Raw genomic sequence first — 57,671 nt, 5'->3', positions numbered from 1 at the left:
CCTGCAGCAACTCACGCCGCAGCGGCGCCAGGTCGGCAATCTGCTTCTGGGACTCCAACTCCTGGCGCTCGCGCGCCGCGATTTCATCGGCCGGGGCCACCAGCAGCACGTTGCCGACCTTGCGCTTGTCCAGCCCTTTGGTCTTGAGCACCAAGTCCAGCGCCTGATCCCAAGGCACGTTCTGTAGCCGCAGGGTAATGCCGCCCTGCACCGTGTCACTTGCCACCAGGTTCAAATTGGTGAAATCGGCGATCAGTTGCAGGACCGAACGCACTTCGATGTCCTGGAAGTTCAGCGAGAGTTTCTCACCGCTGTAGGCGGCGCGATCGGAATTGCGTTTTTGCAGGTCCTCTACCGTCATCGGCCGGACGCTGACGGTCAGCTTGTTGTCGGTCTGGTAGGTGGAATAATCGAAGGTGCCGCTGGGTTCGATGCTGATGGTCGCCCGGTCGCCGCCGGCAATGGCATTGACGAACTGCACCGGGGTGGCGAAGTCCTTGACGTCCAGGCGCACCCGCAGCGGCTCGGGCAACTGGGTCCTGGCGAAATTGAGGATGATCTTGCCTTCACGCTCCTGGATGTCCGGAGCGATGGAAGGGTCCGACAGATCGATCACCACATTGCCTTCACCCTGGGTTCCGCGCTGGAAATCCACGCCACGGATAGCCTTGCCCACCGGCGCGCTGGCCCTGGCAGGCGCGGCACTGGCAACCGCCGGACGCGCAGCCTGGGTCGTGGCCTTGGGCGCGATGCCTTTGCCAACCACCACGAACAGGTTGTTGCCTTCGATCCGGGTGTCATACGGCGCCAGTTGGGTAAGGCCGATGATCAGCCGCGTACGGTCGCCCGCCTCGACCACGGTGGCACTGCGTGCGTTGCCACCGCCCAGGTCACGGCGCTTACTGGCCAGTTGATTGCTCACGCCGGGCAGGTCCAGCGCGATCCGGGCCGGCTGATCGGTGGTGTAGCCCCGAGGCGTCGGCGGCGGCCCATCGAAGGCGAGTTTCAACTCGATGCGGTCACCCGGCAACGCCGCCACATCCAGCGTCTTCAGGTTGGCCGCATGAACCATCGGCGACAACAGCGCTATCCATAGCGAAATACCGAGGGCAGAAAAAATCCTGTTCATTGTTCGAGTTCCACTATGAATGCTCTTTCAAAGGAATGGTCCGTGGTCGCTCCAGCCAGGCACCTTCGCCATCTGGAACGATTTCGACCACATCGACCTGGGTGGCGCTGATGGCGACAATTCGCCCGTCGTTGCGTCCCAGATAGTCACCGACCTTGAGCCGATGCACCCCGCCTGCGCCGCGCAACAGCGCGAAGGAGCCGCTGACATTGGAGATCGTACCGACCATTTCAAATTGCTCGATGTTGAAGCCTTCCAGGTATTGCTTGACTCGGTTGGGGTCGGGCCGGACGTTGCGTGAGCCCTGCTGCCGATTGGCCTGGTCCACCCGGACCTGCCGGGTGAACGGGCTGCGCAGGTTGGCGGCGCTGTAGGTGAAGGTTTCGTAGGGCCTGAACGTCGGCGTCGGCTCGATCTTGCCGGGTGGGCGCAGGCGCACTTCGTTCATGTAGGCGTCCAGGTCGTCGAAACCGCTGTCATTGTTGCAACCAGCCAACGCGACCAGTCCTGCCAGTAGGCAAATGCGGCAGGCCGGCTTCATGGCTGAGCCTCCTGCTCGTTATACCGGTAGGTCTTGGCCTGGATGCTCATGCGCAGCTTCGCGCCTGCCTCGGGCTCCATCGGCGCGATCTCGAAATCGTGCAGCGTGACGATCCGGGGCAACCCGGCCACACCGCTGACGAACGTCGCCAGGTCGTGGTAGCCGCCGGTCACGGTGATCTGGATCGGCAGCTCGATGTAGAACGGCTGGGCGACTTCGGGCAGCAGTTTGATTTCCTCGAACTCCAGGCCGCTGCCCAGGCCGGTGCGGGTAATGTCTTCGAGCAGCCCCGGGACCTCGGTGTCACTGGGCAATTGTCGCAACAGCACACCAAAGGATGTTTCCATCTGCTTCATCTGCTCGATGTAGCGCTCCAGGTTCGCAGCCATGTGGGCCTTGCCCGCGAACTGCGCCTTGAGGGTATCTTCTTCCTGGCGCACTTGCTGCAACTGGTTCTGCAGGTCACTCAAGGCAAAGTTATAGCCCAGGCCCAGCACCAGGACCACCAGCAAGGCACCGGCCAGCCATTTGATTGGGGCCGGCCAGGCGCCGATGTTGTTGGTATCCAGGTCACTGATGTCGATCTTGCGCAGCGCGTCGAACCACTCCCCCGGTTTCATTGAGCGTCCTCCCCATCGGCCGGACGAGTCTGGCGGACCGTCAGCTGGAACACATTGGCCTGGTCGAGCTGCCCAGCCGTGGTGGCCTTAACCTCCGTCAGGCTGGGCGCATCGAACAGGTCCGATGCGTCCAGGTTGCGCATGAGGTCCGAAACACGGTTGTTCGATTCCGCAGCGCCTTTGATCGAGAGCGTCTTGTCTTCCATTTTCACTTCGGTGAAATACACTCCGTCCGGCAGGGTCCGCGCCAGTTGGTCGAAGATGCGTCCGCTGACCGGTCGGTTACCCTGCAGATCCTGGATGATGCGCATGCGCTCCAGCAGTTGCTGGCGCCGGGCTTTGAGTTCGCTGATTTGCTTGATGCGTTCGTCGAGCACGGCGATCTGCTCGGAGAGATGACTGTTACGCGCCACTTGCTGGTCGATGGCACTGTTGAGGTACTGGACTGCGATCAGGGTCAAGCCCACTGCCCCCACCAGCGCCCCCACCAATGCCAGCAAAAAGCGTTTGCGACGTTCTTCGCGCAACGCTTCGCGCCAGGGGAGAAGGTTGATCCGCGCCATCAGTCGAAACTCCTGAGGGCCAGCCCGCAGGCAATCATCAGCGCCGGCGCATCACTGGCCAAGGCGCCCGCATTCACCTTGCTGCTCAGGGCCATGTTGGTAAACGGGTTGGCCACCTGGGTCGGTGTGCCCAGGCGTTGTTCGATCAACCGATCCAGGCCTGCGACCGACGCCGAGCCCCCGGCCAACAAAATATGGTCAACCGCGCTGTACTGGCCCGAAGCGAAGAAAAACTGCAAGGACCGCGAAACCTGTTGCACCAAGGCCTCGCGAAAAGGTTGCAGCACCTCACTGAGGTAATCGTCCGGCAGGCCACCCTGCTTCTTTGCCAGGCCCGCCTGTTCGGCCGTCAGGCCATAGCGACGCTGGATTTCCTCGGTGAGCTGGCGTCCACCGAACAATTGCTCGCGGGTATAGATGATCCGCCCGTTGTGCAGCACGCTGAGGGTGGTCATGGTGGCGCCGATGTCGATGACCGCCACCGTCAGCCGTTCCTGGGACGCGGCCAGCTGCGTGGCGAGCAGGCCAAAGGCGCGCTCCAGCGCATAGGCTTCCACATCGACCACCCGGGCCGTCAGCCCGGCCAGCGCCAGCGCAGCCTCGCGGACCTCGACGTTTTCCTTGCGACAGGCCGCCAGCAGCACCTCGACTCGCTCGGTGCTACGCGGTGACGGGCCGAGGACTTCGAAATCGATGGCCACCTCATCCAGCGGATAAGGTATGTACTGGTCGGCCTCGATCTTGAGCTGGTTTTCCATGTCATCGTCGGACAACCCGGCGTCCATCTCGATGGTCTTGGTGATTACCGCTGAACCGGCCACCGCGACGGCCACGTTGCGCGAGGGTGTCTTGGCCTTGGCCAGCACCCGAGACAATGCCTGCCCCACCCCTTCGAGCTCGGCGATATTCTTTTCAACCACGGCGTTGGCCGGCAATGGTTCGACCGCGTAAGACTCGACGCGGTACCGGTCGCCCTGGCGGCTCAACTCAAGCAGCTTCACCGACGTGGAGCTGATGTCTATCCCCAGAAGCGTATGGGCTTTTTTATTGAAGAGTCGTAGCACTACCAATTCCCTATGACTATCCGTGAGTTACGGACTCTCTAATATGCATTGCGTTCAATCACCCCGGCCCGACGGACGTCCGGATGGCGTTTTCGACGAAAAAAAATGCTTATAATGCCCAGCGTTTTTTTTCGCTTTGCTGCACGCACGGGTCCTTCCCTGCACCTGGCGTCTTTTTCATTCTTTGCCTGGATATCCAAAAGCCTTGATTCGTCTGCTGAAATTTTTCGGATGGTCCATCGTCGCCGTTTTCTGCGGACTGCTCTTGGGTCTGAGCGGTGCGTTTCTTTACCTTAGTCCGGGTTTGCCGTCCGTGGAGGCGCTGAGAAGTATTCAGTTGCAGATTCCTCTGCGGGTGTACAGCAGCGACAACAAGTTGATCGCCGAATTTGGCGAAATGCGCCGTACACCCATCCGTTTCGCCGACATTCCCCCCAACTTCATCAATGCGTTACTAAGTGCTGAAGACGACAACTTCGCCAATCACTACGGCGTCGATCCGGGCAGCCTGATGCGCGCCGCCAGCCAGTTGGTCAAGAGCGGACACATCCAGTCCGGCGGCAGCACCATCACCATGCAGGTGGCCAAGAACTTCTTCCTGACCAGTGAGCGCAGCTTCTCGCGCAAGACCACCGAGATCCTTCTGGCCCTGCAAATAGAGCGGCAGCTGACCAAGGATGAAATCCTCGAGCTGTACGTGAACAAGATTTACCTGGGTAACCGCGCCTACGGCATCGAGGCGGCGGCGCAGGTGTACTACGGCAAGTCGATCCGTGATGTGAGCCTGGCGCAGATGGCGATGATCGCCGGCCTGCCCAAGGCACCGTCGCGCTTCAACCCGCTGGCCAACCCGGCGCGCAGCAAAGAACGGCGCGACTGGATCCTGGGGCGCATGTACAAGCTCGGCAAGATCAGCGAAGCCGACTACACCGCGGCGATCAACGAGCCATTGAACGCCAGCTATCACGTACCAACCCCGGAAGTGAACGCCCCGTACATCGCCGAGATGGCCCGCGCCGAGATGGTCGGCCGCTATGGCAGCGATGCCTATACCGAAGGTTTCCGCGTGACCACCACGGTACCGAGCAACTTGCAGGAAATGGCCAACACCGCCCTGCACGAAGGCCTGATGACCTACGACCAGCGCCACGGTTACCGTGGACCTGAATCGCGCCTGCCGGGCAAGACCAAGGAAGCCTGGGCCCTTGAGCTGACCAAACAGCGCCCCATCAGCGGCCTGGAACCGGCCATCGTCACTTCGGTGGACAAGGATGGCATCAAGGTGCTGACCCGCAACGGCGAGCTGGAAGAGCATGTGGCCTGGGACAGCATGAAATGGGCGCGTCCGTTCCTCAATACCAACAGCATGGGCGCCAACCCCCGGCAGCCGTCTGACGTGGCCCAGGTTGGCGATCTGATCCGGGTACAGCGCCAGGCGGACAACACCCTCAAGTTCAGCCAAGTCCCCGCTGCCCAAGGCGCGCTGGTGTCCCTCGACCCGCAGGACGGCGCCATCCGCTCGCTGGTGGGTGGCTTCGCCTTCGAGCAAAGCAACTACAACCGCGCATTGCAGGCCAAGCGCCAGCCGGGCTCGAGCTTCAAGCCATTCGTCTACAGCGCCGCTCTGGACAACGGCTACACCGCCGCCAGCCTGGTGAACGATGCGCCGATCGTGTTCGTCGATGAATACCTGGACAAGGTCTGGCGGCCGAAGAACGACACCAATACGTTCCTGGGCCCGATCCGCCTGCGCGAAGCGCTGTACAAGTCCCGCAACCTTGTGTCGATCCGCCTGCTGCAGGCGCTGGGCGTGGACCGCACCATCGACTACATCAGCAAGTTCGGCTTCAACAAGCAGGATCTGCCGCGCAACCTGTCCCTGGCACTGGGCACCGCGACCCTGACACCGATGGAAATCGCCACCGGCTGGAGTACGTTCGCCAACGGCGGATACAAGATCACTCCGTACATCATCGACAAGATCGAAAGCCGCAACGGCGAGACGCTGTTCGTCGCCAACCCGCCACGGGTGCCCACCGGTGAGCAGGCCAGCGACGGCGTAGCCGCGCCGGCCACCCAGACGTTCACGGTCAATGCGACACCGGGCGAAGCCACGACAGCCCCGGGCCTGCCGCAAGCACCCGCTGTCGCCGAGCGCATTGTCGATGGGCGCACCACCTACATTCTCAACAGCATGCTGCAGGACGTGATCAAGCTCGGCACCGGCCGCCGTGCCCTGGCCCTGGGTCGCACCGACCTGGCGGGCAAGACCGGTACCACCAACGAATCCAAGGACGCCTGGTTCTCGGGCTATAACGCCGACTACGTGACCACCGTCTGGACCGGCTTCGACCAACCCGAGAGCCTGGGCCGTCGCGAGTTCGGTGGCACGGTCGCACTGCCGATCTGGATGAGCTACATGGGCGCCGCACTCAAGGACAAACCGCCTCACACCCAGCCGGAGCCCGAAGGCATCCTCAGCCTGCGCGTCGACCCGGTCAGCGGTCGCGCCGCCACGCCTGGCACCCCGGGCGCGTACTTCGAACTGTTCAAGAGTGAAGACACTCCGCCGTCGGTCAATGAGCTGGGCAATGGTGTTGCGCCGGGCAGCCCATTGCCGGCGGACGAAGCGGCGCCGATCGATTTGTTCTGAGCAGACCTCATCCAAAAGCCCCACCTTCGAAAGAAGTGTGGGGCTTTTGATTGTTCCCACGCAGGACGTGGGAACGATCAATGATCAACACACAACCCTGTGGGAGCGAGCTTGCTCGCGATTGCGGCCTGGCATTCAACATCAATACAAGCTGACCCGCCGTCATCGCGAGCAAGCTCCCACAGGGGATTGCCGGCGGTTACACGAATCGGCAGGCAATAAAAAACCCCGACTCACAGGAGCCGGGGTTTTTCGTTGAAGCGCTACAACGGCTTAGCCGTTGAACACGTCATCCACGCTCTTGAGCGGGTAGTTCTTCGGATACGGCAGGGTGGCTACGCCAGTCTCGATTGCAGCCTTGGCCACAGCGTCGGAGATCAGGGTGATCAGGCGGGCGTCCATTGGTTTCGGAATGATGTACTCACGACCGAATTCCAGCTTGATGCCGCCATAGGCGTCGCACACTTCCTGGGGCACCGGCAGCTTGGCCAGCTCGCGCAGAGCGTTGGCAGCCGCGACCTTCATTTCTTCGTTGATGCGTTTGGCGCGAACGTCCAGGGCACCACGGAAGATGAACGGGAAGCCCAGTACGTTGTTGACCTGGTTCGGGTAGTCCGAACGGCCGGTAGCCATGATCACGTCGTTGCGGGTAGCGTGAGCCAGCTCCGGGGAGATTTCCGGGTCTGGGTTCGAGCACGCGAACACGATCGGGTTCGGCGCCATGCGCAGCAGGTTTTCCGCGCTCAGCAGGTTCGGGCCCGACAGGCCGACGAACACGTCGGCACCGTCCAGCGCGTCGGCCAGGGAGCGCTTGTCGGTCGCGTGGGCAAACACGGCCTTGTACTGGTTCAGGTCGTCACGGCCGGAGTGGATCACACCGGTACGGTCAACCATGAAGATATTTTCGATTTTCGCGCCCATGCTCACCAGCAACTTCATGCAGGAGATGGCCGCAGCGCCGGCACCGAGGCAGACGATCTTGGCTTCAGGCAGGGTTTTGCCAGCGATTTCCAGGGCGTTGATCATACCGGCCGCGGTCACGATCGCGGTGCCGTGCTGGTCATCGTGGAACACCGGAATGTCGCACTGTTCGATCAGGGCACGTTCGATCTCGAAGCACTCAGGCGCCTTGATGTCTTCCAGGTTGATGCCGCCGAAGGTGATGGAGATACGCTTGACGGTGTCGATGAAGGCTTGCGGGCTTTCGGAGTCGACTTCGATGTCGAACACATCGATGCCTGCGAAGCGCTTGAACAGCACACCCTTGCCTTCCATGACCGGCTTGGAAGCCAATGGGCCAAGGTTACCCAGACCGAGAATCGCGGTGCCATCGGAAATGACTGCAACCAGGTTGCCCTTACCGGTGTATTTGTAGGCCAGCTCAGGGTCGCGAGCGATTTCGCGTACTGGTTCGGCTACGCCGGGGCTGTAGGCCAGCGACAGATCGCGGGCAGTAGCGGTGGCCTTGGTGAGCTCGACACTCAGCTTCCCTGGACGAGGATTAGCGTGATATTCGAGAGCGGCAGTTTTCAGATCAGACATGTGGGCATTCCGCTTTTTACTGTGTTGGACAGACGGACCGCCGAGGATACGCGCCTCGCAAAGTCCCTACAAGACTGACCAGTCACCCGTGTCAAGCGCCCCGTCCTACGACTTTGGGCCAAGAGCCGCGAAACACAAGGGCTATATGCATACAATCAGACTGTAAAATGTCTACAATTTTTTATTGCGGTACCGTACTCAGCATGGCCGGATCGGTCAACGGCAGCAGCCAGCGCGCCTGACCTGATTCAAGCCCGCCCCGCCGCGAACGATCAACGACCCAGCCTCGCGCCTCAATTCGCCTGCCTTTGAGGCGTTCAAGCGAGGCCATATCAAAGCGACCAAGCAGATTGGATTCGACGCGCAATACAACCGAATCCGGCAATTGAAGCCAAACACCGCCTCGATTGCGCCTGACCTCACTCACCCGCCCACTGAGCACGGCGAAGCCCGAAGCCTTGACCTGACGCGTCTTGAGTACCGGCGAGCGTTTCCACAACCCCAGGCCCGCTTCACGCGCCTGACGTTCGGCGGCACGCTGGCAGTCCACCAGATCGACATTCGGCGCTACCGCCACGTGAAAACCCAACCCCTCGGCGAGCAATTGCGCTTCGAGATTATTGCCATCGACGCTGTAGACATGGGCCAAGGTGCGGCCGTAACGGTCCTTGCCCTCCTTGCCAAGCAGCAACCCCACGCGCCCACCACCGGCAGCCACCAGCGTCTCGAGGCGCCGGCGAGCCACCACGGCAAAAGGCTCGTCGGAACGCCCCCGCCGACCGAGTTCAGGACTATTGAGGCCAATCATGCGCACACTGCGACCATCCGTCAGGCGCAGGGTGTCGCCATCCACCACCCGCTGGACCGTCGCCTGGATAAGGCCCGAGGGTGCCGGACAGAAAGCCTGAGCGCCCGCCAGCCAAATCGCAGACACAAAAAAGGCGCCCACAAGGGACGCCTTCTTTATCAGTCTGGAGCAGTCGAGACGACCATCCAAAATGATTAGCCTCAGGCCTTTTTGGTAGCGCCGAAAGCACCGAAACGATCGGCGAACTTCTGAACGCGGCCGCCGGTATCCAGAGTCTTTTGCTTACCGGTGTAGAACGGGTGGCATTCGTTGCAAACGTCGATCGCCAGGGCTTTGCCGAAGGTCGAACGCGTTTCGAATTTGTTGCCGCAGCTGCAAGTCACGGCAATTACTGGGTATTCCGGATGGATATCGGTTTTCATGCTGTTTTCCTCAGGCTAGCGTGCCGCCACCCAACACTATTGTTGAATACCGCACGTAATTAGGCCGCGGATTCTACCAGACAACATCAATCACGCAAGCTATGACTTGTACCAACCGTCTGCTAGGCTCGCGCCCTCAAGCACAATCCCTGTGGGAGCGAGCTTGCTCGCGATAGCGGTGAATCAGCCGCATGGATGTTGCCGGACACGCCGCCATCGCGAGCAAGCTCGCTCCCACATTCGATCGCGCTCAGCCTTGCGAACTTGTCCGCCTACCGAGATCCCCGCGTGCCCGACGCCATTCTGCGCCTCGCCCTACCTTCGCCACTGCGCCGCCTGTTCGACTACCGCGCCCCGGCCGGAGTCCTGCGCGCCCAGTTGCACCCGGGCATGCGTCTGCGGGTGCCGTTTGGCCGGCGGGAAATGATCGGGATTCTGGTGGAGGTCACCGACCACAGCGAAGTGCCAGCCGACAAGCTCAAGCCGGCCCTGGCCCTGCTCGATGCCACGCCCCCCTTGCCGGCGTCGCTGTTCAAGCTGTGCCTGTGGACCTCCCAGTATTATCAGCACAGCCTCGGCGACACCTTGAGCTGGGCGCTGCCGGTGCTGCTGCGCCAGGGCGAACTGGCCGAGGCGCGTCAGGAACGGTTCTGGTCGGTGACACCCGGCGCCTCGCTGGACGACCCGCGCATTGCCCGCGCGCCGCGCCAGCGCGAGGCCCTGGCGACCCTGGCCCAGCACCCCCACGGGGTGGCCCATCAACTGTTGAGCAAACTGATGCTCAGCAAGGACAGCCTCGATCTACTACTGGCCAAGGACCTGGTCCAAGTGGAAGTTCGCAGGCACGCCCCCGGCGCGCGCCATGAACATTGGCTGGCCCAACCGGAACTGCCGCTCAATACCGAACAGCGGGCTGCTTGCGAGGCGATTCGCGCCGGCTTCGACAGTTATCACGCCTTTCTTCTGGCGGGCGTCACCGGCAGCGGCAAGACCGAAGTTTATCTACAACTGATCCGCCAGACCCTGGAAGCCGGCAAGCAGGCCTTGGTACTGATTCCAGAAATCAACCTCGGCCCGCAAACCCTGGCGCGCTTCGAACAGCGCTTCAACGCCCGGATTGCCCTGGTGCACTCGGCGGTCAACGACCGCGAACGCCTGGAAGCCTGGCTCGCCGCCCGGGACGGTGAGGCCGACATCATCATCGGCACCCGTTCAGCCTTGTTCACACCGATGAAGAACCCCGGCCTGATCATCATCGACGAAGAACACGACGGCTCCTATAAGCAGCAGGAAGGTCTGCGCTACCACGCCCGCGACCTGGCACTGGTGCGCGCGCGCCAGGAAAACATCCCCATTGTCCTTGGCTCGGCGACGCCGTCCCTGGAGAGCCTGCACAACGCCTATACCGGCCGTTATGGCCTGCTGCGCCTGAACGAACGGGCCGGCGGCGCCAAGCAACCGCGGTTCCTGCGCCTGGACGTGAAAAGCCGTCCGCTGGACAGCGGCATTTCCGGGCCGATGCAGCAAGCCATCGGCCAGACCCTGGCCGCCGGGCAACAGGTCTTGGTATTCCTTAACCGCCGGGGTTTTGCCCCGACGCTGTTGTGCCATGACTGTGGCTGGATGTCCGGTTGCGAACGCTGCGATGCGCGGATGACCGTACATCAACGCCATGGCGAGCTGCGCTGCCACCATTGCGGCCACGTCGAGCGAGTGCCAAGGCACTGTCCGCAGTGCGGCAAAGTGGATTTGCGCCCAGTCGGCGCCGGCACCGAACGTGCCGAAGAACGACTCGGCATCCTGTTTCCCGATTACCCGGTGCTGCGGGTGGACCGCGACAGCACCTCGCGCAAGGACGCGATGAACCAGCTGTTCGCCACGATCCAGAAAGGCCAGCCATGTATCCTGGTGGGCACGCAAATGCTCGCCAAAGGCCACCACTTCCCCCGGGTCACGCTGGTGTCGATCCTCGACGCCGACGGCGGGCTGTTCTCCGGCGACTTCCGCGCCAGCGAGCGCATGGCGCAGTTGATCGTCCAGGTCGCGGGCCGCGCCGGGCGGGCCGAGGAGCCGGGCAAGGTGATTATCCAGACCCACCTGGCCGACCACCCGCTGCTGATACAGCTGACTGAACAAGGCTACTTCGCCTTCGCCGAACAGGCCTTGAGCGAACGGCGCAGCGCCGGTCTGCCACCGTTTGCGCACCTGGCGCTGTTGCGGGCCGAAGCACATAAGCCGGGGCAGGCCGAAGCGTTCCTCGACGAAGCTTGTAGCGAGGCCGAGCGTTTGCTGGCGCAGCAGAACCTCACCGGCATAGAACTATTGGGCCCGGTTCCGGCTCCGATGGAGCGCCGGGCCGGGCGCTATCGGGCGCAACTTTTATTACAAGCCAATGCCCGGGCACCGCTGCATCGGCTATTGAGTGCCTGGCTGTTGCTGTTGGAACAAATGCCCAGCGGGCGAGCGGTGCGCTGGTCGCTGGATGTGGATCCGGTGGATTTGTATTGATTGAGCAGATCGCAAGCTTTGCCCCCACAGGTAGGCTGAGTGCATCCAGGCCATCAAGAATAGTCCCCACATATCCCCACCCGACCCGCTACAGTTGGCAAGCCCGCCTTCGCCACGGATAATGCCCAGTTTTTCCACCAGCGCATCGAAGCGCCGCCGCGCCTGCGGTTGAAAGAGAAGACCATGAAAGACACCATTCGCCAGCTCATCCAGCAAGCCATCGCCCAACTCGTCACTGAAGGTGTGCTGCCAGAAGGCCTGTCGCCGGCGATTCAGGTCGAAAACACCCGCGACAAGACCCACGGTGACTTCGCCAGCAACATCGCGATGATGCTCGCCAAACCGGCCGGCATGAAACCGCGGGACCTGGCGGAGAAAATCATCGCCGCGTTGCCCGCCGATGAGAACGTCAGCAAGGCTGACATTGCCGGCCCCGGCTTCATCAACTTTTTCCAGAACACCCAGGCCCTGGCCTCCCGCCTGGACGCGGCCCTGGCCGACGCACGCCTCGGCGTGCGCAAGGCCGGCCCGTTGCAGCGCACCGTGGTCGACCTCTCGGCCCCCAACCTGGCCAAGGAAATGCACGTCGGCCACCTGCGCTCTACCATCATCGGCGACGGCGTGGCCCGGGTCCTGGAGTTTCTCGGCGACACGGTGATCCGCCAGAACCACGTCGGCGACTGGGGCACCCAGTTCGGCATGCTGATGGCCTACCTGCAGGAAAACCCCATCACCAGCGACGAGCTGTCGGACCTGGAGAACTTCTACCGCGCCGCCAAGCAACGCTTCGACGAGTCGCCCGAATTCGCCGACCGCGCCCGTGGCCTGGTGGTCAAGCTGCAGGCCGGCGATGCCGAATGCCTGGCGCTGTGGAGCAAGTTCAAGGACATCTCCCTGTCCCACTGCCAGAAAATCTACGAACTGCTGAACGTCAAATTGACCATGGCCGACGTGATGGGCGAAAGCGCCTACAACGACGACCTGATCAATGTGGTCAACGACCTCAAGGCCAAGGGCATGCTGGTGGAAAGCAACGGCGCCCAGTGCGTGTTCCTCGACCAGTTCAAGACCGCGGATGGCGAGCCGTTGCCAGTGATCATCGTCAAGGCCGACGGTGGCTATCTCTATGCCACCACTGACCTGGCAGCCGTGCGCTACCGCAACGGCGTGCTCAAGGCCGATCGGGTCCTGTACTTCGTCGACCAGCGGCAGGCCCTGCACTTCCAGCAGGTGTTCGAAGTCGCGCGCCAGGCCGGTTTCGTAACCCGCCCAATGGAAATGGAGCACATGGGCTTCGGTACCATGAACGGCGCCGACGGTCGTCCGTTCAAGACCCGCGATGGCGGTACGGTGAAGCTGATCGACCTGCTGACCGAAGCTCAGGAGCGCGCCTACACCCTGGTCAAGGGCAAGAACCCGGACCTGGCCGAAGACGAACTGCGCAAGATCGCCAAGGTCGTGGGCATCGACGCGGTGAAATACGCCGACCTGTCCAAGCACCGCACCAGTGACTACAGCTTCAACTTCGACCTGATGCTCAATTTCGAAGGCAACACCGCGCCGTACCTGCTGTATGCCTACACCCGCGTGGCAGGAGTGTTCCGCAAGCTCGGCAAGAGCTTCAGTGAAGTGGACGGCCAGATCGTGCTTGAAGCCGCTCAGGAACAGGAACTGGCCGCCAAACTGGCGCAGTTCGGTGAAGTGCTTAACAACGTTGCCGACAAGGGCACACCGCACACTCTGTGCGCTTACCTGTACGATGTGGCCGGCCTGTTCTCCAGCTTCTACGAGAACTGCCCGATCCTCAGCGCACAAACCCCAGAGCAAATGCAGAGCCGCCTGCGCCTCGCCGCGCTGACCGGACGTACGCTCAAGCAAGGCCTGGAACTGCTGGGCCTGGAAACCCTGGAGCGCATGTAAGTTGGCCGCCAAGAAAAAACCTGCACCCAAGCGCGGCGCCAGTCGTTACCAAGCCCCGGCCAAAAAGCCGATTCCGGGCTGGTTGTGGATGGCCATCGGCCTGACCGTCGGCGCTTTCATTGTGTTTCTGATGAAGCTGGAGCCGGGCCAAGGCGATGACGTCAAGCGCGTACGGCAAGAGCAACAGAAAGCCACGCGCATCGCCGAGGCCAACAAGACTCCGCCGAGCCCGACGCAACCGGTGAAGCCCAAATACGACTTCTACACCCTGCTGCCGGAATCGGAAGTCATCGTGCCGCCCGATGCCGTGCCGGAGAAAACCCTGCCGACGCCGCAAGTGCCCACTACCCCAGTGACCCCGGCCGAAGCAGCAAAAATCGATACCGCCCGTGCCCAGGCGGCCCTGGCCGGCATCACACCGCCACCGGCCCCGCCTGTGCAGAAGGCAGCGCCGGTGACGAAGTTCTTCCTCCAGGCCGGCTCGTTTCGCAAGGAGGCCGACGCCGACAAAGTGCGGGCGCAGATCATTCTGCTGGGGCAGTCCGTGTCTGTGGAGTCCGGGACTGTGAAGGACGAAACCTGGTACCGGGTACTGGTCGGTCCGTTCAGCAACCGCGAAGACCTGACCAAGGCCCAGAAACAACTGGCCGGCAGCGGTTTCAGCAACCTGTTGTTACAACAACGCCAGAGCCGCTAGATGCATTGATCGCTCCCACTCTCTGCGTGGGAGCGATCATCCGCCGACCGGTCATCCCCTCTGCGCCCCCACAGTTGAAAAAACCCGCGCCACCCCCATATGAGTTCCATCCGGGCATTTTCGCCCCGCTGCGTGGAGACTCTCCCTTGACCACCATCGTTTCAGTCCGCCGTCATGGCAAAGTCGTCATGGGCGGCGACGGCCAGGTTTCACTGGGCAACACCGTGATGAAAGGCAATGCGAAGAAAGTCCGCCGCTTGTATCACGGCCAGGTCATCGCCGGTTTCGCCGGCGCCACCGCCGACGCGTTCACCCTGTTCGAACGTTTCGAAGGCCAGCTTGAGAAACATCAGGGCCACCTGGTTCGCGCCGCCGTGGAACTGGCCAAGGAATGGCGTACCGACCGCTCCCTGAGCCGCCTCGAAGCCATGCTCGCGGTCGCCAACAAGGACGCCTCGCTGATCATCACCGGCAACGGTGACGTCGTTGAGCCCGAGGATGGCCTGATCGCCATGGGTTCCGGCGGCGCCTACGCCCAGGCTGCGGCCAGTGCCCTGCTGAAAAAGACTGACCTGTCGGCCCGCGAGATCGTCGAGACTGCCCTGGGCATTGCCGGCGACATCTGTGTCTTCACCAACCACACTCAAACCATTGAGGAGCAGGATCTCGCGGAATAAGCCCGTCCAGGCCACCACGCCACGGCTCATTCTTGCTTGAGGACCGCCAATTATTATGTCCATGACTCCCCGCGAAATCGTCCACGAACTCAACCGCCACATCATCGGCCAGGACGATGCCAAGCGCGCCGTCGCCATCGCCCTGCGTAACCGCTGGCGGCGGATGCAGCTGCCCGAAGAGCTGCGCGTCGAAGTAACCCCCAAGAACATCCTGATGATCGGCCCGACCGGTGTCGGTAAAACCGAGATCGCCCGTCGCCTGGCCAAACTCGCCAACGCGCCGTTCATCAAGGTCGAAGCCACCAAGTTCACCGAAGTCGGCTATGTGGGGCGCGACGTCGAGTCGATCATCCGTGACCTGGCCGATGCCGCCATCAAGTTGCTGCGCGAACAGGAAATCACCAAGGTTCGCCACCGCGCCGAAGATGCCGCCGAAGAACGCATTCTCGACGCCCTGCTGCCACCGGCGCGCATGGGCTTCAACGCCGAGTCCGCCGCGACCCAGGACTCCAACACCCGCCAGCTGTTCCGCAAGCGCCTGCGCGAAGGTCAGTTGGACGACAAGGAAATCGAGATCGAAGTGGCTGAAATGGCCGGCGTCGATATTTCCGCGCCGCCGGGCATGGAAGAAATGACCAACCAGTTGCAAAGCCTGTTCGCCAACATGGGCAAGGGCAAGCGTAAGAACCGTAAGCTCAAGGTCAAGGAAGCGCTCAAGCTGGTGCGCGATGAAGAAGCCAGCCGCCTGGTCAACGAAGAAGAGTTGAAGGCCAAGGCGCTGGAAGCAGTCGAGCAACACGGCATCGTATTCATCGACGAAATCGACAAGGTCGCCAAGCGTGGCAATGTCGGCGGCGCCGATGTCTCCCGCGAAGGCGTACAGCGCGACTTGCTGCCGCTGATCGAAGGCTGCACGGTCAACACCAAGCTGGGCATGGTCAAGACCGACCACATTCTGTTCATCGCCTCCGGTGCGTTCCACCTGAGCAAGCCGAGCGACCTGGTGCCGGAACTGCAGGGTCGCCTGCCGATCCGGGTCGAACTCAAGGCACTGACACCGGAAGACTTCGAACGCATCCTCAGCGAGCCCCATGCCTCTCTCACCGAACAGTATTGCGCGCTGCTCAAGACGGAAGGCCTGACCATCGAGTTCACCCCGGAAGGCATCAAGCGCCTGGCGCAGATCGCCTGGCAGGTCAACGAGAAGACCGAGAACATCGGTGCCCGTCGCCTGCATACGCTGCTCGAACGCCTGCTTGAGGAAGTGTCGTTCAGCGCCGGCGACCTGGCCAGCGCCCACAACGAAGCGCCGATCCTCATCGACGCCGAGTACGTCAACAGCCACCTGGGTGAATTGGCGCAGAACGAAGATCTGTCGCGGTATATCCTGTAAGTCACCGACAGGTTTGCTCGGACCTGTGGGAGCGAGCTTGCTCGCGATGGCGGCGTATCATTCAACCAATGCGTTGACTGTCAAACCGCTATCGCGAGCAAGCTCGCTCCCACATGGACCTTTGTCGTTTTTGCAGATCAAGGCTCCCTTCAGAGACGGATCAGAGGCCATGACCAAACTCCCCACCGCCATCAACCTGCACAAAGCCTCCAAGACCCTGACGCTCAAATACGCGCCGGACGAGGAATATCACCTGCCCGCCGAGTTCCTGCGGGTGCATTCGCCTTCCGCCGAGGTCCAGGGCCATGGCAAACCCATCCTGCAATACGGCAAGCTCAACGTCGGCCTGAGCAAGGTCGAGCCGGCCGGCCAGTACGCACTGAAACTGACTTTCGACGACGGCCACGACAGCGGACTGTTCACCTGGGACTACCTCTACCAGTTGGCGGTACGCCAGCAAGACTTGTGGAACGATTATCTTGCTGAGCTCAAGGCAGCCGGAAAAACCCGTGACCCGAGCGAGTCCGTCGTCAAGCTGATGCTCTAACTCACGGGCTGGCGCTTTAGGGCGAATTTTCTAGACTCATCTGCTTGAATGCCCGCGCGGCAACGTCAATGACTGGCCTGCTTGCGAAAAAAATTAAACTCGGGTAACCAATGGAGCTGGCAAGTTCCCTGCAAAGGAACCTGCGGGTTCCCTGCACAAGTTTCCTCATTGGCCTCGATGCGGAATTAACGGTCACCCGAGCAGCGTATCCGGTATTGGCTGTGTGGCTTTACGGCACGGTCCGGGTACTCGTCTGAAGGACAATGGAGCGTCGTAGATGAGCAACAAGAACAACGATGACCTGAAGTACCAGGCCTCGGAAAATACCCTGGGGTTGAATCCTGTCGTCGGCTTGCGCAGAAAAGATCTGCTGGCCTCTGCCCGAATGGTGCTGACCCAGGCCATCAAGCAACCGCTGCACAGCGTCAAGCATGTCGCCCATTTCGGCGTAGAACTCAAGAACGTCCTGTTCGGCAAATCCGCGCTGCAACCTTCGAGCGATGACCGTCGCTTCGCCGACCCGGCGTGGAGCCAGAACCCGCTCTACAAACGTTATCTGCAAACCTACCTGGCGTGGCGCAAGGAGCTGCACGCCTGGATCGACGACAGCAGCCTTTCGCCCCAAGACATCAGCCGCGGGCATTTCGTGATCAACCTGATGACCGAAGCCATGGCCCCGACCAACTCGGCGGCCAACCCGGCGGCGGTCAAACGCTTCTTCGAAACCGGCGGCAAGAGCCTGCTGGACGGCCTGTCCCACTTGGCCAAAGACCTGGTGCACAACGGTGGGATGCCGAGCCAGGTCGACATGGGCGCCTTCGAAGTCGGCAAGAGCCTGGGCGTGACTGAAGGCGCCGTGGTGTTTCGCAACGACGTGCTGGAACTGATCCAGTACCGCCCCATCACCGAGCAGGTCCACGAGCGTCCGCTGTTGGTGGTACCGCCGCAGATCAACAAGTTCTACGTCTTCGACCTCAGCCCGGACAAGAGCCTGGCGCGCTTCTGCCTGCGCAGCAATGTGCAGACCTTCATCGTCAGTTGGCGCAACCCCACCAAGGAACAACGCGAGTGGGGCCTGTCGACCTACATCGAGGCGCTCAAGGAAGCGGTGGACGTGGTCACGGCCATCACTGGCAGCAAGGACGTGAACATGCTGGGTGCCTGCTCGGGCGGCATCACCTGCACCGCGCTGCTGGGTCACTACGCCGCCCTCGGTGAGAAGAAGGTCAACGCCCTGACCCTGCTGGTCAGCGTGCTCGATACCACCCTGGACACCGACGTAGCGCTGTTCGTCGACGAGCAGACCCTGGAGGCGGCCAAGCGCCACTCCTACCAGGCTGGCGTGCTCGAGGGCCGCGACATGGCCAAGGTCTTCGCCTGGATGCGCCCCAACGACCTGATCTGGAACTACTGGGTCAACAACTACCTGCTGGGCAACGAGCCGCCGGTATTCGACATCCTGTTCTGGAACAACGACACCACGCGGCTACCGGCGGCGTTCCACGGCGACCTCATCGAGATGTTCAAAAACAACCCGTTGATCCGGCCCAATGCACTGGAAGTGTGCGGCACGCCGATCGACCTCAAGCAGGTCACTGCCGACATCTTTTCCCTGGCGGGTACCAACGACCACATCACCCCATGGAAGTCCTGCTACAAGTCGGCACAGCTGTTTGGTGGAAAAGTGGAATTCGTGCTGTCGAGCAGCGGTCATATCCAGAGCATCCTCAACCCGCCGGGCAACCCCAAGTCGCGCTACATGACCAGCGAGGACATGCCGGCCAAGGCCGAGGATTGGCAGGAGAACTCCACCAAGCACACTGACTCCTGGTGGCTGCACTGGCAGGCCTGGCAGGCCGAGCGCTCGGGCAAACTGAAAAAAGCCCCCACCGTGTTGGGCAACAAGACCTACCCGGCCGGTGAAGCGGCGCCCGGCACTTATGTGCATGAGCGGTAAGGGATGCAACTCGTCTGCTGCGGGAGTGGGCTTGCTCACGAATACATCCCGCCAGCCGACACTGAATGCAAGGCCCACAGCGCTGGTGAACATAAAACTCATGTTCACGGCAGATCCCCTGTGGGAGCGAGCCTGCTCGCGATTGCGGTGTGTCAGCCAACATTGATATTGGATGTACCGCCGTCATCGCGAGCAAGCTCGCTCCCACAGGGGGTCGGGGGAAAAATGAAAGACAGCGACCCAACCCACAGGGCTTGAAGCATGCCGCAACCGTACATTTTCCGTACCGTCGATCTGGATGGCCAGACCTTGCGCACCGCGGTACGCCCCGGCAAGCCTCACTTGACGCCCCTGCTGATTTTCAACGGCATCGGTGCCAACCTGGAGCTGGTATTCCCGTTCATCGAGGCCCTTGACCCGGACCTGGAAGTCATCGCCTTCGATGTGCCCGGTGTCGGCGGCTCGTCGACACCCAGCCGACCGTATCGTTTTCCCGGTCTGGCAAAACTTACCGCGCGCATGCTCGACTACCTCGACTATGGGCAGGTCAACGTGATTGGTGTGTCCTGGGGCGGCGCCCTGGCCCAGCAGTTCGCCCATGACTACCCGGAGCGCTGCAAGAAGCTGGTCCTGGCAGCCACCGCCGCCGGAGCAGTGATGGTGCCGGGCAAGCCCAAAGTCCTATGGATGATGGCCAGCCCCCGGCGCTACGTTCAGCCGTCCCATGTGATGCGTATCGCTCCGCTGATTTATGGCGGCTCGTTCCGCCGTGACCCGAGCCTGGCAGCCAGCCACGCGGCCAAGGTTCGCTCGGCGGGCAAGCTCGGTTACTACTGGCAACTGTTCGCCGGCCTGGGCTGGACCAGCATCCATTGGTTGCACAAAATCCACCAGCCTACCCTGGTGCTGGCCGGTGACGATGACCCACTGATCCCGTTGATCAACATGCGCATGCTGGCCTGGCGCATTCCCAACGCCCAACTGCACATCATCGATGACGGCCATCTGTTCCTGATTACCCGGGCCGAGGCCGTGGCACCGATCATCATGAAATTTCTGGAGGAAGAACGTCAGCGCGCGGTCATGCACCCGCATCCCGCGCCCCTGGGCGGTGGCTGACACCGTCCATAGCGCCTGGCAGGACGCCGGATCGCGCAGCAACCCGAAACAGCGACTATGTTGTCTGGTTCGGTGTGTTTGTTTTTAGCCTGATGACGAAGGAGTTGACTCATGCGCGACAAACCGGCGAAGGGCTCCATGCCCGCCCCTGCCAGTTTCATCAATGCACAAAGTGCGATCACCGGACTGCGCGGCAGGGACCTGCTGTCCACCTTGCGCAGCGTAGCCGTACACGGCTTGCGCAACCCGGTCCACAGTGCCCGCCATGCATTGCGCCTGGGCAGTCAGTTGGGCCGTGTGTTGCTAGGTGAAACCCTGCATCCCGCGCCCACCGACCAGCGCTTCGCCGACCCGACCTGGCAGCTCAATCCGTTCTATCGCCGCAGTCTGCAGGCCTACCTGAGCTGGCAGAAACAGATCAGGAGCTGGATCGACGAAAGCGACATGAACCCGGACGATCGTGCTCGTGCACACTTCGCCTTCTCTCTGCTCAATGACGCCGTGTCGCCCTCCAACACCTTGCTCAACCCGCTGGCGGTCAAGGAACTGTTCAACTCCGGTGGCTCCAGCCTGGTCCGTGGCCTCAGCCACCTGGTGGACGATCTGTTGCACAACGACGGGTTGCCACGGCAAACCACGCCCAATGCCTTCGAAGTCGGCAAGACCCTGGCCACCACTCCCGGCGCGGTGGTGTTTCGCAATGAGATGCTGGAGCTGATCCAGTACAAGTCCATGAGCGAAAAGCAGTACGCCAAGCCCCTGCTGATCGTGCCGCCGCAGATCAACAAGTTCTACATCTTCGACCTGAGCCCTTCCAACAGCTTCGTCCAGTACGCCCTGAAAAACGGCCTGCAGGTGTTCATCATCAGCTGGCGCAACCCAGATGTGCGCCATCGCGAATGGGGCCTGTCCAGCTACGTCCAGGCGACGGAAGAAGCCATGAACGTGTGCCGGGCGATCACCGGTGCCCGCGAGGTCAACCTGATGGGCGCCTGCGCCGGCGGGATGACCATTGCCGCGCTGCAAGGCCACCTGCAAGCCAAGCGTCAGCTGCGCCGGGTGGCGAGCGCCACCTACCTGGTGAGCCTGCTCGACAGCCAGATCGACAGCCCGGCCACGTTGTTCATCGACGAGCAGACCCTCGAAGCCGCCAAGCGTCGCTCCTACCAGAAAGGCATCCTCGATGGCCGCGACCTGGCCCGGGTGTTTGCCTGGATGCGCCCCAACGACCTGATCTGGACGTACTTCATCAACAACTACCTGCTGGGCAAGGAGCCACCGGCCTTCGACATCCTCTACTGGAACAACGACTGCACCCGCTTGCCGGCGGCCCTGCACGGCGACTTGCTGGATTTCTTCAAGCACAATCCCCTGACCCATGTCGGCGGCCTGGAGGTGTGCGGCACGCCGATAGACCTGCAGAAAGTGACGGTAGACAGCTTTAGCGTGGCCGGCATCAACGATCACATCACGCCGTGGGATGCAGTGTATCGCTCCACGCTGCTGCTCGGTGGCGAACGGCGCTTCGTGTTGTCCAACAGCGGTCACGTCCAGAGCATCCTCAACCCGCCGAGCAACCCCAAGGCCAATTACGTCGAAAGCCCGAAACTGAGCAGCGACCCACGGGCCTGGTACTTCGACGCCAAGCACGTCGACGGCAGTTGGTGGCCACAATGGCTGGGCTGGATCCAGGAGCGTTCCGGTGCCCAGCATGAAACCCTGATGACCCTGGGCAACGCCAACTACCCGCCTCTGGAAGCGGCGCCCGGGACCTATGTGCGCGTGCGCTGAACGCCCCACTCCACGGCCAGGTTGGTGGCCGTGGCACGACTCCATCACTAAGAAGACCGGATGAAAACCCGCGACCGCATCCTTGAATGTGCCCTGCAATTATTCAATGAAAAGGGCGAACCGAACGTTTCCACCATGGAAATTGCCAACGAAATGGGCATCAGCCCCGGCAACCTCTATTACCACTTTCATGGCAAGGAACCGCTGGTCCTCGGGCTGTTCGAACGATTCCAGGCCCAATTGGCACCACTGCTGGACCCACCCGCCGATGTCCAACTGGCGCCGGAAGACTACTGGTTGTTCCTGCACCTGATCGTCGAACGCCTGGCCCAATACCGTTTTCTGTTCCAGGACCTGTCGAACCTGGCGGGGCGCCTGCCAAAGCTGGCCAAGGGCATCCGCCAGTTGCTCAATGCCCTCAAACGCACGCTGGCATCGCTGCTGGCACAGCTCAAGGCCCAGGGCATGTTGGTCAGCGACACCCAGGCCCTGGGACAGTTGGTCGAGCAGATCACCATGACCTTGCTGTTCTCGCTGGACTATCAGCGGATCCTGGATCGCGATGGCGAAGTTCGGCTGGTGGTCTATCAGATCATGATGCTGGTGGCCCCGCACCTGCCGCCGGCAACCAAGGTGGCGACCGAGCGACTGGCGTTGCGGTACTTGGAAGAGCACGAATAAGCAACCTGTGGGAGCGAGCTTGCTCGCGATAGCGGTGGGTCGGCAGTATTGATCTTGACTGATACACCGCAATCGCGAGCAAGCTCGCTCCCACATTTTGATCTGCGTACAAACAAAAACGCCCGGCCTTCACAGGCCGGGCGTTTTTGCGTGTCCTTAAAAATCAGGACTGGGTGGTAGGCGTCGATGGAGCCGGCGCGGCTGGGGTGGCGACCGGGGTTGGCGCTGCGGCGGAGTTCGCCGTGCTCGCCGGGGTAGCCGGTTTGGCGGCCGCAGTCGGCGCCTTCGGTGCGGCTGCTTTTGGCGCGGTCGGTTTTTTCACGGCCGGCTTTTTCGCCGCCGCAGGTTTAGCGGCTGCTTTGGCCACAGGCTTGGCGGCAGGTTTGGCTGCCGTTTTGGCCGCGGCTGGTTTGGCCGCTGCGGTTTTAGCCGCGGGTTTGGCAGCAGGCTTGGCTGCTGCTTTGGCCGCAACCGGCTTGGCCGCTGCCTTGGCAGCAGGTTTGGCTGCAGCGGTTTTAGCCGCTGGCTTGGCCGCTGCCTTTGCCGCCGGCTTGGCGACGGTTTTTGCCGCTGCCTTGGCCAGTGGCTTGGCCGCCGTTTTCGCAGCCGGCTTGGCCGCGGCTGTCTTGGCCGCTACCGGTGTGACCTTGGCCCCAGTGAGTTTTTCGATCTGCTTGGTCAACGTATCGACCTTGCTGTGCAGCGCCTTCACTTCATTGCGGCTCGGCACGCCCAGACGCGAGATCGCACTGTTCAGGCGCTTATCGAAAGCCCCTTCCAGTTCGTCCCACTTGCCCAGTGCCCGATCCTTCACACCACCGATTCGCGATTTGGCGGACTCGGCAGTGTCCTTGGCCGCATCGACTTGTTTGCCGACCGCCGTCTTGGTGAGTTTTTCGGCTTTCTCGCCGTCCTTAACCAGGGACTCGAAGAGCTTGCTGCCGTCAGTGTCGATCTTCGAGTACACGCCTAAACCAGCAAGCCAGATTTTGCGGGAATACTTTTCAATCTTCCCGGCCCACGAGCTGCCTTCTTTTTCTGTGATTTTTTTGCCAGCCATCCCGTTCTCCTTAATGTTTACGCGCGACACGTTCGAGCAATGCTGTCAGCTCATCGAGCTTAGCAGAGAGTGTCTCAACGTCATGTTTAGACGGAATGCCGATACGATTCAAGGCACTTGCAACGCGAGCATCAAATACCTTCTCGACTTTATCGAGTTGCACTTCAACCCGGGCCTTGAAAGAACTGACCTCAGTCTTGGCTTCAATCAATTCGCTGTTGGCCGCTTCAAGTTTTCCGGCAATGTTCTTTTTACCTTTTTTTTCAATAACTTCGCCAGCTTTTACCAACTCCTGGAAGTACTCGCCGCCCTCTTGTCCGACCTTGGTATAGGCGCCCAGGCCAGCCAGCCAGATCTTGCGCGCGTACGTTTTCACGTCGCTGAGCGTGGAAGATTCAACGTCGGTTTTTTTCTTCAGAACAACTTTGGCCATGGTGCACCTCACTCGAAAACAGGTTTGAGGAACTGCCCGCACACGGACGGGCTCAGGCACAAAATAGTGACAATAATTAGAAAGGGCACCCTAACAACCGATACAGAACCTGAGGGCAATGACTTCCCCTATGGGAGCGAGCTTGCTCGCGATAGCGATGGATCAGCAACATTGTTGTTGAATGACACACTGCAATCGCGAACAAGCTCGCACACATTTGGATCGTGGTGAACTTGAGTGCTGCGCCTCCCTTCGATCAATCAGGCCAACGCTTTATCCAACGCCTTTTCGATTTCCGTCTTGATCGTGCCGCTCATGGCCGACATCAACATACCCAGTTCCACGTCGACGCGGATCGAGTCCTCGCCCACATGCACTTCGCCCTTGACCCCGGAACGCTTGAGTTTCAGGGTGTCGCCGGCCCACTGCGGCTCCAGGCCATAGCTATCGGACAACTTCTGCGCCAACTGGTCAGCCTTTGCGCGGGCCGCTTCCTTACCCAGGCCGTGGGCACGCTCAACTGTTATACGGGCCATCTGAAGACTCCTGTGTTATCGGGACCTGCCTGAACGTTTCAGACCCTGGCTGCGTCAAAACGTCCCGGCGATGGCGCATCTTACCTGCAGCCTTGCCAAGACAAAGCCCTCCACCGGGATTAGAATGTCCCGCATTCTTTTTTGGTGACAGCGATATGACTGATCAGCGCAAAGGCAGCGATGCCGAACCCACCACTCACTTCGGCTTCAAGAACGTGCCGGAAAGCCAGAAGGCGGAAAAAGTCGCTGAGGTTTTCCACTCGGTAGCCGCCAAATATGACTTGATGAACGACCTGCTCTCCGGCGGCATGCACCGCCTGTGGAAGCGTTTCGCGATCGAACTGTCAGGCGTGCGCAGCGGCAATCGGGTGCTGGACATCGCTGGCGGCACCGGTGACCTGACGAAAAAGTTCTCCCACATCGTCGGGCCGACCGGCCAAGTGGTGCTCGCCGACATCAACGAGTCCATGCTCAAGGTCGGTCGCGACCGCCTGCTGGACCTGGGTGTGGCCGGCAATGTCGAGTTCGTCCAGGCCGACGCCGAGAAGCTGCCATTCCCCGACAACCATTTCGACTGCGTGACCATCGCCTTCGGCCTGCGCAACGTCACCCACAAGGAAGATGCCCTGCGCTCGATGCTGCGCGTGCTCAAGCCCGGTGGCCGCCTGCTGGTGCTGGAGTTCTCCAAGCCGACCAACGCGCTGATGTCCAAGGCCTACGATGCCTACTCGTTCGCCTTCATGCCGCTGATGGGCAAGCTGATCACCAACGACGCGGAAAGCTATCGCTACCTGGCCGAATCGATCCGCATGCACCCGAACCAGGAAACCCTGAAGTCGATGATGGTCGAGGCCGGTTTCGACCGCGTGACCTACCACAACATGACCGCCGGCATCGTCGCCTTGCACCGCGGTATCAAGCCCTGATGCTGCTCACCGGCCTGCTTGCCAGCGTCGAACTCGGTATCAACCGCGTACTGCGCCTGGACAGCACGGCGCTGGCGCGCCTGACGCACTTGAGCGGCAAGGTGATCGCCGTGGACTGCCGCAGCCCGGCCTTGCAGTTGTTCATCCTGCCAAGCGACGAGGGCCTGATGCTCGCCGCGCACTGGGAAGCCGAAGCGGACTGTACCTTGCGCGCCCCGGCATCGAGCCTGCTGAACCTGGCCCTGGGCAAGGACAAGACCGCCGTGCTGCACAGCCCCGACGTGGAGCTCGACGGCGACAGCGGCGTGCTGCTGGAGTTGGCGCAGATCCTCCAGGACCTGGAGCTGGACTGGGAATACGAAGTGTCCCGCTGGCTCGGTCCGGTGGCCACCCAGTTGCTCAGTGGTCATTTGCGTAGCCGCAGCCGCTGGTATCGCCAGGGCTTCGTCAGCCTGGGGCAGAATCTGAGTGAATACCTGGCCGAAGAATCGCGTACTCTCGTAGGCCAACGCGAAGCGCAAGCCCGTTTTGATGAACTGGACCAGATCAAGCTTGACCTGGAACGTCTCGAGGCGCGTTTCGAGCGCCTTTCCCGAACCCTTGAAACCAAGCGATAACGCATGAAGCTGCTTGCCGTCCGCCGTTTGTTGCGCATCCAGCGCGTCGTGATCCGCTACCGCCTCGATGACCTGCTGTTCGCCCTGCCGCTGCCCTGGTTTCTGTTGGCATTGCGCTTCGTGCTGCCGTGGCGTTGGTTCCCCCGCCGCACGCTGGAGCTGACGCGCGGTGCACGCCTGCGCCTGGCCTTGCAGGACCTGGGGCCGATCTTCATCAAGTTCGGGCAAATCCTCTCGACCCGTCGCGACCTGTTGCCCGAAGACATCGCCGATGAACTGATGAAGTTGCAAGACCGCGTGCCGCCGTTCGATTCCAAGGTATCGGTGGCGTTGATCGAAGAGCAGTTGGGCAAAAAGATCAGCGAAGTCTTCAGCCGTTTCGACGTCGAGCCACTGGCCTCGGCCTCCGTGGCCCAGGTTCATGCTGCGCAACTCAAGAGCGGCGAAGAAGTGGTGGTCAAGGTCATCCGCCCGGGCCTCAAGCCGATCATTGCCCAGGACCTGGCGTGGCTGTTCATCCTCGCCCGCGCCGCCGAACGGCTGTCGGCCGATGCGCGCCTGCTGCACCCGGTGGACGTGGTCCAGGACTACGAAAAAACCATCTACGACGAACTCGACCTGCTGCGCGAAGCCGCCAACGCCAGCCAACTGCGCCGCAACTTCGAAGGCTCGCCGCTGCTCTATGTGCCGCAAGTCTATTGGGACTGGTGCCGCCCGAAAGTGTTGGTGATGGAGCGCATCTACGGCATCCAGGTCACCGACCTGGCGACCCTGGCCGACCAGCGCACCGACATGAAACTGCTGGCCGAGCGCGGCGTGGAAATCTTTTTCACCCAGGTGTTTCGCGACAGTTTCTTCCACGCCGACATGCACCCGGGCAACATCTTCGTCAGCACCGTACAGCCGTGGAGCCCGCAATACATTGCCATCGACTGTGGCATCGTCGGCAGCCTGACTCCCGAAGACCAGGATTACCTGGCCCGCAACCTGTTCGCCTTCTTCAAGCGTGATTACCGTCGCGTGGCACAACTGCACATCGATTCGGGCTGGGTGCCGGCCGAGACCAAGCTCAACGAGTTCGAAGCGGCAATCCGTACCGTGTGCGAACCGATCTTCGAAAAACCGTTAAAAGATATTTCCTTCGGCCAGGTGCTGATGCGCCTGTTCCAGACCGCGCGCCGCTTCAACATGGAAGTCCAGCCACAGCTGGTGCTGTTGCAGAAAACCCTGTTGAACATCGAAGGGCTCGGTCGCCAGCTGTACCCAGAGCTGGACCTGTGGAACACCGCCCAGCCCTTCCTTGAACGCTGGATGCGCGAGCGCGTCAGCCCCAAGACCTTGCTGGGCAACGTCCAGAGCCAGTTCGAGCAGATCCCGCACTTGGCCAACATGACCCGCGACCTGCTCGAACGCATGTCCCAGCCGCATGCCCACGATCCTGCGCCACCCTGGCACAAGCGCCGGGACGACTGGTTCCTGCGCCTGCTGGGAGCGGCCCACTTGGGCGGCGGCGCGGTACTGGCGACCGGTGGGCCGTTGAGCCAACTGGGTCACTGGCCGGCCGGTATCATGATAATCGTCGGTTTGTATCTGGTCGTTCGCCGATAGCCAGCACCGGTTCGCGCTGGCACACTGTTTCAACGCTGGGCCCGCCGACTTCAGGTGCGCGGTCCATTGTCGGAGTCAAAGATGAAAAACTGGCAGGACGAGATCAAATGGGACGCTGACGGCCTGGTGCCGGCCATCGCCCAGGATCACAAGACCGGGCGCGTATTGATGATGGCCTGGATGAACCGCGAAGCACTGGCCCTGACCGCCGCCGAGAACCGCGCCATCTATTGGTCACGTTCCCGTGGCAAGCTGTGGCGCAAAGGTGAAGAATCCGGGCATGTGCAGCACCTGCATGAGATGCGCCTGGACTGCGACGGCGACGTCATCATCCTGATGGTCGAGCAAGTCGGTGAGATTGCCTGCCACACCGGCCGTCAAAGCTGCTTCTATCGCGTCTTCGAGAACGGCGACTGGAAAACCGTCGACCCCGTGCTCAAGGACCCGCATGCCATTTATTCAGGACATACCCATGAGTGACACCCTGACCCGCCTGGCCCAGGTGCTGGAAGAGCGCAAAGGCGCCGCGGCCGACAGTTCCTATGTCGCCAGCCTGTACCACAAGGGTTTGAACAAGATTCTGGAAAAAGTCGGCGAAGAATCGGTCGAGACCATCATCGCCGCCAAGGACGCCGCCATCAGCGGCGATTGCAGCGACGTGATCTACGAGACCGCCGACCTGTGGTTCCACAGCCTGGTCATGCTTGCCCAACTGGGGCAGCACCCACAGGCTGTACTGGATGAACTGGACCGTCGTTTCGGTCTGTCCGGGCACGTCGAGAAAGCCTCGCGTCCGTCCACCTGATCAACTGTTGAGAGGAATAGCCACATGGGTATTTTTGACTGGAAACACTGGATCGTCATTCTGGTAGTTGTCGTCCTGGTGTTCGGTACCAAGAAACTGAAAAACCTCGGCACCGATGTCGGCGAGTCGATCAAGGGCTTTCGCAAGGCCATGAACGATGACGAAAAGCCCACCGATCCTACGGCGGCCCCCGGCCAACCGGCGCAGCCGACCCAACCGGTACACCCCCAGGCTGCCCAGCCTGTGAATGCGCCGCACACCATCGACGTGCAGGCCCAGAAAGTCGAAGAGCCCGTCCGTAAAGACTCGTGAGCACTGACTAATGTTTGGGATCAGCTTCACTGAACTGCTGCTCGTCGGCCTCGTCGCCCTGCTGGTGCTGGGCCCCGAGCGTCTGCCGGGGGCTGCGCGCACCGCCGGTCTCTGGATCGGGCGACTGAAGCGCAGCTTCAACGCGATCAAACAGGAAGTTGAACGTGAAATCGGGGCCGACGAGATTCGTCGGCAACTTCACAACGAACACATTCTGTCCCTGGAGCAGGAGGCGCGGAAAATCTTCACGCCGACCCAGCAGGAACCGACGCCGGTACAACCTGTGGCCGAACCGACAATTGCGCCACAGGCCTCGGTGGATGACTCGGCGCCCGTGGTGACCGAGCCTGCCAAACCGGTGCAACCCGCCCCGACGGCGACAACGCCGGAAGTGCCTAACGACCCTACTTTGCCGCCGCGAGCCCCATGAGCGATATCCCCGAGAACGACCAGCCGATGCCGCTGGTATCGCACCTGACCGAGTTGCGCACCCGCCTGTTGCGTTGCGTCGCGGCGGTTTTCATCATCTTCGCCGGGCTGTTTTCCTTCACCCAGCAGATCTACACCTTCGTCTCCACACCGCTGCGCCAGTACCTGCCGGTGGGTGCGACGATGATCGCCACCGACGTGTCATCGCCGTTCCTGACACCTCTGAAGCTGACCATGATGGTCTCGCTGTTCCTGGCGATCCCGGTGATCCTGCACCAGATCTGGGGCTTCATCGCACCGGGCCTGTACAAGCATGAAAAACGCATCGCCGTGCCGCTACTGGTGTCCAGCATCCTGCTGTTCTACACCGGCATGGCCTTCGCTTATTTCTTCGTATTCCCGCTGATCTTCAAGTTCTTCGCCGCCGCTACACCGGCAGGCGTGGAGATGATGACCGACATCACCAGTTACCTGGATTTCGTCATGACGCTGTTCTTCGCCTTCGGCGTGGCGTTCGAAATCCCCGTGGCGGTGGTGCTGCTGGTGTGGATCGGCGTGGTTGACGTTGCCTACCTGAAGAAGATCCGCCCCTACGTGATCATCGGCTGCTTCGTGGTCGGCATGATCCTGACACCGCCAGACATCTTCTCCCAGACCCTGCTGGCCGTGCCGATGTGGCTATTGTTCGAGATCGGCATCCTGTTCGGCGCCCTGGTACGCAAACGCAGTGAAGAGCCGCACGAACAGCCGGCCGACGACCATAACGACCAGCCGCCAGCGACCCAAGCGTGAACCTGCTGCTGCTCGAAGAGGCCGATTTCATCGGGCCGGACCGCGTGATCCTGAGCGATCGCCGGTTGACCCACATGCAGGAAGTCCATCGCAGCGCCGTCGGTGACAGTCTGCGGGTCGGGCGCATCGGCGGGTTGATGGGCACGGCCCAGGTGCTGCGCCTGGAAGCCCGCGAGGCGGAACTGCAAGTGACCCTCGACCAGCCTGCACCGGCCAAGTTGCCGCTGACCCTGGTGCTGGCCCTGCCGCGTCCGAAAATGCTCCGGCGGGTGTTCCAGACCATCGCCACCATGGGCGTGCCGCGCGTAGTGCTGGTCAACAGCTATCGCGTGGAAAAGAGCTTCTGGCAGACGCCGTTCCTCGAGCCCGAGGCCATTCGCGAGCAACTGATCCTGGGCCTGGAACAAGCCCGGGACAGCGTGCTGCCGGAAATCATCATCGAAAAACGCTTCAAACCCTTCGTTGAAGACCGCCTGCCGGCCATTACCGACGGCACCTTGGGCCTGGTCGGTCATCCCGGCAACTACCCGCCCTGCCCGCGTGCGCTGGCAGAGCCGGTGACCTTGGCGATCGGCCCGGAGGGCGGCTGGATTCCCTACGAGATCGACCTGCTGGCCAAGGCCGGCCTGCAACCGGTGCAATTGGGCGAGCGGATCCTGCGGGTCGAGACCGCGGTCACCGCCCTGCTCGCACGGTTGTTCTGATCCCCGTGGCTTGCCACAGTGTCCAAGCTCATTTAGCTCATTTCTCCAGTTCCCCCCTGATGGGCCGATAGTGCTTTATACAAAGCAGTTTCGCCCTCCAAGGGAGTATCAGCATGTTCCAATGGCTAGGTAACGTAGGCGTCAATCGCAAACTCGGCTTCGGTTTCGGTCTGGTACTGCTCTTAACCTTGATGATCGCCTTCACCGGATGGACCGGCCTGGGTAGCGTGATTGCCCGCGGCGATACGCTGGGGCTCATCGCCAGCCTGAACGACCTGACCAAGGACCTGCGCTCTGCACGCATGGACTATTACTCGACCCGCGGTGAAAAAGGTCCGGGGGAAATCAACGATCTGATCGGCAAATTGGAGCCCGGGCTCCAGACCGCCCGTCAACCGGTCGAGCAGCCTGCCGATGTAGCACTCATCGACAAACAACTGGCCGCTGTCGCCGACTACAAGGTTGCCTTCGCCGAGTTGACCCGTGCCATTGCCAGTCGTGAGGGTGCGCGCGGAAAATTGGGCGCCAGCGCGGATAATGCCGTGGCCCGCGTCGCCAGCGTTGAAAACGCCATACGGCAAGGCGGCAACGCTACTCAACTCGACAGTGTGGTAAGCCTGGGCAAGGCAATCCAGCAAGCCCGCTATCAGGTTCGCGGCTATACCTACAGCGGTCAGGCCGACGCCGAACAACCGGCCCTGGATGCCATCGATAACGCGTTGAAAATCCTCGGCAGCCTGCCGGCCCAACTGCCCGATGAACACGCCGTCAATCTGCAACAGGCCAACGAGTCGTTCAAGACCTATCGTGCTGCAGTCAGCCAGTTCCGTGAAGCCCAGACCGCCAGCGCTGCCGCTATCCAGCGCATGTCCGACTTGGGAATTGTGCTACGCGGGGCCAGTAGAGACCTCACCCTGTCTCAAACAGTCGTGCGCGACCATGATGCCGACAAAGCCAAAATGCTCCTGGTTTCAGCCGCCGCGCTGGCCCTGTTGCTCGGGGTGATCGCAGCCATGGCCATTACCCGGCAGATCGTCAGCCCGCTGGAGCAGACCCTCAAGGTCGCCGAGCGCGTGGCGGCAGGTGACTTGACCCACAACCTCAGCTCCGAGCGCCGCGACGAACTGGGCCAACTGCAACGTGCCATGCAGAGCATGACCGTGGGTCTGCGCCAATTGATCGGCGGTATCAGCGACAGCGTCACACAAATCGCCAGCGCCGCCGAACAGCTCTCGGCCGTTACCGAACAGACCAGCGCCGGGGTCAACAGCCAGAAAGTGGAAACCGATCAGGTCGCCACCGCCATGCACGAAATGACCGCCACGGTGCAGGAAGTGGCGCGCAATGCCGAGCAAGCCTCCGAAGCAGCGGTCGCCGCGGACCAGCAGGCTCGCGAAGGCGAAAAAGTGGTGGGTGAAGCCATCGCCCAGATCGAACGCCTGTCCAAGGAAGTGGGCAACTCCACCGAAGCCATGGGTCATCTCAAACGCGAGAGTGACAAGATCGGCAGAGTGCTGGACGTGATCAAATCCGTCGCCCAGCAAACCAACCTGCTGGCCCTCAACGCCGCCATCGAGGCGGCTCGGGCCGGTGACGCCGGACGTGGTTTTGCGGTGGTGGCCGACGAGGTTCGTGGCCTGGCCCAGCGAACCCAGAAGTCCACCGAAGAAATCGAAGCGCTGATCGGCAGCCTGCAATCGGGCACCGAACAGGTCGCGACCACCCTGGACAACAGCCGCAACCTGACCGACAGCAGCGTCGAACTGACCCGGCGCGCCGGCGGCTCACTGGAAAACATCACCCGTACTGTCTCGGCAATCCAATCGATGAATCAGCAGATCGCCGCCGCAGCCGAGCAGCAGAGCGCCGTGGCCGAAGAGATCAACCGCAGCGTCGTGAACGTGCGCGATATCTCCGAACAGACCGCCGCTTCCAGCGAGGAAACCGCCGCCTCCAGTGCCGAACTGGCGCGGCTGGGCGTTCACTTGCAGACACTGGTAGGACGCTTCAAGGTCTAACCTCAAGGGCAGGCATACACCCCATGGAGAGGGCTCTGCGCCCGCTGGGCGCGAGCGGCCACCCACCTCGCTTGGACTGACGAGCGCTCGCAGCCGAGCGCCCTCACCGCAGCAATGCCCCCACCTATTTTCTACAGATCCCCGTGACATGGTCGATACTCTTCTCATAAGACCTATAAAAGGTTCGAAGGAGTATCGGCATGTTCAGTTGGCTAACCGAAAAGCTGGGAAACGTAAGTGTCAACCGCAAGCTAGGTTTCGGCTTCGGCCTGGTCCTGCTTATGACCCTCCTGAGCACCTTCGCAGGTTGGAACAGCCTGAGCAGCGTAATCAGCCGTGCCGATAAACAGGCTTCCATCTCCAGCCTCAATGAGTTGGCCAAGGATTTGCGCGTCGCCAGCCTCGACTATGAGATGCGCCGCGGCGAACAAGGGCCGGCTACCGTCAGCGAGTTCCTGGGCAAGCTCCAGGAGAGCATACAAGCTGCCCTCAAACGGTTTGTGCGCCCGGCAGACCAGGAATTGCTCAATCAGCAACTGGCTATCCTCGATGAGTACAAACGTGCCTTTGCCGACCTGACCCAGGCGACGCAGAACCGCGAATCGGCCCGCTCCAAGCTTGGCGCCAACGCCGACAACGCCGTGGCCAAGGTGACAGAAGTCGAAAATGCCTTGCGCCAAGGCGACAGCGTCCCGCAATTCAACAGTGTGGTGGAGCTGAGCAAACTGCTCCAGCAAGCGCGCTACCAGGTCCGCGGCTACACCTACAGCGGCAAGGCGGAAGCTGAGCAACCAGCGCTGGACGCCATCGAAAACGTCTTGAAAAACCTTGAAAGCCTACCGGGCAAACTGCCGGAACAACACACCGCCGACCTGCAACAAGCCAGTGAATCGATGAAAGCCTATCGTGCTGCTGTCAGCCAGTTCCGCGATTCACAGGTGGCCAGCGCCTCGGCTCTCAAGAAAATGGTGGATCACGACGCCCGGTTGAATGAACTGAACAATCAATTGACTACCTCGCAAATCGAGAAACGCGACCAGGAGACGGCCCAAGCAAAAGAAACGCTGATCATCGTCACCATCCTGGCGTTAGCGTTTGGCCTGCTGGCCGCATGGATCATTACCCGGCAGATCGTCGCTCCACTGCAGCAAACCCTGGTTGCCCTCGAACGTGTCGCCTCCGGCGACTTGAGTCAAAACCTGGTGGTCACCCGCCGTGACGACATGGGCCAGTTGCAAGGCAGCCTGCAGCGCATGGTGATCAGCCTGCGGCAACTGATCAGCGGCATCAGCGACGGCGTCACGCAAATCGCCAGCGCCGCCGAACAGCTCTCGACCGTTACCGAACAGACCAGCGCCGGGGTCAACAGCCAGAAAGTGGAAACCGATCAGGTCGCCACAGCCATGCACGAAATGACCGCCACAGTGCAGGAAGTGGCGCGCAATGCCGAGGAAGCCTCCGAAGCAGCCGTTGCCGCTGACCAACAAGCTCGCGAAGGCGAAAAAGTGGTCGGCGAAGCCATCGCCCAGATCGAACGCCTGTCCAAGGAAGTGGGCAACTCCACCGAAGCCATGGGTCATCTCAAACGCGAGAGCGACAAAATCGGTAGCGTGCTGGACGTGATCAAATCCGTGGCCCAGCAAACCAACCTGCTGGCCCTCAACGCCGCCATCGAAGCGGCCCGGGCCGGTGAGGCCGGGCGTGGTTTTGCGGTGGTGGCCGACGAGGTGCGCAGCCTGGCCCAGCGCACCCAGAAGTCCACTGAAGAGATCGAGGAACTGATCCTGGGCCTGCAATCGGGCACCGAACAGGTCGCGACCACCCTGGACAACAGCCGCAACCTGACCGACAGCAGCGTCGAACTGACCCGACGCGCCGGCGGCTCACTGGAAAACATCACCCGCACCGTCTCGGCAATCCAATCGATGAATCAGCAGATCGCCGCCGCGGCCGAGCAGCAGAGCGCCGTGGCCGAAGAGATCAACCGCAGCGTCGTGAACGTGCGCGATGTGTCCGAACAAACCGCCGCTTCCAGCGAGGAAACCGCCGCCTCCAGTGCCGAACTGGCACGGCTGGGCGTTCATTTGCAGACACTGGTGGGACGCTTCAAGGTCTAACCAACGGGGCAGGCATAGAACCCAAGGCGAGGGAGCTTGCTCCCTCCGGGCGCGAAGCGAGCACCCACCGTGCTCGAACTGACGACCGCTTTGCAGCCGAACGCAAGCAAGCACTCTCATTCAGAGAAGTAACTGACTCCTGTTCTCTACAGAACCCTTCCTACCGGTCGATATAGCTCCCAGCATATAAAATCAACGCTGCAGGGAGTAACGGCATGTTCCGATGGCTGGGTAACGTAAGCGTCAATCGCAAATTGGGTTTCGGCTTCGGCCTGGTGCTGTTCCTGACCGTGATGATCGCCTTCACCGGCTGGAGCAGCCTGGGTAACGTGATCAGCCGTGGCGACAAACTGGGGTTCATTGCCAGCCTGAACGATCTGACCAAGGACTTGCGCCTGGCACGCATGGACTACGACACCTCACGGGGCGAGAAGGGTCCGCAGCAAGTCAACGACCTGATCGGAAAACTCGAAGCCGGGCTGAAGACCGCCCGCCAACTGATCGAGCAACCGGCCGATGTAGCCCTGATCGATAAACAACTGGCCGCCGTTGCCGAGTACAAAAACGCCTTCGCCGAGATGACCCGCGCTACCGCCAGCCGCGAAGATGCCCGTAGCAAGCTCGGCGCCAGTGCAGACAACGCTGTGGCCCGCGTCGCTGAAGTGGAGAAATCGTTGCTGCAAGGCGACAGCGTCGCCCAGTTCAACAGCGTTGTGACACTGAGCAAGGCGGTCCAGCAAGCGCGCTATCAAGTTCGCGGCTACACCTATAGCGGCAAGAGCGAAGCCCAGCAACCGGCCCTTGAGGCCATCGACAATGTCCTCAAACTTCTCGCACGCTTGCCGGAGCAATTGCCCGAGGAACATGCCGCCAACCTGCAACAGGCCAACGACTCGATCAATGTCTATCGCACAGCGGTCAGCCAGTTCCGCGACTCCCAGATCGACAACGCCGCTGCACTCCAGCGCATGGCAGCGCAAGGCGACGTATTGATCGACGCCAGCCAAAAACTGACCGTCTCCCAAACCGCCGTTCGCGACCGCGACGCAGCCGAGGCCAAGACCGTGCTGGTAGTGGCCGCTATTCTCGCGCTGCTGTTTGGCGTCATCGCAGCCCTGGTCATCACCCGACAGATCGTCGGCCCTCTGGGCCAGACCCTCACGATCGCCGAACGCGTGGCGGCGGGCGACTTGACCCACAACCTGACCTCTGACCGCCGCGACGAACTGGGCCAGCTACAGCGCGCCATGCAGAGCATGACCGTGGGCCTGCGGCAATTGATCGGCGGCATCAGCGAAGGCGTCACGCAAATCGCCAGCGCCGCCGAGCAGCTCTCGGCCGTTACCGAACAGACCAGTGCCGGGGTCAACAGCCAGAAAGTGGAAACCGACCAGGTCGCCACCGCCATGCACGAAATGACCGCCACGGTGCAGGAAGTGGCCCGCAATGCCGAAGAAGCCTCCGAGGCCGCAGCCGCTGCCGATTCCCAGGCGCGCGAAGGCGACAAGGTGGTAGGAGAAGCGATTGCCCAGATCGAACGCCTGGCACTCGAAGTCGGTAACTCCACCACCGCCATGGGCGATCTGAAGCGAGAAAGCGACAAGATCGGCAGTGTGCTGGACGTGATCAAATCCGTCGCCCAGCAAACCAACCTGCTGGCCCTCAACGCCGCCATCGAGGCCGCCCGGGCCGGTGAAGCCGGACGTGGTTTTGCGGTGGTGGCCGACGAGGTTCGCAGCCTGGCCCAACGTACCCAGAAGTCCACCGAAGAAATCGAAGAGCTGATCCTGGGTCTGCAATCGGGCACGGAACAGGTCGCCACCACCCTGGACAACAGCCGCAACCTGACCGACAGCAGCGTCGAGCTGACCCGCCGCGCCGGTGGCTCGCTGGAAAACATCACCCGCACGGTCTCGTCGATCCAGTCGATGAACCAGCAGATCGCCGCCGCCGCCGAGCAGCAGAGTGCGGTGGCCGAAGAAATCAACCGCAGTGTGCTGAATGTACGTGATGTGTCGGAGCAAACGGCGTCGTCCAGCGAAGAGACTGCCGCTTCGAGCGCTGAACTGGCGCGGTTGGGGGTGCATTTGCAGACGTTGGTGGGGCGGTTCCGGGTCTAGTGGGCCTACGCAAACCCGTGGCGAGGGAGCTTGCTCCCGCTGGGTGGCGCAGCCGCCCTTTGTGTGTATATCCGTTATTTAGGTAACGGCTACTTAGGGTTCCGCCCTGACGGCGGCTCACTTTTGAGAAGCGCTTTGGTTACTTTCGACTGGGCCGACGGCATCGACACCGAAAGCCTGCTGGTCAACCTCAGCGAAAACCTGGCCTCAGCCGACGCCATGATCAGCGACCTTGCGTTCGACCTGAAAGGCTCGCGGCGCCACGTTGCCCTTGGCATCCTGCAACTGATCGAGCTGAGTGGCATGTTGGCAAACCGAGCCCTGGACAACGTCAATACACAATCCTGACCTTGCCACGGGCGCTGTTCAAAACTCAAATTGCACCCAACAAAAAGCCCCGCTTCCTTTCAGAAGCGGGGCTTTTTGCGTATCAGGCCACTTGAGGCTGTGCGCTCACCGGCTGAAGCGGTAGCAACGGTGCATGGGGATCGGCCTTGACCGATTCGCGCCACGCCGCCAGCCACTCGGGATGAGCCTCGCTCCAGACCTGCTCATGCAGACGGGACAAAGCCACCGGGTCGCTCAACAGCGCCAGTCGCTCGCTGTTGCTGAGCCCGGACGGGCCAGCCTTCAGGGCGTGACGAACACGCTCGACCCGCAGCCATTCAATTGGCTCGGCCTGGCCATGACGCGAGGTAGCCAGCGCGTAGGCCAAGGCGTTCTGTTGCGGATCGACCACCGCCCGGATGAAACCGTCTTTCAGCGCGTGCCAACGGTTTTCATGGGTGTACTGGTCCGTCGACAACAGTTCCTGTGGCGGTGCGTATTCCTCAGGAATCAGGAACAGGCTTTCATCACGGGACTTCAAGCCCAAGCCAACACGGCTGGAAATCACCGATACCGGGATCGACAGCATCAGCGAACCGACAATCGGCACCAACCACCACAGGAAGCTCGGGTTCAGCCAGATCACCAGCAGGGCCCAGAAGAAGCCCAGCAGGGTTTGCGGGCCGTGGCGCTTGACCGCTTCGCTCCATGGCGTGGAGTCGTCGTCACGTTGTGGCGAGTTCCAGGTCGCAGCCCAGCCCAGGAACGCGGCGAGCACGAAACGGGTGTGGAAAATCATCCGTACCGGCGCCAGCAGCATGGAGAACAGCATCTCCAGCAGCATCGACAACGTCACCTTGAACTTGCCACCGAACTCCTTCGCACCCTTGGCCCAGATCAGCACGATGCTCAGCAACTTGGGCAGGAACAGCAGCACGATAGTGGTCGAGAACAGCGCGATGGCTTTTTCAGGGTGCCATTGTGGCCACAACGGATAGAGCTGGCGCGGTTCGAGGAAGTACTGCGGCTCCATCAGCGTGTTCACCGCCAACAACGCAGTGGACAGTACCAGGAAGAAGAACCACAGGGGTGCCGACAGATAGGACATCACACCGGTCAGGAACACCGCACGGTGCACCGGGTGCATGCCCTTGACCAGGAACAGCCGGAAGTTCATCAGGTTGCCGTGGCACCAGCGACGGTCACGCTTGAGTTCGTCCAGCAGGTTCGGCGGCAGTTCTTCGTAGCTGCCCGGCAGGTCATAGGCAATCCACACGCCCCAGCCGGCACGACGCATCAGCGCGGCTTCGACGAAGTCGTGGGACAGGATGGCACCGGCGAACGCGCCTTTACCGGGCAACGGCGCCAGGGCGCAGTGCTCGATGAACGGCTTCATGCGGATGATCGCGTTGTGGCCCCAGTAGTGGGATTCACCCAACTGCCAGAAGTGCAGGCCGGCGGTGAACAGCGGACCGTACACCCGCGTAGCGAACTGCTGCATGCGCGCATACAGCGTGTCCATGCCTGACGCGCGCGGCGCAGTCTGGATGATGCCGGCGTCAGGCGTGGCTTCCATCAAGCGCACCAGGCTGGTCAGGCACGTCCCGCTCATGACGCTGTCAGCGTCGAGCACGACCATGTACTTGTAATCGCTGCCCCAACGACGGCAGAAGTCGTCGAGGTTGCCGCTCTTGCGCTTCACGCGGCGGCGACGACGGCGATAGAAGATCTTGCCGAAACCCCCGGCTTCACGGCAGACATCCAGCCAGGCCTGTTGTTCGGCCACGCAGATATCGCTTTCGTTACTGTCGCTGAGCACGAAGAAGTCGAAACGATCCAGGTCACCGGTGGCGGCCACCGACTCGAAGGTCGCGCGCAAACCGGCGAACACCCGCGGCACGTCCTCGTTGCAGATCGGCATCACCAGCGCGGTGCGGGCGTCCTTGGGAATCGGCTCGTTGCCGGCACTGGCGCCGGAGATCCGGTACTTGTCGTGACCGGTGAGCAATTCGAGGAAGCCCATCAGCGCCGTCCAGAAACCTGCCGACACCCAGCAGAACAGGATCCCGAACAGAATCAGGATGCTGGTTTGCAGCGCATACGGCAGCACTTGCGTGGCGGTCTGCAACAGCGGTTGGTGCAGGACTTCTTCCAGGTCCACGAACGACCAGCCCTGGTAGGGCATGATGCCTTTCATGTACCAGCCAGCCACGATGGTCTGGCCGAGCATCAATATCAGCAGGATGTAGCGGCGGGTCGACCCCACGGTACGCCAGCGCGCATGGGGCAGCACACGCTCATCCTTGGGCGGCTTCGGCGGGTTGGTGCGGCCGGTCAGGCGGCGCCAGCCACGCACCAGGATATTGGTACGCCACGGTTCCGGCACGACCTTGGTCCGACGAATCGGTGGCGTAGCCTTCAGGCGCACGCGACCGCTGGCGTCGACCGACAGCATCTCGGCGTCCTCGAGCTCCTCGGCGGTGCTCAGGGTCAGGCGACGGCCCACCGAGGCTTGTGCCGCCTCGGCAGGTGCATCGAAGGTCGAAGACGACAAGCGTTCGTGCAATTCGCTGAAAGACGAGCAGCCCGCCAGCTCGGCGCGCTGCTCGTCGGTCATGGGCAAATGTGCCAGATACTCGCTGAGAGACTCTGGCTGTACTGAAGTATTACTCATCGGCAGGCAACTGATAGCTCCAGGTCTCGGTCAGGACTTGCTCAGTCTGTTCCGGTTCCTGCGGGGTTGGGGTCGCCTCAACAGCGGCGGACGCCGCCTTGACGGCCTTGGCTTCTTTTTCCTTCTCTGTTCCTTGCTCTTTTTCTTTCTCTTTCTCGTTCTGTTGCTTGGCGATCTTGTCGGCCTTGGCCAGGGTGGTCACCGAATGCGACGCGGCAGGTTCCTCGACCGGAACAAGCGGCCGGACCAGCGCGGCGCGCATCTCGGTCGCCTTGCCCGGGTCTTTGATCTTCATGCGCAACGTCAAGCGCCAGCCCTTGGTTTCAGGGTTGTAGCGCACGCTGTTCTCGACGATCTCGGCGTTGTCGCCGACGCTCACCTGGCTACGCACGTCGGCGTTTTCCGGCAGGGCTTGCAGGGACGGACCTTCGAAATCCACCAGGTAGGCGACGCTCCCGTCCGGTTGACGGATCAGGTTGGATTGCTTCACGTCCCCGGTGGAACGCAGGGTCTGCTTGACCCAGGCGCTGTCCGGCGAATGCAGGTTGGCTTCGTCGAGGGTCCAATGCAGACGGTAGGAGAAGTCCAGCGGCTGGCCTGGCTCCGGCAGTTTTTCCGGGCTCCAGAACGCTACGATGTTGTCGTTGGTCTCGTCGGCGGTCGGAATTTCCACCAGGTCGACAGAGCCCTTGCCCCAATCGCCCTTCGGTTCGATCCAGGCGCTTGGACGTTTTTCGTAGCGGTCGTCCAGGTCTTCGTAGTGGCTGAAGTCACGACCCCGTTGCAGCAGGCCGAAACCACGCGGGTTTTCTACCGAGAAGTTGCTCACGGCCAGGTGTTTCGGGTTGTTCAGCGGGCGCCAGATCCACTCGCCGTTACCGGCGTGGATCGACAGGCCACTGGAATCGTGCAGTTCGCGACGGTAGTTCAGCACTTTGGACGGTTGGTTGGCGCCGAACAGGAACATGCTTGTAAGCGGGGCAACGCCCAGCTTGGTCACGCGGTCACGCAGGAACATGCGCGATTTCACGTCTACGATGGTGTCGGTGCCCGGGCGCAAGGTCAGGCGATAGGCGCCAGTTGCCCGCGGCGAATCCAGCAGGGCGAAGATCACCAGGTGCTTGTCGGTCGGTTTCGGGCGCTGGATCCAGAATTCGCGAAAGCGCGGGAATTCCTCACCGGATGGCAAGGCGGTGTCGATGGCCATGCCGCGGGCGGACAAGCCGTAAGTCTGACCCTTGCCAATGACGCGGAAGTAGCTCGCGCCCAGCATGGTCATGATTTCGTCTTGCTTGTCGGCCTTGTTGATCGGGTACAGCACACGGAAACCCGCATAGCCCAACTGTTCGGTGGCCTTGGGGTCGAACTTCACGTCACCGAAATCGAAGCGCGACGGGTCGTACTTGATCTCTTCGACGGTGGTCGCGGTGATTTCGTTGATTTTCACCGGGGTGTCGAAATGCATCCCCTGGTGATAGAAGGACAGCCTGAACGGGGTCTTCTGGTCGGCCCATTCGGCTTTTTCGGTGCGGAAACGGATTTTTTGATAGTCAGCGAATTTCATTTCGCGGAATTCGTTCGGCAGATTGCTGCGCGGGGCTTCGAATTTTTGCCCGGCCAGTTCTTGAGCCTTCGCCGATACATCATCCAGGCTGAATGCCCACAGTTGGCCCGCGCCGAACAGGCACAACAGGGCCGAGCCCGCTACCAGAGCGTTTCTAAACCGTTTGGCAGACATCTTTTGTGCATTACAGGGACTAACAATCACGAGCAACCCTCGCCGAAAACAGATCAAAAAACCAACGGCCAGATAAAGTATCTGCAGGGTATCGGCATTGAAAAACCACCCCCGCGGACCACTCTTGCCAAGTTGGCGAGCATTGTTCCGACTCCGGTGGGAGAAAATGATTCCCCAAACGGACCAGGACAAGTCTCTACCTAAGTCAAATGGACCAGCGAACGCTGATCCCCCGTAGCGCGCGATTATCTAGTAGGCCGCGTGACAACGCATCAGGGATAGCAAAGTATTTATCGAGAAAACTCCCCGTTTAGCCTCGAAACAGACCCGAAAAGATGTTTCAGACACTTTCAGACCTGTAACAGAAAGGTTACCGGACCATCGTTGACCAGATGCACTTGCATGTCGGCGCCGAATCTACCTGATGCCACAGTGCCATGCACCTGTTTCGCTTGGCTGAGCAAATAGTTGAACAATTCTTCTCCCAGCAACGGAGGCGCGGCCGTCGAAAAGCTCGGGCGCAAGCCACTTTTGGTGTCCGCTGCCAGGGTGAACTGCGACACCAGCAACAAACCGCCGCCGACGTCTGCCAAGGACAGGTTCATCTTGCCGTCGGCGTCACTGAATACCCGATAGTTAAGCAGCTTATGCAGGAGTTTGTCGGCGCTGGCCCGGGTATCCCCGGGCTCGACGGCCACCAGCACCAGCAAGCCCTGGTCTACCGCGCCAACGATCTCGCCTGCAACTTCGACCCGGGCGCCGCGAACCCGTTGCAACAACCCCTTCATGCTTCTTCGGGCGGCAGGTCTAGCAAGCGTCGGGCCATTTGCGCAGCGGCACGCACCAGCGCATCGGTGATGCCCGGCTCGGAAGCTGCGTGACCGGCGTCGCGGATCACCTGCAATTCGCTGTTGGGCCAGTTCTGGTGCAGTTCCCAGGCATTGTCCAGCGGGCAGATCACGTCGTAACGGCCATGCACGATGACGCCCGGCAAATGGGCGATCTTGCCCATATCCCGAATCAGCTGGTTGGGTTCGAGGAAGGCGTTGTTGGTGAAGTAATGGCATTCGATCCGGGCGATCGACAGCGCACGCTGCGGCTCGGAGAAGCGATCGACCACCAGCGGATTCGGGCGCAGGGTCGCGGTACGCCCCTCCCATGTGGACCAGGCCTTGGCCGCGTGCATCTGGGCGATCTGGTCATTGCCGGTCAGGCGCTTGTGGAAGGCGCTGAGCAGGTCGTCGCGTTCGTCCAGCGGGATCGGTGCGATGTAGTCCTGCCAGTAGTCGGGAAACAGGCGGCTTGCACCGGCCTGATAGAACCACTCGATTTCCTGCGGACGGCAGAGAAAGATCCCACGCAGAATCATCCCGTGTACCCGCTCCGGATGGGTCTGGGCGTAGGCCAGGGCCAGGGTCGAGCCCCAGGAGCCACCAAACAGCACCCACTTTTCGATGCCCAGGTGCTTGCGAATGCGCTCCAGGTCTTCGACCAGATCCCAGGTGGTGTTGTTCTCGAGGCTGGCATGAGGCGTGGAACGACCACAACCCCGCTGATCGAAGGTGACGATGCGATAGAGGTTCGGATCGAAGTAGCGACGGCTCTGCGCATCGCAACCCGCTCCCGGGCCGCCGTGGATGAACACCACCGGCAGGCCTTCGGGGGAGCCGCTTTCATCGACGTAGAGCGTGTGGGTGTCATCGACAGCCAGATCGTGCCGGGCATGGGGTTTGATCTGCGGGTACAAAGTCTGCATTGAGCGCTCCGTAAGGGGTCGAGTCATCCCTGTAGGGACTTCTATTTAGTCTGCCGTCCGGCATCATAAACCCGAATTACCTTAATGAGCATGCCCCCTGCGCAGTCAAAGCGTGTCAGCCAGGTACGCCAGCAGAGTGCGATACATCTGATCGACCTCTGGCACCTGGCCCCGGCCACGTAGACAACCGTGAACCAGTCCTCCGCCGACATACAGCACAGCGTCCACCCCTGCGGCGTTCAGCCGCTCGCTATAAAGGACGCCGTCGTCGCGCAGCGGATCCCATTGCGCCACGATGATCAGCGCCGGCGGCAGGCCGCTCAGGTCATCGGCGAGCAACGGCATGGCCTGGGCAGACGGTTGAGCGTCGTTCAGGTAGAGAGCGTGATAACTCTCCAGATCGCGGCGGCTCAGCAACGGTGCATCGGCACACTCGTGCCGCGAAGGCAGATGCGCCGGGCCACCGAGGGCCGGATAAATCAGCACCTGGGCCTGGGGCAACGCATGCCCGGCATCGCGCAAGGCCAGGCATAACGCAGCGGCAAGGTTACCCCCGGCGCTGTCACCGGCCACCAGCCGACGGTGAGGGTCGATGGCAAAGGGGGCGCTCGTCAGATCGCGCCACACCGCGAGGCAATCTTCGAACCCCGCAGGAAACGGATGCTCCGGGGCCAGCCGATAATCCACCGCCACGACCAGCACGCCAAGGGTGGTGGCCAGCTCCATGCAGATGAAGTCATGGGAGTCCAGGTCCCCCACCACCCAACCGCCTCCGTGCAGGTAGAGCATGCACGGCCAGCCTTCGGCCGGCGCAGCGATCTTGGGGTGATAGGCCCGTACGGCCACGCCAGCCAACTCGAAATCCTCGACCGCCAACGCCTCCGGGCGCGGCGGGGTGAACGCCCGGCACATTTGAGCGTAGGCCTGACGCGAGCCGGCAAGGCTGTTGTCCGAGGTGTTGAAGCTCAGGGTTTTGTCGATGAAGGCTGACATCGCCTGGGAGAGTGGGTAAGCCATAGGAGTGACAACCAGATATGTCCTTGGACGAAGTGCAACCTGTGGCGAGGGGATTTATCCCCTCGCCACAGGAGTTATCAGTGTCCAGAAAATTGGGTCAGTTCTTTAGACTGGCCTGCACCGCCGCCACGCCATCCTTGCCGTCGAAGCTGGTGACACCGGCCAGCCAGCGCTGAAGGTCCTCAGGATGATCACGCAACCATTGCCGGGCCACGTCCTGGGGGGTCTTGCGCTCCATGATCGGCACCATCAACTGGCTTTCCTGGGCGGCAGTGAAGCTCAGGTTCTCCAGCAAACGGTTCACGTTCGGACACCGCTGGGCGTAGTCCGGCGCGGTCACGGTGGAGACAGTTGCGGCGCCCTCGTTCGGGCCGTAGACGTCTTCACTGCCGGTCAGGTAGGTGATGTTCATGTTGATATTCATCGGGTGCGGGGTCCAGCCAACGAACACCACGAACTCCTTGCGATTCACCGCCCGTTGCACCGCGGCGAGCATGCCCGCCTCGCCGGATTCGATCAGCTTGAAGTCCTTGAGGCCGAAGTGGTTGGTTTCGATCATGGTCTTGATGGTGGTGTTGGCACCACTGCCCGGCTCGATGCCGTAGATCTTGCCGCCCAGTTGATCCTTGAATCGGGCGATGTCGGCGAAAGTCTTGAGCCCTGCGGCGGCCACATAGTCCGGCACCGCCAGCGTGGCCTGGGCATCAGACAGACTCGGCTTATCCAACACCTTCACCTGGTTGGCCGCCAGGAACGGGGCGATGTTCTTGTCCATCGCCGGTTTCCAGTAGCCCAGGAAGATATCGAGGCGCTTGTCGCGGATGCCGGCGAAGATGATCTGTTGCACGGCACTGGTCTGCTTGCTTTCGTAGCCCAGGCCCGTGAGCAGTACATCGGCCATGCCGCTGGTGGCGATCACGTCGGTCCAGTTGACCACGCCCATGCGCACGGCCTGGCAGGACGCCGGCTCGGCAGCCATCGCCCCGCTGCTCAAGATGGCGGTACCGCAGAGGATCGACAGACAGCGTTTGAACAGTCTTTTCATCGGGAAGGTCTCGTGCGGCAGCGGATTATTGTAGGTCGGTGTCTTGCTGCACCGTGACCGGAACATTACGCAGCGCCGAGGGGCTGAAGGTGAACTGTGGCGACTCGGTTTTGCACAGTGGCGACCGTTCCCGCCCGAGGCTCAAGAACAAAACAAACCTGTAGCGAGAGGATCTGTGGGAGCAAGGCATGCCCGCGCTGAAGACACCGCCGTTTCCCTGAAACCGAGGCGCCTGTATAGCGAGCAAGCTTTGCTCCCACAGATGACTCCCCTCGCCACAGAAGAATCGCGTAAGCCTTTATTTCTTGTACGTCTGCCGCCCCCACGCCAGCAAACCTTCCAGCAATTGCATGAGCACGACCTGGGTCGGTTCCGCCAAATCCGCACGGTAGTTGAACGGTTCGAACTCTTCCATGTAGGTGCTCTGGCACAGCTCCAGTTGCACCGCGTGGATGTGCTCGGCCGGGTTGCCGTAGTGTCGGGTGATGTGTCCACCCTTGAAACGCCCGTTGAGCACATGGGTGAATTCGCCATGGCGGGCGCAGATGGCTTCGAGCTGGCTGGCCAGCGCCGGGTCGCAGCTGGCGCCGTTGAAGGTACCCAGGTTGAAATCCGGCAGCTTGCCGTCGAACAGGTGCGGGATCACCGAACGGATCGAATGAGCATCGAACAACAAGGCATAGCCGAACTCAGCCTTGAGCCGCGCCAGTTCCTGTTGCAAGGCCTGATGGTACGGCGTCCAGACCTGCTGCAAATAAGCCGCCCGTTCCTCGGCCGACGGCTCCAGCCCTTGGCGAAACAACGGCACGCCATCGAACAGCGTCGCCGGGTACAAGCCAGTGGTGGCGCCGACGTACATCGGCTTGTCGTCGGAAGGACGATTCAGGTCGATGACGAACCGAGAGTACTCAGCGGCCAGGGTGCTGGCGCCCAATTCGGCAGCGAACTCGTAGAGCCGGGGAATATGCCAGTCGGTGTCCGGCAGGCTCTGGGCCTCGGGGATCAACCCGGCCTCTACCGCCGGGGTCAGACGCAGGCCGGCATGGGGCATGCTGATCAACAGCGGCACGCGCCCTTGCTTGAAATTCAGGACCTTCTCCACAGCCGTTCTCCTCAATCGATTTCAACGCCGTGACGCACGACGCGTTTTTCCAGTTCGCCACCGAGCCAGTACGCCAGGTCAGCCGGACGGTCGATGTGCCAGGCGACAAAATCCGCCACTTTGCCGGCTTCCAGCGAACCGTGGGTGTCCGCCATACCCAAGGCCTGGGCGGCATGAATAGTCGCCCCGGCCAGGGCTTCTTCGGGGGTCATCCGAAAGCACGTGCAGGCCATGTTCAACATCAAGCGCAGCGACAGCGCCGGCGAGGTGCCAGGGTTGAGATCGCTGGCCACGGCGATCTTCACGCCGTGCTTGCGCAGGGCGTCCATGGGCGGCAGTTGGGTTTCGCGCAGGAAATAAAACGCCCCTGGCAGCAGCACCGCCACCGTGCCGGACTCGGCCATGGCCCTGGCATCGTCCTCGGTCATGAATTCCAGGTGATCGGCCGACAGCGCCTGGTAACGCGCCGCCAGGCTTGAACCGTGCAGGGACGACAATTGCTCGGCGTGCAGCTTCACTGGCAGCCCCAGTTGTTGAGCAGTGATAAACACCCGCTCGACTTGTGCCGGGGAAAACGCCAGGTATTCGCAAAAGGCATCCACCGCATCCACCAGCCCTTCGGCCGCCAGCGCTGGCAGCATCTCGGTGCAGATGTGCTCAATGTAATCATCGGCCTGATCTTTGTATTCCGGTGGCAAGGCGTGGGCCGCCAGACAGGTGCTGCGAACGCTGACCGGCAGTTCGGCGCCAAGGCGACGGATGACGCGCAGGATTTTGCGTTCGCTGGCCAGGTCCAGGCCGTAGCCGGACTTGATTTCCACCGTGGTCACGCCGTCGCGCATCAGGCTTTGCAGGCGTTTGGCGGCGCTGGCGAACAGCTCGTCTTCACTGGCGGCGCGAGTGGCACGCACGGTGCTGGCGATGCCACCGCCGGCCGCCGCGATCTCGGCGTAGCTGACGCCTTGCAGACGCTGTTCGAACTCACCGCTGCGGTTGCCACCAAACACCGTGTGGGTGTGGCAGTCGATCAGCCCCGGAGTGACCCAGGCGCCCTTGAGGTCCGTAACCGCCGGGTAGTCTCCGGCGGGCAGCTCCGCGCGCGGGCCGATCCATTGAATGTGCTCGCCCAGGGTAACGATGGCGGCGTCTTCGATGATCGAGTAGACGCCCTGGGCCATGGTGGCGGCGTGGCAGTTTTGCCAGAGGGTTTTCATCCCGAGTCTCCTCGTCTCATTCAAAATCGATTCGCGAGCAGGCTCGCTCCCACAGGGATCAGGGGCGTACCCCAAATGGGGTTCGACACCGATCCCCTGTGGGAGCGAGCTTGCTCGCGATGAGGCCCTTACAGGCTCGGCAGCAATTGCGCTGTGACCAGCTCGTTCAAGCAACGACTGGCCAACAGTTCACTGGCCGCATTGATGTCCGGCGCAAAGAACCGGTCCTTCTCATAAAACGGTACGTCTGCACGCAAGAGCGCGCGGGCCTGTTCCAGCTTCGCGGAGGTCTTCAAACCGCCACGCAGGTCCAGCCCCTGGCATGCCGCCAGCCATTCCACCGCCAGAATTCCACGGGTGTTCTCGGCCATTTCCCACAAACGCTTGCCGGCGGCCGGGGCCATGGAAACGTGGTCTTCCTGGTTGGCCGAGGTCGGCAGGCTGTCCACCGAATGGGGATGGGACAGGGCCTTGTTTTCGCTGGCCAGGGCAGCCGCGGTAACCTGGGCAATCATGAAGCCGGAGTTCACCCCGCCGTTGGCCACCAGGAACGGCGGCAGTTGCGACATGTGCTTGTCCATCATCAACGAAATACGGCGCTCGCTCAGGGAGCCGATTTCGGCAATCGCCAAGGCCATGTTGTCGGCCGCCATCGCCACCGGTTCGGCGTGGAAGTTGCCGCCGGAAATCACGTCGCCCTCGGCGGCGAACACCAGCGGGTTATCCGACACCGCATTGGCCTCGATCACCAGCACTTCGGCGGCCTGGCGGAACTGGGTCAGGCAGGCGCCCATCACTTGCGGCTGGCAGCGCAGGGAGTAGGGGTCCTGGACCTTGTCGCAGTTCTGGTGTGAATCGGAAACTTCACTGCGCTCGCCCAGCAGATCACGGTACGCCGCCGCGACATCGATCTGGCCCCTCTGGCCGCGAGCGGCATGGATGCGCGCATCGAACGGCGAGCGCGAGCCGAGCACCGCTTCCACTGTCAGGCTGCCCAGGGCCAGGGCACCGGCGAACAGGTCTTCGCCCTCGAACAGGCCACGCAGGGCAAACGCGGTGGACACCTGGGTGCCGTTGAGCAGCGCCAGGCCTTCTTTCGCCGCCAGCGTCAGCGGCGCCAGGCCGGCGACTTTCAGCGCCTCGACAGCCGGCAGCCATTCGCCCTTGTAACGAGCCTTACCCTCGCCCAGCAGCACCAGGGACATGTGCGCCAGCGGTGCCAGGTCACCAGAAGCACCGACCGAACCTTTGAGCGGAATATGCGGATAGACCTCGGCATTGATCAGCGCGATCAGCGCATCGATCACCTGCCGGCGGATCCCGGAAAAACCCCGGCTCAGGCTGTTGACCTTGAGCACCATGACCAGCCGGACCAACGCATCACTGATCGGCTCGCCCACACCGGCGGCATGGGACAGCACCAGGGAGCGCTGCAGGTTTTCCAGGTCTTCGCTGGCGATGCGGGTCGAGGCCAACAAGCCAAAACCGGTGTTGATGCCGTAGGCAGTGCGGTTCTCGGCAAGGATCTGCTCAACGCAGGCGACACTGGCCTCGATCTGCGCCGAGGCGCTGGCGTCGAGGCTCAGGGTCACGGGTTGCTGATAGATGTCACGCAATTGAGCAAGGCTCAGTTGGCCGGGAATCAGGTTTAAGGCAGTCATGTATTGCTCCTTTTGAGAGTTTTGTTTTCACCCGCCGGTCGCTCCGGAATGTTCCGTTATCCGTCACCCTCGCCTTTTGGGCGATGGATGCCTTGGCACGCTGGCGGTTTTCGATCAATTCAAATTCGGTAAAGCGTTGTGCAACACGGTTGGGTCTTTAAGCAGCGCGGCGGCGCTGGCGATGTCCGGCGCCAGCCAGCGGTCCTGGTCGTAGGCCGGAACGCGCTCACGCAGCAGTTTCCAGGCGATATCGGTGCCAGCACCGAAGTGCTGCGCCTTGAGAAATTCAAAGGCCTGGGCCGCCAGCAAGTATTCAATGGCGAGGATCTGCGTGCAGTTTTCCAGCGCTCGATGCAGCTTCAGGGCGGCGTTGGTGCCCATGCTCAAGTGATCTTCCTGCAGCCCTGAAGTGACGAAATTGTCGAGCACCGCCGGTTGCGCCAGTTGGCGATTTTCCGCGCACAGCGAAGCGGCGACATACTGCACGATCATCATCCCCGAATTCACGCCAGGGTTGGCCACCAGAAAGGCCGGCAGGCCACTGACGTGGGGGTTGATCAAGCGGTCGAGGCGGCGCTCGGCGATGGAGCCGATCTCGGCCATGGCAATCGCCAGCAGGTCCGCCGCCAACGCCACCGATTGGCCGTGAGGGTTGGCCTGGGACATGACCCGGAAGTTTTCCGGCGTACCCAGTAACAGCGGGTTATCGGTGGTGGCGTTGAGTTCGGTTTCGATCTGTTTACGGGCATGCTCCAACTGATCGCGAGCGGCACCGTGCACTTGGGGGATCGAGCGGATGCTCAGGGCATCCTGAGTGCGAATGCCCAGGCTCGAGGCGATGACTTCACTGCCGTCGAGCAAGGCCCGCAAATTGACCCCGACCTGCTGCATGCCTGGGTGCGGCTTGAGGGCGATGATCTCGGCATCGAACGCGGCGATCTGTCCGCGCTGGGCCTCGAAGCTCATGGCACCGATCACATCGGCCCATTGCACCAGCCGCGTTGCATCGGCCAGGGCCAGGCAACTGAGGCCGGTCATGCACGGCGTGCCGTTGACCAGGCACAGACCGTCCTTGGCCCCCAGTTGCACCGGTTGCAAGCCCTCTGCGGCCAGGGCCTGTTGCGCCGGGACTATTTGCCCACGATAGCTGACATTGCCAACGCCCAGCAGCGCGATGCTGATATGGGCCATGTGGGTCAGGTAACCCACCGAACCCTGGGACGGCACTTGCGGCGTGATCCCGCGATTGAGCAGCGCCAGCAAAGCTTCGACCACCCGGCGGTGAATGCCGGATTTTCCGTGGCTGTAATTGAGGATGGCGGCGCAGAGAATCGCCCGGGTTTGCTCATCGGAAAGCGGCGTGCCCACGCCACAGGCATGGCTGAGCAGGGTGTTGCGTGACAGTTGGCTGAGTTGTTCGTCCTTGAGCGAGACATTGCACAAGGCCCCCAGGCCGGTGTTGACGCCGTAGGCCCGCTCGCCACTTACGACGATGCGCTGGACGATGGCCTGGGCATTGTCGATCCGCGCCCAGGCCTGGGCCGACAGCTCAAGCACAGCACCGAAGCGGGCGACAGCGACCACATCCTGCCAACGCAACGGGGCATCGGCGATTACGATTTTTTCAGCCTGGGACATCTTCAACCTCGTGCTTACAACTTGAACATTGATGCAGCTTTGCCGGCCCTATCGCGAGCAAGCTCGCTCCCACAGGGATTTCCTTTGGACACAGAGTTTGTGAACAGGAGAGATCCCATTGTGGGAGCGAGCTTGCTCGCGATGGGGCCAGCCCAGCCACCACAAATTCCTCAAACCACCGCCGCACGCCGCTGCACAAACCGATCGACATACTCATCCGCCGGCGAGTGCAGGATCTCCCGGGGTGTGCCGACCTGGATCAGCTTGCCGTCCTTGAGAATCGCAATGCGGTTGCCGATACGCACGGCCTCGTCGAGGTCGTGGGTGATGAACACGATGGTCTTGTGCAGGGTCTTTTGCAGCTCCAGCAACTGGTCCTGCATTTCCGCGCGGATCAGCGGGTCGAGGGCGCTGAAGGCCTCGTCCATCAGGATGATGTCGGTGTCCGCCGCCAAGGCGCGGGCCAGGCCCACGCGCTGGCGCATGCCACCGGAGAGCTGGTGCGGGTATTTGTTCTCGTAGCCCTTCAGGCCCACGGTGTTGATCCAGTGCAGCGCCCGCTCGGCGCACACCTGCTTGCTCTCGCCGCGCACTTTCAAGCCATAGGCGACGTTGTCCAGCACGCTCTTGTGGGGCAACAGGCCGAAGCTCTGGAACACCATGCTGATCTTGTGCCGGCGAAATTCGCGCAGGGCGTCCATGTCCAGTTGCAGGATGTCTTCACCGTCCACCAGGATCGCGCCGCTGGTGGGGTCGATCAGCCGGTTGAAGTGCCGCACCAGGGTGGACTTGCCGGAGCCGGACAGGCCCATGATCACGAAGATCTCGCCAGTGCCGATACTCAGCGACAGGTCGTTCACGCCGACCACGCAACCGGTTTCGGCCAGTACCTGGTCCTTGGTCTTGTTTTGGCGGATCAGCTCCAGGGCTTCCTTGGAGCGATTGCCGAAAATCTTGAAGACGTTCTTGACTTCGATCTTGCTGATGGCTGCGTTGCTCATTTGCTCACCTCATGCCGAGGACGACCATAGGCCTGGGTAATGCGGTCGATGACCACGGCGAGAATCACGATTGCCAGCCCCGCTTCGAGGCCGCGTCCGACGTTGAGGGTCTGGATGCCAACCAGCACATCTTCACCCAGGCCTCGGGCGCCGATCATCGAAGCGATGACGACCATCGACAGGGCCATCATGGTGGTCTGGTTGATCCCGGCCATGATGCTTGGCAGGGCCAGGGGCAGTTGCACGCCGAACAGCTGTTGCCAACGGTTGGCGCCGAAGGCGTTGATGGCTTCCATGACTTCGCCGTCCACCTGGCGGATGCCCAGGTCGGTCAAGCGAATCAGTGGCGGCGCAGCGTAGATCACCGTGGCGAAAATCGCCGGGACCTTGCCCAGGCCAAACAGCATCAACACCGGAATCAGGTACACGAAACTCGGCATGGTCTGCATGATGTCCAGCAATGGCATCAGCACCGAACGCAGGCGATTGCTGCGCGCCGAAAGAATGCCCAGCGGAATGCCGATCAATACCGAGATCAGCGTCGCCACCAGCATCAGGGCGAGGGTCTGCATCAGTTTGTCCCACAGGCCCACCGCGCCCACCAGAAACAGCAGGCCGACGATCACTGCCGTGGCCACGACCTTGCGGGTGGCATGCCAGGCAATGCCGCCAACGATGGCCAGCATCAGCCACCAGGGCGCCATGCGCAGCAGGCCTTCGAGGTTGACGATGGCCCACAGCAAGGTGTCGGAGATGTGCCGGAACACATCGCCATAGTTGGTCACCAGGGAGTCGACCCAACCGTTGACCCAGTCGGCGATGGAGAAGGTAAAGCTTTCGGGAAACATAAGAGACTCTCGATCAAGTGGATGCAGTGAACGTCCCGGCCAGCCCTAGGGTTGGCCGGGGGTATTCGACCTACAGAGCCGCGTCGATTTTCTTGGCAGCGTCTTCACTGACCCAGGCGTGCCAGACTTCAGGATGTTCCTTCAGGAAGATCTTCGCCAGTTTCGGCGACTCGATCCGCTCCTTGGCCATACGGCCGAGGTTCTGGTTCAGGATGTCGATCGGCAGGTTGACCTTTTCCAGCACTGCCACCAGTTCCGGAGCTTCGTCGTGGAAGGTCTTGGACAGGCCGACCTTGATGCTCACGCTTTTATCCACGCCGGGTTTTTCTTCCAGTTTCACCAGGTCCACCTGGCCCATCAGCGGCGTCGGCGACCAGTAGTAGAACAGGATCGGCTCGCCACGCTTGTAGCTCGACAGCACCGCCGCATCCAAGGCCGGGCCGGTGCCAGGGCGGAAGTTGGTGTAGGTTTTTTCCAGGCCATAGCTTTTCAGCATTTCGCTGTTGTCCAGCTCACAGGTCCAACCGGCCGGGCAGTTGTAGAAACGGCCCTTGGATGGTTCTTCCGGGTCCTTGAACACGGCGGCGTACTGGCCCAGGTCAGCGATGTTCTTCAGGCCTGGAGCCTTGGCTTGGAGCTTGCGCTTGGCGTCGCCTTCAATCACGTAGCGCGGCACATACCAACCTTCGATGGCGCCCACCACCGGCGCACCTACGCCGACCACCTTGCCGGCCTTCTCGGCCTTGTTCCAGACTTCGCTGCGGCCGACCCACTCCTCGGCAAACACCTGGATGTCGTTGCTGCTCAGGGCGTTCTCCATGGTGATGGAGTTGCCTGGCAGGCTGTCGGTCTTGCAGTCGTAGCCTTTTTCCAGCACCACTTGCAGGACGTCGGTCAGCAGCATGGCGCTTTCCCAGTTCAGGCCGGCGAACTTCACCGGTTTGCCCGACTCGCACCAACCCGCCGCTTGTGTGGCGCCAGCGCTGGCCAGCAGGCCCATGGAAAGCAACGTGGTCAGCAGGGTCTTGTTCGATTTCATTGTGTGACGCTCCTAATCAGTGAATTGGCTTACGGCAGTCAAGAGGCATCCAGCCCTGTCAACGTCCCATCAGACCGCTTGGAGGCGGCCCGCCCTGCTCGGTTGTGCGTCAACCGCGTCCTGCTCGATCGGCAGGATCAATTGATCGGGTACAGCGCTATGCCACTTCTTGGCGGCGACGTAATACAGCCCCGCCGGGACCACCAGACCGATGATCCAGGAAATATCCACACCCCCCATCGCTTCCACCAACGGACCGGTATAGAACTTGGTGGCAATGAACGGCAGTTGAACCAGTACACCGAAGACATAGACGCTGATACCAAGGGCATTCCAACGACCGTAGCGACCGTTCGGGTCCGCCAGTGCCGGCACGTCATAGCGCTCGCGAGTGATGCAGTAGTAGTCCACCAGGTTGATCGCGCTCCAAGGCGTAAAGAACGCCAGCAAGAACAGGATGAAGGACTTGAACGCACCGAGGAACGAGTGCTGGCCGAGCAGCGCGATCAGAGTCGCGGTGCCGACGATGGCCAGCACGAAGACCAGACGCTGCAAGCGTGTGACGTTCAGGTGACCACGAAAACCGCTGATGATGGTCGCAATGCACATGAAGCTGCCGTAGGAGTTCAGCGTGGAAATGGTGACCTTGCCGAACGCGATGCTGAAGTACAACAGCGCGGCGGTGGCACCGGTACCACCCAGGCCAACGATGTAGGCCACTTCGTGACCCGCAAACTGCCCATTGGCCGAGGCGGCAGCAAACACGCCGAGGATCATCGCCACCTGCGCGCCGATGACTGAGCCGGCGCCTGCGGCAAAAAAGGTTTTCACCGAGGAAGTCTTGCTCGGCAGGTAACGCGAATAGTCAGCCACGTAGGGGCCGAAGGCGATCTGCCAGGATGCCGCGAGCGACACCGCCAGCAGGAAACTGCTCCAGCTGAAATGGCGGATGTTCAGGAGTACGCCAACGTCCGTCTGGCTCATCAGGCGGGCGAACAGGTAAACAAAGGCAATCACACCAATGACGCTGGCGACACGGCCAATGAAGTGAATTACCCGATAACCGAGCACCGTGACCAGCACAATGACACTGGCGAAAATGAGGATGCCAACACTGTCGCTGACGCCAAACAACTGGCCCAGCGCCTGGCCGGAAAGCACGGTTCCGGTTGCGGTGAAACCCAGGTACATCAGGCACACCAGCACGATCGGAATGGCCGCGCCATAAACACCAAACTGCACCCGGCTGGAGATCATCTGCGGCAGGCCGAGCTTGGGCCCTTGCGCGGCATGCAACGCCATGACGCCGCCGCCGAGCAGTTGGCCGATCAGCAAACCGATCAACGACCAGAACACATCACCACCCAGCACCACCGCCAATGCGCCGGTGACAATGGCCGTGATTTGCAGGTTGGCACCCATCCAGAGGGTGAACTGGCTCAACAACCGGCCGTGTCTCTCCACTTCCGGGATGTAGTCGATCGAGCGTTTCTCGATCAACGGCTTGCTGCTTGCGCGTGTGCTACTGACAGCCATGGTTCAACCTCTGTGGATTGCTCTGGAATTCATCCCTGTGGGAGCGAGCTTGCTCGCGATGGCGGTGGGTCGGTACCTGTTGCATCGACTGACACGCCCTCATCGCGAGCAAGCTCGCTCCCACATGGGCTCCGGGGTTACTTGCCGGTGATCATCGGCAGGTTAAGCCCCTGTTCCTTGGCGCAGTCGATAGCGATCTGGTAACCGGCATCGGCATGGCGCATCACGCCAGTGGCCGGGTCGTTGTGCAGCACGCGGGCAATGCGCTCGGCCGCTTCATCGGTACCGTCGCAGACAATCACCATGCCCGAATGCTGGGAGAAGCCCATGCCGACGCCGCCACCGTGGTGCAGCGAAACCCAGGTCGCGCCACTGGCGGTGTTGAGCAAGGCATTGAGCAGCGGCCAGTCGGAGACCGCGTCGGAACCGTCCTGCATGGATTCGGTTTCACGGTTGGGGCTGGCCACGGAGCCGGAGTCCAGGTGATCGCGGCCAATCACGATCGGGGCCGACAATTCGCCGCTGCGCACCATTTCGTTGAACGCCAGGCCCAACTTGGCCCGCAGGCCCAGGCCGACCCAGCAGATACGCGCTGGCAGACCCTGGAAGCTGATGCGCTCACGCGCCATGTCCAGCCAGTTGTGCAGATGAGCGTCGTCGGGAATCAACTCCTTGACCTTGGCATCGGTCTTGTAGATGTCCTGCGGATCACCCGACAGCGCGGCCCAACGGAACGGGCCGATACCGCGGCAGAACAGCGGACGGATGTAGGCCGGTACGAAGCCTGGGAAATCGAAGGCATTCTCGACGCCCTCTTCCTGGGCCATCTGGCGGATGTTGTTGCCGTAGTCGAAGGTCGGCACGCCCATTTTCTGGAAGGCCAGCATGGCTTTTACGTGCACGGCCATCGACTGCTTGGCGGCCTTCACCACGGCGGCGGGTTCGGTCTTGGCGCGGGCACGGTATTGGTCCCAGGTCCAGCCGGCCGGCAGGTAACCGTTGAGGGGGTCGTGGGCACTGGTCTGGTCGGTAACCATGTCCGGGCGCACGCCACGACGGACCATTTCCGGCAGGATTTCGGCAGCGTTCCCACACAGCGCGATGGAAATCGCCTTGCCTTCTGCGGTGTATTTCGCAATACGCGCCAAGGCGTCATCCAGGTCAGTGGCCTGCTCGTCGACGTAGCGGGTCTTGAGGCGGAAATCGATACTCACCTGCTGGCATTCGATGTTCAGCGAGCAAGCACCGGCCAGGGTCGCGGCCAACGGTTGCGCACCGCCCATGCCACCCAGGCCGGCGGTCAGGACCCACTTGCCTTTCAGGTCATCGTTGTAATGCTGGCGACCGGCTTCGACGAAGGTTTCGTAGGTGCCCTGCACGATGCCCTGGCTGCCGATGTAGATCCAGCTGCCGGCGGTCATCTGGCCGTACATGGCCAGGCCCTTGGCGTCGAGTTCGTTGAAGTGTTCCCAACTGGCCCAATGTGGAACCAGATTGGAGTTGGCGATCAGGACGCGAGGTGCATTGCTGTGGGTCTTGAACACGCCGACCGGCTTGCCGGATTGCACCAGCAAAGTTTCGTCGTCATTGAGGTTGGTGAGGCTTTCGACGATCTTGTCATAGCACTCCCAGTTACGCGCCGCGCGGCCAATGCCACCGTAAACCACCAGTTCCTTGGGGTTCTCGGCGACTTCCGGGTCGAGGTTGTTCATCAACATGCGCAGCGGCGCTTCAGTCAGCCAGCTCTTGGCGGTCAGCGTGTTACCGCGAGGGGCGCGAATTTCAACGTCACGGTATTTTTCAGGTTTTTGGGTAGCGTCGGTCACAGCAAAAACTCCTCAGCGATCAATCCATACCAGCCCGGGCAGTGGGCAGCGATTTAGCGAACGTTGCGTTGAATATCGGCGACTCATACGCATACGTCTTTACTTGTATGTACAAGCATATGCAATCAAGCGGCCAACTT

The 57,671-nt window shown here is 61.6% G+C and carries 49 protein-coding genes and 1 pseudogene (1 of these 50 running past the window's edge); 24 read left to right on the top strand and 26 right to left on the bottom strand.

Annotation, left to right across the window (positions count from 1 at the left end; all coding sequences use genetic code 11):
• The 5 genes in view from pilQ to J9870_RS02005 are tightly spaced (at most 13 nt apart) and all read right to left on the bottom strand, a layout consistent with a single transcriptional unit that may run on beyond the window.
• On the bottom strand, positions 1-1,129 hold the 5' portion of the coding sequence (gene pilQ / locus J9870_RS02025) for a type IV pilus secretin PilQ (RefSeq protein ID WP_210642476.1). The gene continues 944 nt to the left of window position 1, outside the view; the window shows 1,129 of its 2,073 coding nt (coding positions 1-1,129); its start codon is at positions 1,127-1,129; the stop codon falls past the left edge of the window.
• A 13-nt stretch (positions 1,130-1,142) separates the two neighbouring features.
• Positions 1,143-1,670, bottom strand: a complete 528-nt coding sequence (locus tag J9870_RS02020) for a pilus assembly protein PilP (protein WP_210642475.1) — start codon at positions 1,668-1,670, stop codon at positions 1,143-1,145.
• Positions 1,667-2,290 (bottom strand): type 4a pilus biogenesis protein PilO, encoded by a 624-nt coding sequence (pilO, locus tag J9870_RS02015; protein WP_210642474.1) that lies wholly within the window; start codon positions 2,288-2,290, stop codon positions 1,667-1,669. The genes J9870_RS02020 and pilO overlap by 4 nt, the downstream gene beginning before the upstream one ends.
• Entirely contained in the window at positions 2,287-2,853 is a 567-nt protein-coding gene (locus J9870_RS02010) for a PilN domain-containing protein (protein WP_210642473.1), read from the bottom strand. The genes pilO and J9870_RS02010 overlap by 4 nt, the downstream gene beginning before the upstream one ends.
• Complete coding sequence (locus J9870_RS02005; RefSeq protein WP_210642472.1) at positions 2,853-3,917, bottom strand: pilus assembly protein PilM; 1,065 nt, start codon at positions 3,915-3,917, stop codon at positions 2,853-2,855. Before J9870_RS02005 ends, J9870_RS02010 begins: the two co-directional genes overlap by 1 nt.
• Positions 3,918-4,125: 208 nt before the next feature.
• On the opposite strand from J9870_RS02005, the gene J9870_RS02000 reads away from it, so the two are divergent.
• Positions 4,126-6,570, top strand: a complete 2,445-nt coding sequence (locus tag J9870_RS02000) for a penicillin-binding protein 1A (RefSeq protein WP_210645072.1) — start codon at positions 4,126-4,128, stop codon at positions 6,568-6,570.
• A 273-nt stretch (positions 6,571-6,843) separates the two neighbouring features.
• Here the strand turns inward: J9870_RS02000 and J9870_RS01995 are convergent, their stop codons facing one another.
• From J9870_RS01995 to rpmE, 3 genes are all read right to left on the bottom strand, one after another.
• The gene (locus J9870_RS01995) at positions 6,844-8,112 is read right to left on the bottom strand and encodes a malic enzyme-like NAD(P)-binding protein (protein ID WP_030140993.1); all 1,269 of its coding nucleotides are present in this window, start codon (positions 8,110-8,112) and stop codon (positions 6,844-6,846) included.
• 181 nt (positions 8,113-8,293) lie between these two features.
• Entirely contained in the window at positions 8,294-9,109 is an 816-nt protein-coding gene (locus J9870_RS01990; RefSeq protein ID WP_210642471.1) for a thermonuclease family protein, read from the bottom strand.
• A gap of 11 nt (positions 9,110-9,120) precedes the next feature.
• Complete coding sequence (gene rpmE / locus J9870_RS01985) at positions 9,121-9,342, bottom strand: 50S ribosomal protein L31 (RefSeq protein WP_210642470.1); 222 nt, start codon at positions 9,340-9,342, stop codon at positions 9,121-9,123.
• Positions 9,343-9,630: 288 nt separating this feature from the next.
• On the opposite strand from rpmE, the gene J9870_RS01980 reads away from it, so the two are divergent.
• The 10 genes from J9870_RS01980 (at position 9,631) to J9870_RS01935 (ending at position 22,632) form a co-directional block, all read left to right on the top strand.
• Entirely contained in the window at positions 9,631-11,850 is a 2,220-nt protein-coding gene (locus J9870_RS01980) for a primosomal protein N' (protein WP_210642469.1), read from the top strand.
• Between the two features lie 183 nt (positions 11,851-12,033).
• Positions 12,034-13,770 (top strand): arginine--tRNA ligase, encoded by a 1,737-nt coding sequence (argS, locus tag J9870_RS01975; RefSeq protein WP_210642468.1) that lies wholly within the window; start codon positions 12,034-12,036, stop codon positions 13,768-13,770.
• A 1-nt stretch (position 13,771) separates the two neighbouring features.
• The gene (locus J9870_RS01970; RefSeq protein WP_210642467.1) at positions 13,772-14,467 is read left to right on the top strand and encodes an SPOR domain-containing protein; all 696 of its coding nucleotides are present in this window, start codon (positions 13,772-13,774) and stop codon (positions 14,465-14,467) included.
• A 146-nt stretch (positions 14,468-14,613) separates the two neighbouring features.
• Positions 14,614-15,144 carry an ATP-dependent protease subunit HslV gene (hslV, locus tag J9870_RS01965; RefSeq protein ID WP_003186641.1) on the top strand — a complete coding sequence of 177 codons (531 nt, stop codon included), beginning with the start codon at positions 14,614-14,616 and terminating at the stop codon, positions 15,142-15,144.
• 55 nt (positions 15,145-15,199) lie between these two features.
• The gene (hslU, locus tag J9870_RS01960; RefSeq protein WP_210642466.1) at positions 15,200-16,537 is read left to right on the top strand and encodes an ATP-dependent protease ATPase subunit HslU; all 1,338 of its coding nucleotides are present in this window, start codon (positions 15,200-15,202) and stop codon (positions 16,535-16,537) included.
• Positions 16,538-16,706: 169 nt separating this feature from the next.
• The gene (locus J9870_RS01955; RefSeq protein WP_210642465.1) at positions 16,707-17,084 is read left to right on the top strand and encodes a DUF971 domain-containing protein; all 378 of its coding nucleotides are present in this window, start codon (positions 16,707-16,709) and stop codon (positions 17,082-17,084) included.
• A 277-nt stretch (positions 17,085-17,361) separates the two neighbouring features.
• Entirely contained in the window at positions 17,362-19,041 is a 1,680-nt protein-coding gene (phaC, locus tag J9870_RS01950; RefSeq protein WP_210642464.1) for a class II poly(R)-hydroxyalkanoic acid synthase, read from the top strand.
• Positions 19,042-19,302: 261 nt separating this feature from the next.
• Positions 19,303-20,160, top strand: a complete 858-nt coding sequence (gene phaZ, locus J9870_RS01945) for a poly(3-hydroxyalkanoate) depolymerase (protein WP_210642463.1) — start codon at positions 19,303-19,305, stop codon at positions 20,158-20,160.
• Between the two features lie 111 nt (positions 20,161-20,271).
• Positions 20,272-21,951 (top strand): class II poly(R)-hydroxyalkanoic acid synthase, encoded by a 1,680-nt coding sequence (gene phaC / locus J9870_RS01940; RefSeq protein ID WP_210642462.1) that lies wholly within the window; start codon positions 20,272-20,274, stop codon positions 21,949-21,951.
• Between the two features lie 60 nt (positions 21,952-22,011).
• Entirely contained in the window at positions 22,012-22,632 is a 621-nt protein-coding gene (locus J9870_RS01935) for a TetR/AcrR family transcriptional regulator (RefSeq protein ID WP_210642461.1), read from the top strand.
• Positions 22,633-22,795: 163 nt separating this feature from the next.
• Here J9870_RS01935 and J9870_RS01930 read toward each other — a convergent pair whose 3' ends face one another.
• The 3 genes from J9870_RS01930 to J9870_RS01920 form a co-directional block, all read right to left on the bottom strand.
• A complete protein-coding gene (locus J9870_RS01930; protein ID WP_210645070.1) occupies positions 22,796-23,692 on the bottom strand; it encodes a phasin family protein in 897 nt (298 codons plus the stop codon).
• A 10-nt stretch (positions 23,693-23,702) separates the two neighbouring features.
• Positions 23,703-24,125, bottom strand: coding sequence for a phasin family protein (locus J9870_RS01925; protein ID WP_210642460.1), 423 nt, complete (start codon positions 24,123-24,125; stop codon positions 23,703-23,705).
• A 260-nt stretch (positions 24,126-24,385) separates the two neighbouring features.
• Positions 24,386-24,661, bottom strand: coding sequence for a polyhydroxyalkanoic acid system family protein (locus J9870_RS01920; protein ID WP_210642459.1), 276 nt, complete (start codon positions 24,659-24,661; stop codon positions 24,386-24,388).
• Positions 24,662-24,816: 155 nt separating this feature from the next.
• On the opposite strand from J9870_RS01920, the gene ubiE reads away from it, so the two are divergent.
• The 13 genes and pseudogenes from ubiE to J9870_RS01855 all read left to right on the top strand — a co-directional run.
• On the top strand, positions 24,817-25,587 hold the full coding sequence (ubiE, locus tag J9870_RS01915; RefSeq protein ID WP_210642458.1) for a bifunctional demethylmenaquinone methyltransferase/2-methoxy-6-polyprenyl-1,4-benzoquinol methylase UbiE: 771 nt from the start codon (positions 24,817-24,819) through the stop codon (positions 25,585-25,587).
• Positions 25,587-26,204, top strand: coding sequence for an SCP2 domain-containing protein (locus J9870_RS01910; RefSeq protein ID WP_210642457.1), 618 nt, complete (start codon positions 25,587-25,589; stop codon positions 26,202-26,204). The genes ubiE and J9870_RS01910 overlap by 1 nt, the downstream gene beginning before the upstream one ends.
• 3 nt (positions 26,205-26,207) lie before the next feature.
• Positions 26,208-27,812, top strand: a complete 1,605-nt coding sequence (gene ubiB / locus J9870_RS01905) for a ubiquinone biosynthesis regulatory protein kinase UbiB (protein WP_210642456.1) — start codon at positions 26,208-26,210, stop codon at positions 27,810-27,812.
• Positions 27,813-27,893: 81 nt separating this feature from the next.
• Positions 27,894-28,292, top strand: coding sequence for a phosphoribosyl-AMP cyclohydrolase (gene hisI, locus J9870_RS01900; RefSeq protein WP_003196931.1), 399 nt, complete (start codon positions 27,894-27,896; stop codon positions 28,290-28,292).
• Complete coding sequence (locus J9870_RS01895; RefSeq protein ID WP_210642455.1) at positions 28,285-28,617, top strand: phosphoribosyl-ATP diphosphatase; 333 nt, start codon at positions 28,285-28,287, stop codon at positions 28,615-28,617. The genes hisI and J9870_RS01895 overlap by 8 nt, the downstream gene beginning before the upstream one ends.
• A 24-nt stretch (positions 28,618-28,641) precedes the next feature.
• The gene (locus tag J9870_RS01890; RefSeq protein WP_210642454.1) at positions 28,642-28,929 is read left to right on the top strand and encodes a twin-arginine translocase TatA/TatE family subunit; all 288 of its coding nucleotides are present in this window, start codon (positions 28,642-28,644) and stop codon (positions 28,927-28,929) included.
• 10 nt (positions 28,930-28,939) lie between these two features.
• Positions 28,940-29,359, top strand: a complete 420-nt coding sequence (tatB, locus tag J9870_RS01885; RefSeq protein ID WP_210642453.1) for a Sec-independent protein translocase protein TatB — start codon at positions 28,940-28,942, stop codon at positions 29,357-29,359.
• Positions 29,356-30,150, top strand: a complete 795-nt coding sequence (tatC, locus tag J9870_RS01880) for a twin-arginine translocase subunit TatC (protein ID WP_210642452.1) — start codon at positions 29,356-29,358, stop codon at positions 30,148-30,150. Before tatB ends, tatC begins: the two co-directional genes overlap by 4 nt.
• Positions 30,147-30,854: a 16S rRNA (uracil(1498)-N(3))-methyltransferase gene (locus tag J9870_RS01875; protein ID WP_210642451.1), complete on the top strand. Its 708-nt coding sequence runs from the start codon at positions 30,147-30,149 to the stop codon at positions 30,852-30,854. Before tatC ends, J9870_RS01875 begins: the two co-directional genes overlap by 4 nt.
• 113 nt (positions 30,855-30,967) lie before the next feature.
• The gene (locus J9870_RS01870; protein WP_210642450.1) at positions 30,968-32,872 is read left to right on the top strand and encodes a methyl-accepting chemotaxis protein; all 1,905 of its coding nucleotides are present in this window, start codon (positions 30,968-30,970) and stop codon (positions 32,870-32,872) included.
• A 200-nt stretch (positions 32,873-33,072) separates the two neighbouring features.
• The gene (locus J9870_RS01865; protein WP_210642449.1) at positions 33,073-34,989 is read left to right on the top strand and encodes a methyl-accepting chemotaxis protein; all 1,917 of its coding nucleotides are present in this window, start codon (positions 33,073-33,075) and stop codon (positions 34,987-34,989) included.
• Positions 34,990-35,204: 215 nt separating this feature from the next.
• Positions 35,205-37,109, top strand: a complete 1,905-nt coding sequence (locus J9870_RS01860) for a methyl-accepting chemotaxis protein (protein ID WP_210642448.1) — start codon at positions 35,205-35,207, stop codon at positions 37,107-37,109.
• A gap of 156 nt (positions 37,110-37,265) precedes the next feature.
• Positions 37,266-37,457, top strand: a pseudogene (locus tag J9870_RS01855) (DUF6124 family protein); the annotation flags it as partial.
• Between the two features lie 82 nt (positions 37,458-37,539).
• Here J9870_RS01855 and mdoH read toward each other — a convergent pair.
• The 15 genes from mdoH to hutU form a co-directional block, all read right to left on the bottom strand.
• Positions 37,540-40,110, bottom strand: coding sequence for a glucans biosynthesis glucosyltransferase MdoH (gene mdoH, locus J9870_RS01850; RefSeq protein ID WP_210642447.1), 2,571 nt, complete (start codon positions 40,108-40,110; stop codon positions 37,540-37,542).
• Positions 40,103-41,878: a glucan biosynthesis protein G gene (locus J9870_RS01845; RefSeq protein ID WP_210642446.1), complete on the bottom strand. Its 1,776-nt coding sequence runs from the start codon at positions 41,876-41,878 to the stop codon at positions 40,103-40,105. The genes mdoH and J9870_RS01845 overlap by 8 nt, the downstream gene beginning before the upstream one ends.
• Before the next feature lie 320 nt (positions 41,879-42,198).
• Positions 42,199-42,636 carry a D-aminoacyl-tRNA deacylase gene (dtd, locus tag J9870_RS01840; RefSeq protein WP_210642445.1) on the bottom strand — a complete coding sequence of 146 codons (438 nt, stop codon included), beginning with the start codon at positions 42,634-42,636 and terminating at the stop codon, positions 42,199-42,201.
• Entirely contained in the window at positions 42,633-43,604 is a 972-nt protein-coding gene (gene pip / locus J9870_RS01835) for a prolyl aminopeptidase (protein ID WP_210642444.1), read from the bottom strand. The genes dtd and pip overlap by 4 nt, the downstream gene beginning before the upstream one ends.
• A 105-nt stretch (positions 43,605-43,709) precedes the next feature.
• Complete coding sequence (locus J9870_RS01830) at positions 43,710-44,621, bottom strand: alpha/beta hydrolase (protein WP_210642443.1); 912 nt, start codon at positions 44,619-44,621, stop codon at positions 43,710-43,712.
• Positions 44,622-44,718: 97 nt separating this feature from the next.
• A complete protein-coding gene (locus J9870_RS01825) occupies positions 44,719-45,666 on the bottom strand; it encodes a choline ABC transporter substrate-binding protein (protein ID WP_210642442.1) in 948 nt (315 codons plus the stop codon).
• Between the two features lie 298 nt (positions 45,667-45,964).
• The gene (hutG, locus tag J9870_RS01820) at positions 45,965-46,768 is read right to left on the bottom strand and encodes an N-formylglutamate deformylase (protein ID WP_210642441.1); all 804 of its coding nucleotides are present in this window, start codon (positions 46,766-46,768) and stop codon (positions 45,965-45,967) included.
• 11 nt (positions 46,769-46,779) lie between these two features.
• Positions 46,780-47,982: an imidazolonepropionase gene (gene hutI, locus J9870_RS01815; protein ID WP_210642440.1), complete on the bottom strand. Its 1,203-nt coding sequence runs from the start codon at positions 47,980-47,982 to the stop codon at positions 46,780-46,782.
• 128 nt (positions 47,983-48,110) lie between these two features.
• Positions 48,111-49,643, bottom strand: a complete 1,533-nt coding sequence (hutH, locus tag J9870_RS01810; RefSeq protein ID WP_210642439.1) for a histidine ammonia-lyase — start codon at positions 49,641-49,643, stop codon at positions 48,111-48,113.
• 114 nt (positions 49,644-49,757) lie between these two features.
• Positions 49,758-51,281, bottom strand: coding sequence for a histidine ammonia-lyase (gene hutH, locus J9870_RS01805; protein ID WP_210642438.1), 1,524 nt, complete (start codon positions 51,279-51,281; stop codon positions 49,758-49,760).
• Between the two features lie 170 nt (positions 51,282-51,451).
• Entirely contained in the window at positions 51,452-52,282 is an 831-nt protein-coding gene (locus J9870_RS01800) for a glycine betaine/L-proline ABC transporter ATP-binding protein (RefSeq protein WP_050586211.1), read from the bottom strand.
• Positions 52,279-53,130 carry a proline/glycine betaine ABC transporter permease gene (locus tag J9870_RS01795; protein ID WP_003196893.1) on the bottom strand — a complete coding sequence of 284 codons (852 nt, stop codon included), beginning with the start codon at positions 53,128-53,130 and terminating at the stop codon, positions 52,279-52,281. The genes J9870_RS01800 and J9870_RS01795 overlap by 4 nt, the downstream gene beginning before the upstream one ends.
• 70 nt (positions 53,131-53,200) lie before the next feature.
• Positions 53,201-54,169, bottom strand: coding sequence for an ABC transporter substrate-binding protein (locus tag J9870_RS01790; RefSeq protein WP_210642437.1), 969 nt, complete (start codon positions 54,167-54,169; stop codon positions 53,201-53,203).
• Positions 54,170-54,238: 69 nt separating this feature from the next.
• The gene (locus J9870_RS01785; RefSeq protein ID WP_210642436.1) at positions 54,239-55,705 is read right to left on the bottom strand and encodes a cytosine permease; all 1,467 of its coding nucleotides are present in this window, start codon (positions 55,703-55,705) and stop codon (positions 54,239-54,241) included.
• Positions 55,706-55,842: 137 nt separating this feature from the next.
• Complete coding sequence (hutU, locus tag J9870_RS01780) at positions 55,843-57,531, bottom strand: urocanate hydratase (RefSeq protein ID WP_210642435.1); 1,689 nt, start codon at positions 57,529-57,531, stop codon at positions 55,843-55,845.
• Positions 57,532-57,671: the final 140 nt, after the last annotated feature.

Source organism: Pseudomonas sp. Tri1, from assembly GCF_017968885.1.
In the GTDB taxonomy this organism is placed as follows: Bacteria; Pseudomonadota; Gammaproteobacteria; order Pseudomonadales; family Pseudomonadaceae; genus Aquipseudomonas.
This window is presented reverse-complemented; position numbering and strand designations above follow the sequence as displayed.

What these genes read in the sequence shown, in the direction of transcription:
- J9870_RS02020 (WP_210642475.1), bottom strand. Translation starts at nt 1,670, where the DNA reads ATGAAGCCGGCCTGCCGCATTTGCCTACTGGCAGGACTGGTCGCGTTG.
- pilO (WP_210642474.1), bottom strand. Translation starts at nt 2,290, where the DNA reads ATGAAACCGGGGGAGTGGTTCGACGCGCTGCGCAAGATCGACATCAGT.
- J9870_RS02010 (WP_210642473.1), bottom strand. Translation starts at nt 2,853, where the DNA reads ATGGCGCGGATCAACCTTCTCCCCTGGCGCGAAGCGTTGCGCGAAGAA.
- J9870_RS01995 (WP_030140993.1), bottom strand. Translation starts at nt 8,112, where the DNA reads ATGTCTGATCTGAAAACTGCCGCTCTCGAATATCACGCTAATCCTCGT.
- rpmE (WP_210642470.1), bottom strand. Translation starts at nt 9,342, where the DNA reads ATGAAAACCGATATCCATCCGGAATACCCAGTAATTGCCGTGACTTGC.
- argS (WP_210642468.1), top strand. Translation starts at nt 12,034, where the DNA reads ATGAAAGACACCATTCGCCAGCTCATCCAGCAAGCCATCGCCCAACTC.
- hslU (WP_210642466.1), top strand. Translation starts at nt 15,200, where the DNA reads ATGTCCATGACTCCCCGCGAAATCGTCCACGAACTCAACCGCCACATC.
- J9870_RS01955 (WP_210642465.1), top strand. Translation starts at nt 16,707, where the DNA reads ATGACCAAACTCCCCACCGCCATCAACCTGCACAAAGCCTCCAAGACC.
- phaC (WP_210642464.1), top strand. Translation starts at nt 17,362, where the DNA reads ATGAGCAACAAGAACAACGATGACCTGAAGTACCAGGCCTCGGAAAAT.
- phaZ (WP_210642463.1), top strand. Translation starts at nt 19,303, where the DNA reads ATGCCGCAACCGTACATTTTCCGTACCGTCGATCTGGATGGCCAGACC.
- phaC (WP_210642462.1), top strand. Translation starts at nt 20,272, where the DNA reads ATGCGCGACAAACCGGCGAAGGGCTCCATGCCCGCCCCTGCCAGTTTC.
- J9870_RS01935 (WP_210642461.1), top strand. Translation starts at nt 22,012, where the DNA reads ATGAAAACCCGCGACCGCATCCTTGAATGTGCCCTGCAATTATTCAAT.
- J9870_RS01930 (WP_210645070.1), bottom strand. Translation starts at nt 23,692, where the DNA reads ATGGCTGGCAAAAAAATCACAGAAAAAGAAGGCAGCTCGTGGGCCGGG.
- J9870_RS01925 (WP_210642460.1), bottom strand. Translation starts at nt 24,125, where the DNA reads ATGGCCAAAGTTGTTCTGAAGAAAAAAACCGACGTTGAATCTTCCACG.
- J9870_RS01920 (WP_210642459.1), bottom strand. Translation starts at nt 24,661, where the DNA reads ATGGCCCGTATAACAGTTGAGCGTGCCCACGGCCTGGGTAAGGAAGCG.
- ubiE (WP_210642458.1), top strand. Translation starts at nt 24,817, where the DNA reads ATGACTGATCAGCGCAAAGGCAGCGATGCCGAACCCACCACTCACTTC.
- J9870_RS01910 (WP_210642457.1), top strand. Translation starts at nt 25,587, where the DNA reads ATGCTGCTCACCGGCCTGCTTGCCAGCGTCGAACTCGGTATCAACCGC.
- ubiB (WP_210642456.1), top strand. Translation starts at nt 26,208, where the DNA reads ATGAAGCTGCTTGCCGTCCGCCGTTTGTTGCGCATCCAGCGCGTCGTG.
- hisI (WP_003196931.1), top strand. Translation starts at nt 27,894, where the DNA reads ATGAAAAACTGGCAGGACGAGATCAAATGGGACGCTGACGGCCTGGTG.
- J9870_RS01895 (WP_210642455.1), top strand. Translation starts at nt 28,285, where the DNA reads ATGAGTGACACCCTGACCCGCCTGGCCCAGGTGCTGGAAGAGCGCAAA.
- J9870_RS01890 (WP_210642454.1), top strand. Translation starts at nt 28,642, where the DNA reads ATGGGTATTTTTGACTGGAAACACTGGATCGTCATTCTGGTAGTTGTC.
- tatB (WP_210642453.1), top strand. Translation starts at nt 28,940, where the DNA reads ATGTTTGGGATCAGCTTCACTGAACTGCTGCTCGTCGGCCTCGTCGCC.
- tatC (WP_210642452.1), top strand. Translation starts at nt 29,356, where the DNA reads ATGAGCGATATCCCCGAGAACGACCAGCCGATGCCGCTGGTATCGCAC.
- J9870_RS01870 (WP_210642450.1), top strand. Translation starts at nt 30,968, where the DNA reads ATGTTCCAATGGCTAGGTAACGTAGGCGTCAATCGCAAACTCGGCTTC.
- J9870_RS01865 (WP_210642449.1), top strand. Translation starts at nt 33,073, where the DNA reads ATGTTCAGTTGGCTAACCGAAAAGCTGGGAAACGTAAGTGTCAACCGC.
- J9870_RS01860 (WP_210642448.1), top strand. Translation starts at nt 35,205, where the DNA reads ATGTTCCGATGGCTGGGTAACGTAAGCGTCAATCGCAAATTGGGTTTC.
- mdoH (WP_210642447.1), bottom strand. Translation starts at nt 40,110, where the DNA reads ATGAGTAATACTTCAGTACAGCCAGAGTCTCTCAGCGAGTATCTGGCA.
- dtd (WP_210642445.1), bottom strand. Translation starts at nt 42,636, where the DNA reads ATGAAGGGGTTGTTGCAACGGGTTCGCGGCGCCCGGGTCGAAGTTGCA.
- pip (WP_210642444.1), bottom strand. Translation starts at nt 43,604, where the DNA reads ATGCAGACTTTGTACCCGCAGATCAAACCCCATGCCCGGCACGATCTG.
- J9870_RS01830 (WP_210642443.1), bottom strand. Translation starts at nt 44,621, where the DNA reads ATGGCTTACCCACTCTCCCAGGCGATGTCAGCCTTCATCGACAAAACC.
- J9870_RS01825 (WP_210642442.1), bottom strand. Translation starts at nt 45,666, where the DNA reads ATGAAAAGACTGTTCAAACGCTGTCTGTCGATCCTCTGCGGTACCGCC.
- hutI (WP_210642440.1), bottom strand. Translation starts at nt 47,982, where the DNA reads ATGAAAACCCTCTGGCAAAACTGCCACGCCGCCACCATGGCCCAGGGC.
- hutH (WP_210642439.1), bottom strand. Translation starts at nt 49,643, where the DNA reads ATGACTGCCTTAAACCTGATTCCCGGCCAACTGAGCCTTGCTCAATTG.
- hutH (WP_210642438.1), bottom strand. Translation starts at nt 51,281, where the DNA reads ATGTCCCAGGCTGAAAAAATCGTAATCGCCGATGCCCCGTTGCGTTGG.
- J9870_RS01800 (WP_050586211.1), bottom strand. Translation starts at nt 52,282, where the DNA reads ATGAGCAACGCAGCCATCAGCAAGATCGAAGTCAAGAACGTCTTCAAG.
- J9870_RS01795 (WP_003196893.1), bottom strand. Translation starts at nt 53,130, where the DNA reads ATGTTTCCCGAAAGCTTTACCTTCTCCATCGCCGACTGGGTCAACGGT.
- J9870_RS01790 (WP_210642437.1), bottom strand. Translation starts at nt 54,169, where the DNA reads ATGAAATCGAACAAGACCCTGCTGACCACGTTGCTTTCCATGGGCCTG.
- J9870_RS01785 (WP_210642436.1), bottom strand. Translation starts at nt 55,705, where the DNA reads ATGGCTGTCAGTAGCACACGCGCAAGCAGCAAGCCGTTGATCGAGAAA.